Annotated in this window: 46 protein-coding genes (1 of these 46 only partly in view); 28 read left to right on the plus strand and 18 right to left on the minus strand. The window is 38.7% G+C overall.

All coding sequences use genetic code 11. The features are described 5' to 3' along the window. The 5 genes from CUS89_RS10240 to CUS89_RS10260 all read left to right on the plus strand — a co-directional run. Positions 1–866 carry the 3' portion of a polysaccharide biosynthesis protein gene (locus tag CUS89_RS10240; protein WP_104872045.1) on the plus strand. Its footprint begins 727 nt before the window's first position, so 866 of the gene's 1,593 nt are visible here — the last part of the coding sequence; its start codon lies beyond the left edge, outside the window; the stop codon is at positions 864–866. A 388-nt stretch (positions 867–1,254) separates the two neighbouring features. Then, positions 1,255–2,103 (plus strand): DegV family protein, encoded by an 849-nt coding sequence (locus tag CUS89_RS10245; protein WP_104872046.1) that lies wholly within the window; start codon positions 1,255–1,257, stop codon positions 2,101–2,103. Positions 2,104–2,258: 155 nt separating this feature from the next. Further along, positions 2,259–2,738, plus strand: a complete 480-nt coding sequence (locus tag CUS89_RS10250; RefSeq protein ID WP_010735448.1) for a DUF6530 family protein — start codon at positions 2,259–2,261, stop codon at positions 2,736–2,738. 22 nt (positions 2,739–2,760) lie between these two features. Beyond that, a complete protein-coding gene (locus tag CUS89_RS10255) occupies positions 2,761–4,998 on the plus strand; it encodes an AAA family ATPase (protein WP_104872047.1) in 2,238 nt (745 codons plus the stop codon). A 177-nt stretch (positions 4,999–5,175) separates the two neighbouring features. Beyond that, complete coding sequence (locus tag CUS89_RS10260; RefSeq protein ID WP_104872048.1) at positions 5,176–6,816, plus strand: glycoside hydrolase family 13 protein; 1,641 nt, start codon at positions 5,176–5,178, stop codon at positions 6,814–6,816. Between the two features lie 180 nt (positions 6,817–6,996). Here the strand turns inward: CUS89_RS10260 and CUS89_RS10265 are convergent, their stop codons facing one another. The 4 genes from CUS89_RS10265 to CUS89_RS10280 all read right to left on the minus strand — a co-directional run bounded on the left by CUS89_RS10265 (position 6,997) and on the right by CUS89_RS10280 (position 10,561). Further along, positions 6,997–7,545: a TIGR01440 family protein gene (locus CUS89_RS10265; RefSeq protein WP_104872049.1), complete on the minus strand. Its 549-nt coding sequence runs from the start codon at positions 7,543–7,545 to the stop codon at positions 6,997–6,999. Positions 7,546–7,561: 16 nt separating this feature from the next. Further along, positions 7,562–8,059 (minus strand): ECF transporter S component, encoded by a 498-nt coding sequence (locus CUS89_RS10270; protein WP_104872050.1) that lies wholly within the window; start codon positions 8,057–8,059, stop codon positions 7,562–7,564. Further along, positions 8,049–8,855: a bifunctional hydroxymethylpyrimidine kinase/phosphomethylpyrimidine kinase gene (locus tag CUS89_RS10275; protein WP_104872051.1), complete on the minus strand. Its 807-nt coding sequence runs from the start codon at positions 8,853–8,855 to the stop codon at positions 8,049–8,051. Before CUS89_RS10275 ends, CUS89_RS10270 begins: the two co-directional genes overlap by 11 nt. Before the next feature lie 176 nt (positions 8,856–9,031). Then, positions 9,032–10,561: an AMP-binding protein gene (locus CUS89_RS10280; protein ID WP_104872052.1), complete on the minus strand. Its 1,530-nt coding sequence runs from the start codon at positions 10,559–10,561 to the stop codon at positions 9,032–9,034. Between the two features lie 498 nt (positions 10,562–11,059). Here CUS89_RS10280 and CUS89_RS10285 point away from each other — a divergent pair, with 498 nt between their 5' ends. Further along, a complete protein-coding gene (locus CUS89_RS10285) occupies positions 11,060–20,440 on the plus strand; it encodes a QWxxN domain (RefSeq protein ID WP_104872053.1) in 9,381 nt (3,126 codons plus the stop codon). Positions 20,441–20,657: 217 nt separating this feature from the next. Here the strand turns inward: CUS89_RS10285 and CUS89_RS10290 are convergent, their stop codons facing one another. The 3 genes from CUS89_RS10290 to CUS89_RS10300 all read right to left on the minus strand — a co-directional run bounded on the left by CUS89_RS10290 (position 20,658) and on the right by CUS89_RS10300 (position 23,893). Further along, the gene (locus tag CUS89_RS10290) at positions 20,658–21,656 is read right to left on the minus strand and encodes a tyrosine-type recombinase/integrase (RefSeq protein ID WP_104872054.1); all 999 of its coding nucleotides are present in this window, start codon (positions 21,654–21,656) and stop codon (positions 20,658–20,660) included. 247 nt (positions 21,657–21,903) lie between these two features. After that, the gene (locus CUS89_RS10295; RefSeq protein ID WP_104872055.1) at positions 21,904–23,214 is read right to left on the minus strand and encodes a sensor histidine kinase; all 1,311 of its coding nucleotides are present in this window, start codon (positions 23,212–23,214) and stop codon (positions 21,904–21,906) included. Positions 23,215–23,218: 4 nt separating this feature from the next. Next, positions 23,219–23,893: a response regulator transcription factor gene (locus CUS89_RS10300; protein ID WP_104872056.1), complete on the minus strand. Its 675-nt coding sequence runs from the start codon at positions 23,891–23,893 to the stop codon at positions 23,219–23,221. A 141-nt stretch (positions 23,894–24,034) separates the two neighbouring features. Here CUS89_RS10300 and CUS89_RS10305 point away from each other — a divergent pair, with 141 nt between their 5' ends. From CUS89_RS10305 to CUS89_RS10335, 7 genes are all read left to right on the plus strand, one after another. Continuing rightward, on the plus strand, positions 24,035–24,760 hold the full coding sequence (locus tag CUS89_RS10305; protein WP_104872057.1) for a polyphosphate polymerase domain-containing protein: 726 nt from the start codon (positions 24,035–24,037) through the stop codon (positions 24,758–24,760). Continuing rightward, the gene (locus CUS89_RS10310) at positions 24,750–25,424 is read left to right on the plus strand and encodes a DUF4956 domain-containing protein (protein ID WP_104872058.1); all 675 of its coding nucleotides are present in this window, start codon (positions 24,750–24,752) and stop codon (positions 25,422–25,424) included. The genes CUS89_RS10305 and CUS89_RS10310 overlap by 11 nt, the downstream gene beginning before the upstream one ends. A gap of 15 nt (positions 25,425–25,439) precedes the next feature. After that, a complete protein-coding gene (locus CUS89_RS10315) occupies positions 25,440–27,284 on the plus strand; it encodes a carbohydrate-binding domain-containing protein (RefSeq protein ID WP_104872059.1) in 1,845 nt (614 codons plus the stop codon). Positions 27,285–27,556: 272 nt separating this feature from the next. Continuing rightward, positions 27,557–28,630 (plus strand): ABC transporter permease, encoded by a 1,074-nt coding sequence (locus CUS89_RS10320; protein ID WP_104872060.1) that lies wholly within the window; start codon positions 27,557–27,559, stop codon positions 28,628–28,630. A 7-nt stretch (positions 28,631–28,637) separates the two neighbouring features. Beyond that, the gene (locus tag CUS89_RS10325; protein WP_104872061.1) at positions 28,638–29,318 is read left to right on the plus strand and encodes an ABC transporter ATP-binding protein; all 681 of its coding nucleotides are present in this window, start codon (positions 28,638–28,640) and stop codon (positions 29,316–29,318) included. Positions 29,319–29,336: 18 nt separating this feature from the next. Beyond that, positions 29,337–29,948 carry a TetR family transcriptional regulator gene (locus CUS89_RS10330; RefSeq protein WP_104872062.1) on the plus strand — a complete coding sequence of 204 codons (612 nt, stop codon included), beginning with the start codon at positions 29,337–29,339 and terminating at the stop codon, positions 29,946–29,948. A gap of 255 nt (positions 29,949–30,203) precedes the next feature. Further along, positions 30,204–30,782, plus strand: a complete 579-nt coding sequence (locus CUS89_RS10335; protein ID WP_104872063.1) for a histidine phosphatase family protein — start codon at positions 30,204–30,206, stop codon at positions 30,780–30,782. 96 nt (positions 30,783–30,878) lie between these two features. Here CUS89_RS10335 and CUS89_RS10340 read toward each other — a convergent pair whose 3' ends face one another. Further along, positions 30,879–31,751, minus strand: coding sequence for a MurR/RpiR family transcriptional regulator (locus CUS89_RS10340; RefSeq protein WP_104872064.1), 873 nt, complete (start codon positions 31,749–31,751; stop codon positions 30,879–30,881). Between the two features lie 212 nt (positions 31,752–31,963). Between CUS89_RS10340 and CUS89_RS10345 the strand changes: the two genes are divergently transcribed. The 12 genes from CUS89_RS10345 (at position 31,964) to CUS89_RS10400 (ending at position 43,626) form a co-directional block, all read left to right on the plus strand. Further along, complete coding sequence (locus CUS89_RS10345; protein WP_104872065.1) at positions 31,964–33,001, plus strand: Gfo/Idh/MocA family oxidoreductase; 1,038 nt, start codon at positions 31,964–31,966, stop codon at positions 32,999–33,001. 214 nt (positions 33,002–33,215) lie between these two features. Continuing rightward, positions 33,216–34,259, plus strand: coding sequence for a LacI family DNA-binding transcriptional regulator (locus CUS89_RS10350; protein ID WP_104872066.1), 1,044 nt, complete (start codon positions 33,216–33,218; stop codon positions 34,257–34,259). Positions 34,260–34,406: 147 nt separating this feature from the next. Then, positions 34,407–35,741 (plus strand): PTS sugar transporter subunit IIC, encoded by a 1,335-nt coding sequence (locus CUS89_RS10355; protein ID WP_104872067.1) that lies wholly within the window; start codon positions 34,407–34,409, stop codon positions 35,739–35,741. 12 nt (positions 35,742–35,753) lie between these two features. After that, on the plus strand, positions 35,754–36,191 hold the full coding sequence (locus tag CUS89_RS10360; RefSeq protein ID WP_104872068.1) for a DUF3284 domain-containing protein: 438 nt from the start codon (positions 35,754–35,756) through the stop codon (positions 36,189–36,191). 93 nt (positions 36,192–36,284) lie between these two features. Continuing rightward, on the plus strand, positions 36,285–38,531 hold the full coding sequence (locus tag CUS89_RS10365) for an alpha-galactosidase (RefSeq protein ID WP_104872069.1): 2,247 nt from the start codon (positions 36,285–36,287) through the stop codon (positions 38,529–38,531). Then, complete coding sequence (locus CUS89_RS10370; protein WP_104872070.1) at positions 38,528–40,576, plus strand: beta-galactosidase; 2,049 nt, start codon at positions 38,528–38,530, stop codon at positions 40,574–40,576. The genes CUS89_RS10365 and CUS89_RS10370 overlap by 4 nt, the downstream gene beginning before the upstream one ends. Positions 40,577–40,659: 83 nt before the next feature. Continuing rightward, positions 40,660–40,953, plus strand: a complete 294-nt coding sequence (locus CUS89_RS10375; protein ID WP_071867036.1) for an rRNA processing protein — start codon at positions 40,660–40,662, stop codon at positions 40,951–40,953. A gap of 163 nt (positions 40,954–41,116) precedes the next feature. Next, the gene (locus CUS89_RS10380) at positions 41,117–41,308 is read left to right on the plus strand and encodes a hypothetical protein (RefSeq protein ID WP_104872071.1); all 192 of its coding nucleotides are present in this window, start codon (positions 41,117–41,119) and stop codon (positions 41,306–41,308) included. A 35-nt stretch (positions 41,309–41,343) separates the two neighbouring features. Further along, positions 41,344–41,688, plus strand: a complete 345-nt coding sequence (locus CUS89_RS10385; RefSeq protein ID WP_104872072.1) for a hypothetical protein — start codon at positions 41,344–41,346, stop codon at positions 41,686–41,688. Further along, positions 41,685–42,209: a hypothetical protein gene (locus CUS89_RS10390; RefSeq protein ID WP_104872073.1), complete on the plus strand. Its 525-nt coding sequence runs from the start codon at positions 41,685–41,687 to the stop codon at positions 42,207–42,209. Before CUS89_RS10385 ends, CUS89_RS10390 begins: the two co-directional genes overlap by 4 nt. A gap of 114 nt (positions 42,210–42,323) precedes the next feature. Next, the gene (locus tag CUS89_RS10395) at positions 42,324–43,268 is read left to right on the plus strand and encodes an L-lactate dehydrogenase (RefSeq protein ID WP_104872074.1); all 945 of its coding nucleotides are present in this window, start codon (positions 42,324–42,326) and stop codon (positions 43,266–43,268) included. A gap of 115 nt (positions 43,269–43,383) precedes the next feature. Continuing rightward, on the plus strand, positions 43,384–43,626 hold the full coding sequence (locus tag CUS89_RS10400) for a hypothetical protein (RefSeq protein ID WP_258082409.1): 243 nt from the start codon (positions 43,384–43,386) through the stop codon (positions 43,624–43,626). Between the two features lie 84 nt (positions 43,627–43,710). Here the strand turns inward: CUS89_RS10400 and CUS89_RS16110 are convergent, their stop codons facing one another. After that, positions 43,711–43,884, minus strand: coding sequence for a hypothetical protein (locus tag CUS89_RS16110; protein WP_010735481.1), 174 nt, complete (start codon positions 43,882–43,884; stop codon positions 43,711–43,713). 747 nt (positions 43,885–44,631) lie between these two features. Beyond that, positions 44,632–47,172 carry a cation-translocating P-type ATPase gene (locus CUS89_RS10405; RefSeq protein WP_104872118.1) on the minus strand — a complete coding sequence of 847 codons (2,541 nt, stop codon included), beginning with the start codon at positions 47,170–47,172 and terminating at the stop codon, positions 44,632–44,634. Positions 47,173–47,433: 261 nt separating this feature from the next. Here CUS89_RS10405 and CUS89_RS10410 point away from each other — a divergent pair, with 261 nt between their 5' ends. Continuing rightward, on the plus strand, positions 47,434–47,922 hold the full coding sequence (locus CUS89_RS10410; protein WP_104872075.1) for a GNAT family N-acetyltransferase: 489 nt from the start codon (positions 47,434–47,436) through the stop codon (positions 47,920–47,922). A 37-nt stretch (positions 47,923–47,959) separates the two neighbouring features. On the opposite strand, the gene CUS89_RS10415 is transcribed toward CUS89_RS10410, so the two are convergent. Both CUS89_RS10415 and CUS89_RS10420 read right to left on the minus strand, forming a co-directional pair. Further along, entirely contained in the window at positions 47,960–48,274 is a 315-nt protein-coding gene (locus CUS89_RS10415) for a hypothetical protein (RefSeq protein ID WP_062805245.1), read from the minus strand. A gap of 76 nt (positions 48,275–48,350) precedes the next feature. After that, the gene (locus tag CUS89_RS10420) at positions 48,351–50,522 is read right to left on the minus strand and encodes a type IA DNA topoisomerase (protein ID WP_104872076.1); all 2,172 of its coding nucleotides are present in this window, start codon (positions 50,520–50,522) and stop codon (positions 48,351–48,353) included. Positions 50,523–50,940: 418 nt separating this feature from the next. On the opposite strand from CUS89_RS10420, the gene CUS89_RS16115 reads away from it, so the two are divergent. Continuing rightward, positions 50,941–52,821 carry an RNase A-like domain-containing protein gene (locus CUS89_RS16115; RefSeq protein WP_181055351.1) on the plus strand — a complete coding sequence of 627 codons (1,881 nt, stop codon included), beginning with the start codon at positions 50,941–50,943 and terminating at the stop codon, positions 52,819–52,821. A 70-nt stretch (positions 52,822–52,891) separates the two neighbouring features. Here CUS89_RS16115 and CUS89_RS10435 read toward each other — a convergent pair whose 3' ends face one another. After that, positions 52,892–53,473: a hypothetical protein gene (locus CUS89_RS10435; protein WP_104872078.1), complete on the minus strand. Its 582-nt coding sequence runs from the start codon at positions 53,471–53,473 to the stop codon at positions 52,892–52,894. Positions 53,474–53,487: 14 nt separating this feature from the next. Then, on the minus strand, positions 53,488–54,054 hold the full coding sequence (locus tag CUS89_RS10440; RefSeq protein WP_104872079.1) for a hypothetical protein: 567 nt from the start codon (positions 54,052–54,054) through the stop codon (positions 53,488–53,490). Between the two features lie 396 nt (positions 54,055–54,450). Here CUS89_RS10440 and CUS89_RS10445 point away from each other — a divergent pair, with 396 nt between their 5' ends. Beyond that, a complete protein-coding gene (locus CUS89_RS10445; RefSeq protein WP_104872080.1) occupies positions 54,451–55,068 on the plus strand; it encodes a hypothetical protein in 618 nt (205 codons plus the stop codon). A gap of 111 nt (positions 55,069–55,179) precedes the next feature. Here the strand turns inward: CUS89_RS10445 and CUS89_RS10450 are convergent, their stop codons facing one another. From CUS89_RS10450 to CUS89_RS10465, 4 genes are read right to left on the minus strand one after another with little or no spacing between them, the layout of a single operon-like run. Next, positions 55,180–55,761, minus strand: a complete 582-nt coding sequence (locus CUS89_RS10450) for a hypothetical protein (protein WP_104872081.1) — start codon at positions 55,759–55,761, stop codon at positions 55,180–55,182. Between the two features lie 18 nt (positions 55,762–55,779). Beyond that, entirely contained in the window at positions 55,780–56,334 is a 555-nt protein-coding gene (locus tag CUS89_RS10455) for a hypothetical protein (protein ID WP_104872082.1), read from the minus strand. 54 nt (positions 56,335–56,388) lie between these two features. Beyond that, complete coding sequence (locus CUS89_RS10460; RefSeq protein ID WP_104872083.1) at positions 56,389–56,967, minus strand: hypothetical protein; 579 nt, start codon at positions 56,965–56,967, stop codon at positions 56,389–56,391. A gap of 20 nt (positions 56,968–56,987) precedes the next feature. Next, the gene (locus CUS89_RS10465) at positions 56,988–57,545 is read right to left on the minus strand and encodes a hypothetical protein (RefSeq protein WP_104872084.1); all 558 of its coding nucleotides are present in this window, start codon (positions 57,543–57,545) and stop codon (positions 56,988–56,990) included. Positions 57,546–57,671 lie beyond the last annotated feature (126 nt).

Raw genomic sequence — 57,671 nt, forward strand, 5'->3', positions numbered from 1 at the left:
CAATCATTCGAGAAACATTACCCTTCATTTATGTGGGTTCGGTGATCACAATCGTACAGATGATCGATCAGGTGACGATGAAACCATTCTTGCATTTATTCAGACCGGAAATTGCAGACCAACAACTCGAATTTTTGTTCAGTCGAGCATCGGTCAATCCGAATAAATTGACATTGATCTTGATTTCGATGGTCGGAACGGTCGCTATCAGTAGTTTGCCGATCCTAAGTACTCTTGGGAAAAAAGACCGTCTACAAATTGAGAAAACGGTCGGAGATAGCTTTTCGATTGCCTTGTTGATTCTTTTGCCTTCGTTAGCAGGGATGTCCTTGTTAGCAGGTCCGTTATACACCTTGTTTTTTGGCTATGACCCAGAGAGTGTCGGTTACTTCCAAATGGCGCTTTTAGCTTCCTTGTTCTTCTCGTTGTTTACGATTCTATCGACGATGTTGCAATCACTGAATCATCATTTGGTTGCAATCAAACTGACAACAGAGGCGATTATTTTAAAAGTCGTATTCCAAGCGATCGGTTTAGCTTTATTTGGTGGATACGGAATGAGTTTATCCAATACGTTGGCTTTTGCTTTTGTGTTTGTTCGTGGGTATCTTTATTTATCAAAAGAATACCGCATCTCGCCATTCGCAAAAATCAGTCACTTCTTCTTGAAGACGTTTCGTTCGACGATGGCCATGTTACTACTTTGCTGCGTTCTTTTCTTCGTGTTGAGTCTTTCATTGTCTATGACATCAAAAACGCATGCAGTGATTTATTGTGTGGTGATCGGTGGCATCGGTGGCTTGACGTTCGTCTTTGCCCAATTTGGGCGAAACGCCATGCAAATGGTCAAGAATTTCAGACGATAAGGGGATGCTGTAGCAAGCACCAAGGATTGTATAGGTAGTAAGAAAGCGATCTAACTATAAATAGTAAGAGGTCGGGACAGAAGTGTTCAGCCTCGAGAAATAAGGCGCCATCCACGAAAATTGTTCGTCAAATTTTTGTGGATGGCGCCTTATTTCCGAAGAGGTTACTTCTGTTCCCGCCGTTTATTCGGTTTTAGGTGGTGGGAGAGAACTAATGTCCCACTCTCTTTTATTTGTTCAAATGGATGGGAAAGTGATAAAAATCTTAGATTTTAATAAAAAACATAAGTTGCTTTTTCTATAATCCGGACAAAGGTTCAAATCTTTTCTTACTTATGATATAGTATTAAGGACTGGTAAAATTCTTTGAAACGAGGAACTTAAATAAATGAAATTAGCAATCGTAACTGACAGTACAGCTTTCCTGCCAACACGTATCAAGAACCATCCTGATTTATATGTGATTCCTATCCCTGTGATCTTGGATGGAAAAATTTATAACGAAGGTATCGACATTGAAGCAGACGAATATTATGGACTATTGAAAAACAGTAAAGATTTTCCAACGACTTCCCAACCTGCAGTAGGTGAAGTTTTGGCACTTTATGAAGAACTGAAAGCGAAAGGCTACGATACGATCTTAAGTATACACTTATCAAGTGGGATTTCTGGGTTCGTCAATACGTTATTTGCGATGAAAGACGACGTCAAAGAGATGACGATTGTTCCTTATGATTCGAAAATCACAAGTATGCCAATGGGTCACATGGTCGAATCTGCTTTAGACTTGAATGATCAAGGCTATTCACTTGAAGCCATTTTAGCTCACATCGATCGAATCAGAGACAATACATACGCCTATTTGATCGTTGACGACTTGAATAACTTAGTCCGTGGAGGTCGCTTGACTAACGGTGCTGCGCTGATCGGCGGACTATTGAAAATCAAGCCGATCCTGACTTTTTCGGAAGGCAAAATCATTTTATTCGAGAAGATCCGTTCAAGCAAAAAAGCCTTTGCCCGTGCAGAACAAATCATTGGCAAACGAAATGAAGAAATAAAGCCACCGGTGAAATTATATGTGATCCACGCAAATAATTTAGAAGTTGCGGAAGAAGAAAAAGCAAAACTTCAAAAACAATACCCACAAGCAGAAATCGAGATCGGGCACTTTGGTCCTGTAATCGGTAGTCATTTGGGGGAAAAAGCGATCGGTATTGCGATCTCTGCGCAATAAACGGGGTAGGAAGCAAGAAATATGAAGAAGAAAACAGTTTGAGCAATGGTTTGCTTGGACTGTTTTTTTGCATTTCTTATATAATTGTCATATACTAACTTTAATTATCTAGTAGTTTACTAAATTACTAAATTACTAAAAAGGAGTCGAGAAGGATGGAAATACCAACAAATTTAAAACATAAACCAGTAATCGTCGTCGAAGATTATGATAAAGTTGATGGCAGAAATGCTTTGCATACAGATGCGAAAGGTCTATCATTAGGATTAGCTCAGTGGAATGATCGAGGAAAAGTCGATATTTCAGGAAAAGTGTGGCGTCATACAGGTGAAAAGTGGTCACGTCAATCGGAAGAATTGCCGATCACTCGTATCCTTGACTTAGCGATCTTAGTGGCGCAAGGAAGTGTTTACTTCCAAGATGCCTACCGCCATGAAAAATTTTATGATCCTGAAAATCCTGTCGTTGATATCATCGGTCTGCAAGGAAACCGGATGACGGTGGAAGTGGATACGAAAAACCCTAAAATCGATGAAGATATCATGTTATACTACGATGCTTTACAAAAAGATGGGGAATTACTCGGCGAACGTTTTCGTATCTTGAAACGTTTATTAGATGATCTAGGGTATTAATGTTATAAGGAAGTGTTTAATCATGGAAAACTTTTCACTCACCGATCAACGAACGTTTACACCGATCGAAAAACAAATGATCTGGAAAAAACCGACAAGTCATCAGACAAGTGCTGAAGAGCTACGTATTGCAACTGAAATCAAAGCAAACTGGTTAGATTCGGAAATGAAAATCAGCAATGTGTTGCTAGAAGGAGATGCGGGTTCTGGGAAAACGCAATTAGCCAAAGCATTATCCTTTGATCTGCAGTTGCCTTATACGAAAGTGACTTGCTTTGCTGATATGGATAAATCAGATGTCTTTGGTGCATTACTACCTGTTATAGATTCAGATCAAGAAGAGGATCAAGAGTTATTGACTGCGATTTATCAAACGGATACATTAGCTGCGGTATTGACGTTGATCGAACAACATTACTCCGTCGATCAACAAACGGCAAAACAGAAATTAGCCGATCTCGTGCAACGAATCGAAAACAACCAAGAAAGTACGATCCATTACAAATACTATCCGTCAGAAATCGTTCGCGCGATCGAAAAGGGCTATCTTTTAGAAATCCAAGAGCCGACTGTGATACGTGATGCTTCGGTTCTCGTTGCTTTGAACTCTGCCCTAGAAACTAACGGTTTGTTGAACTTACCTACTGGTGTGATCAAACGACATCCAGACTGTATCATTATCATTACCACGAATCGCAACTACCAAGGAAACCGACCATTGAATGAATCGCTTCGAGATCGTATGCAACATGCTGAGAAAATGGATCTGCCAGAGCTTTCTGTTATGGTGGAACGTGCAATCAGCAAGACACAAGTCGAAGAGCCAGCACTTTTGTTAAAAATGGCAGAAGTGATCCGACTGTTGGACGAAACTGCCAAAGCAAATGCTATCAAAGGTGTGGCAGGGATGCGTTCTTATTTTTATTGGGTCAATACGCTGAAACAAAATCAAGATATTTTTGTATCACTCTATCCCAAAGTCTTATATAAACTGACGACTGATCCAGATGAATTACACATTTTGACGACTGCCTTAACTGATAGTGGGCTTTTAGATGAACTAAGAGAGTTACTTCGTCAAAAAAAATGGGGGGATTTATCAGAGGCATCCTCGCGAATCAAAGGAAGAACGATTGGTGCAGAAGAAGCGGCAGAACGCCAAATCGAGAAGCTAGCAGAAGAAACCACTCTGCTTGGTGAACACCCCTCTGAGAAAGAAGAAGTGTTGCCAGAAGAGCCGATAAATGAAGCAACTGCGAATGAAGAAACGCCAACTGACACGTTGCCTTTATCGGAAGAGCGGAGCCAGGAAGTCGAAGGACGAAGTCAACAACAAAACCAAGCAGATGACGAATCCCAAGAGATGTCAGCTTCAGATATGGAAGCCTTCGACAAGCAACTCAAGCGTGAACTCAATAAAGAAGCCCGTCAGCTGATGAAAGGTACGATCCATGAAAAAGAAGGGTTGATCGTTCATCGCCCTAAGTTCGCAGTAAAAAATCCGGAAGTGGCGACTATCCGACAAGAGATCGATCCAATCGTGGATTCATTAAGTCGGCAAATCCTTGATCTTTTAGAAAATGAGCAAAGCGAAACTTACCAAAAAGGAAAGTACGAAGGGCAACGATTCAATGCCAGTCGAGTAGCTTATGGTGATTTGCGGCAATTTGATAAAAAAAATCCCCCTCATGAGCAACCTTCCTTAGCAGTTGCTTTACGAATTGATGAATCTGGGTCAATGGTTCGGGAAGATCGTATTCTAGCAGCTAAAAAAGCAGCATTTGCTATTGCGGAGTTTGCCAAAAAGGTACGCATTCCTTTGTTGATCTACGGGGATACAGCAGATGTTTCGACAAGAGAAAAAACATCTGTCTTTTCGTACAAAGAGTTCTCGGATTCATTTGAATGGTTGGAACAGAAGTTAGTGACTATGAAGCCAAGACAAAACAATCGTGATGGCGCAGTGTTACGTCTGATTGCTGGAAAGCTGGCAGAACAACCTGCGACAACCAAACTGATCGTCAACATCAGCGATGGCCAACCAAAAGCGTTACCTGATTACACAGGCACTAAAGCAAAAAAAGATATCCAAGAAGTATTGACTGAATATGAGCGCCAAGGTATCGTCTTTATTTCTGCGGCAATTGGACAAGATAAAGAAGAAATCAAAGAAATCTACGGCGCAAGTCGCTTTGTCGATATCACTGATTTAGCGACATTCCCTAAACAATTGATCCAATTGATTTCTCGTTATTTATAAATTTTATGCGAATATCAAAGATGGTGGATAGATCATGGTCTTTGATGTTCGCTTTTTTTAGTTCTTTCATTTATCATAAGCACTACTCCAACTGATGTTAGCAGCAAAAAAAGTTAACGGTAACAAATATGTAACCGTTTCAAATTAAGCTATAATAAAGAAAAAAGGGGGATAAGCATGAAGCAGACAGAAAAGTGGTGGAAAGAAGCTGTTGGATATCAGATCTACCCAGCGAGCTTTAAAGATAGCAACAACGACGGCATCGGTGATATCAACGGGATACGCCAAAAACTTAGCTATTTGAAAGAGTTAGGGATCGACTTTATTTGGATCAATCCTATTTATCAGTCGCCATTTGTCGATAACGGCTATGATATCAGTGATTATCAAGCAATCCTTGAGAAGTTTGGTACAATGGATGAGTTTGATGCTTTACTAGCCGAAGCCCATCAGATGGGGATCAAGATCATCATGGATCTCGTCATCAATCATAGTTCTGATCAGCATGAATGGTTTATTGAATCTCGCCAGTCAGTCGATAATCCGTACCGTGATTACTACATTTGGGTCGATGGTACACCTGATCAAGCACCGAATGAATGGCAGTCGATCTTTGGCGGTTCAGCCTGGCAATACGATGAACAAACTGGTCAATACTACTTACACATTTTTGCAAAAGAACAACCTGACTTGAACTGGGAAAGCGACAAATTAAAAGCTGAACTCTTCACGATGATCCGCTGGTGGTTAGATAAAGGGATCGATGGATTCCGCTTAGATGCAATTTCTCATGTAAAAAAAGATGAATACTCTGTCAAGGCAACTGAGAACCCATTTTCTCCTTTTCAAAATGTCTCCGGCATTGAAGATCATTTGACGGAATTGAAAAATGTCTTTGATGAATACGATATTATGACGGTAGGAGAAGCGAGTGGGGTATCTGCAAACGAAGGACCTGAGTGGGTAGGTGAAAATGGCTACTTCGATATGATCTTTGAGTTTGATCATATTTCGATCTGGAAACATGAAAAAGATGGGGATCTAGATGTATTGAGTTTGAAACAATCATTGAGCGCTTGGCAACGGGCACTAGACGGCAAAGGTTGGAATGCACTTTATATGGAAAACCATGACGTGCCAAGATGTGTGTCTGTCTTTGGGGATACGTCTCCTAAGTATTGGCAAGTTTCTGCAAAAGCTATCGCCATGATGTATTTCTTTTTACAAGGTACGCCATTTATTTATCAAGGACAAGAAATCGGTATGACGAATCTCCCATTTTCTTCTATTGATGAAATCGATGCAGTGGATTCGAAAAGACTCTATCAACAATTGCTTGATGAAGGTCGCTCAGAAGAAGAAGCATTGGATATCGTAGCCAATACCACAAGAGATAACAGTCGTACACCGATGCAATGGAATGATCATTCGTATGCTGGTTTTTCCGAAGTTGCTCCTTGGTTAGTCGTCAATCCCAATCATCAAACGATCAACGTCGCTGATCAAACCAATGACCCAGATTCTATTTTATCTTTTTACAAAAAAATGATTGCCGTACGTCGAGAACATAAAGGGTTGATTTATGGTAGTTTCAATGAATATCTACCTGAAAATGAACAGCTCTTTGTGTATGAGCGAATACTAGATGAAGAACGTTATCTGATCATCGTCAACTTGACCGATGAAGCAGCCCCTTATACATTACCAACAAACATCGGTATAGATTGGGAAGGGTTACTGGAAAATCAACCGAGTTCGACATTCCAATCAAGTGGAACGTTCGCGCCGTATGAAGCACGTCTTTATCGTAAAAACTAACTAATAAGAAAAATAATAGGATCAAAAATATAATTTATTTATTTAACTTTAAAACCGAATAAACGGTGTTCCAAAAGTAATGCCTTAGAAATAGGAAATAAGTAGGGAAACCCAAAAATTTGAAAAAATTTCGGGTTTCCCTGCTTATTTCTCGGCGCTGGACGCTTCTGTCACAATCGCTTATTCGTATTGCGCACGAGGTCCGCCAATGTATTTAGGACGAGACCGTAAAGCAGTAACATGCGCACGACCTAATGTGTTAGAGCGGGGGCGTATAGGCACTTGAACATGCTTGATGTGCATCCCGATCGCAGTATCACCGATGTCGATTCCTGCTTGAGCAACGACATGTTCGACTTCGACCGGGTCGCTGAATTGTTCAAATGCTGCAACTGAGCAGGCACCTCCTGCATGGAGTGCCGGAATGACGGAGACGATCTCAAATTGTTTCTTTTCAGCTACCGGACGTTCGACGACTAATGCTCGATTAAGGTGTTCACAGCCTTGGACTGCTAAGGAAATGTCAAGAGGGTCTAATTGTTCTTTCAATGTTTCGATGACCCATTGTCCGATTTCTGCATTTGAGTTTTTACCAATATGCCCACCAACGATTTCACTGGTACTGCATCCTACAACGAATAGATCACCCGCTTTAAGCTGGGCTTCCTCGAGAATATCTGAAACCATTTCAGATAATTGTTGTTTGAAACTGTCTTTTGATACTTCCATTTTCCATTCATCCTTTTTACTTGTTTTTTACCGTTGATTGTTGCAGAGGTAAACGCATCAATGCCTTTGTAAGTGGGATCGCCACCACGATACCGACAATGTTTTGGACTAAATTACTTGGTAGAGATGCGACACCGACTGGCCAGTCATATAGCAACCAACTAGCAAAGAAGTAGCCCACCACCATGATGATCGTTCCAAGTGATAAACCAAAGCCCCAACGCACAGAACCTTTGCCCGCAAAATAGCCAGCAACCAATCCTTGTAAGCCGTGGATCAATAAAGAGAAGATCGCCCATTGGGGATATCCAGATAATAAATCAATAAACAAGCCACTTCCTGCACCAACGATCAATCCACCCATCGGACCAAAAAGGGCAGCTGCGGTATAAATGCCGACTTCACATAAGGTGACAAATCCGTTGGTTCCAGGTATCGGGATCAAGATGACTAAAGAGATCCCCACAGTTAAAGCTGTCAGCATGGCATAGATCGCAATTTTTTTAGTATTCATTCGTTATTTCCACTCCTTTTCCTTTTGACCAAACACTTCCTGTTTGATCATTCATCATGACACCATTCAAGATACAGTCATAAACAAAAGCCTTACTCCGGGCAACTGCATCAGTCAAAGGATAGCCTAAGACCAGATTTGCTGCAATCGCGGAAGCAAATGTGCATCCTGCACCGTTAACAGTTTGTTCTTCTAACTTTTCCCGTCTAAAAGAAATTGTTTCTTTTCCATTAAATAAAACATCCAATGCTTCATTTCCGATAATCCCAGTGCCACCTTTGATCACTACGTTCTTAGCACCTAATGAATGGATATATTTTGCACAATCGACCATTTGGAGAAAGGTACTGACGGGTTGACCATAAAGCAGGGAGGCTTCTTTCAAATTCGGGGTCAATACATCCGCAAATGGAAAGAGCTCCTGTATCATTTTTTGCATATAGGATTGATTCAAGGTATTAGTTGTTTCTTTAAACGCAAACACAGGATCGATCACAATGGGAATATCCTCAAAATATGTAAGGAAATCCTTCACAACGTCAATGGCCTCCAATGAATGTAACAAGCCAATTTTTATCCCATCTAAATCTGTCATAGATCGAATCGAATCTAATTGCTTGGCTAACCATTCAGGCGGGATCGTTTCTAATATAAACGAACCATCTGAGTCAAGCATTCCGATACAAGTCAATGCACTCATCCCAAAAATATGATGGTTTTCAAATGTCTTTAAATCAGACTGTATGCCGCCACCAGCAAATGGATCAGATCCTCCAATCGTTACTATTTTTTTCACTTTCATCCCTCCACAAAATGAGTATACCTTTTTCGAATAAAAAGAAAAACAGCCAATTGGCAGATTATCAGGTCAGCCACTTTAAGTAAAAAAGAGAAAAGAAATCTATATACAAAAAAAACAAGTACTTTCCTAACTAAAGGAAAAGTACTTGCTTGAACCACTGGGTCAGCTAATTATTGATTTGCTTCTTTAAATTCCTTTTCAATTTGTAACCGTTGGACTTTCATCGTTGCTGTTCTTGGAATATCTTCGTAAGCACGAATGATCGGTGTGTTCAAACGTGGTAATTCATGGACTTGGTTCCACCAACGATCCCAATCCATCTCTTGATTCGGTGCTAAAGCAATGATTGGTTGCGGTGAATTATCTTTATCACGAACGATGACGACTTCAGCTAAAAATTCCAAGGAATCCAACAAATAATCTTCGATCGCTAATGTACTGTTGATCGTATCGATCAAGTCAACTTGACGATCTTTCAAATGCAGATGGCCGTTTTCATCGATACAACCATAATCGCCGCTATCCCACCAAACACCATACACATTTTCTTGGAAACGAGTATCTTCTTTATAATAAGTCAATGCACGACCTTTTGATAACAAGTGGATGTGACCATCTGTGTTAGCCGGTAGTTCATTGCCTTCTTCATCAGTGATCCTTGCTTTGGTCAAGTCACCTAAACCAACACCCATATCACGTGCATCACTTGTTTTTAAGCTCTCTAACGTATGAGCTTTCAAGATCATCGGTCCACATTCACTTTGTCCGTAGACTTGTAAAAAGATCGCTTCTTTTGTCGCTGACGTTTGAAGGAAAACTTCCATTGTTTGATTGTTGATGGCATCAAATGTGGAGTGGTAGTAGCGAATACCTGAAAAAGCGTCAGGATGTTCTCTCGCAATAAAACTCCACTGAACAAAGTTATTTGGATGTGTCTCTAAAGCAATTGGCGGATTCTCTAATAACAGTTTCACCACATGTTCACCTTGAGGATCAGCAATTGGCATCATCGGAAAGCCCATCGCCATAAGAGAAGAAATACCGATATTGAATCGTGAATGAACCGGCGAAATGTGAAAAGCCACCAATTTCTTCTCAGCAATCTTAGTAAACACCGTTTTTTGCCATTTTGTCCGCCAACCCATTGAATGTGCAGAGTGGCAAATCAATTTTGGAATACCGGTCGTGCCTGAAGTATGAGTCATATAAGAGATTTCATCATTATCTAATTTCTTTTGTTCCACAGGAGTGGCTGGTTGCTTGAGCAATTCAGCTACAGCTAGTTGTTTGCTCTTTGTACCATTAGTAATTCCTGCAACACGTTCACTTGTTACTTCGTCGAATAAGATAAAAGGGTCTTCTAAACGATCAACAAATACTTCTAAAGTACTTGTTGGTAAATGATAAGAAGGCATGACAGGAACAGCACCTAGATAAGAGGCAGCAACCGCCATCAAGTAGGTATCAAAAGCAGAACTTTTGTAGATCATGATTTTATCACCAAGTGACACACCTAGATTAGCGAGTTGATAGGCACGTGTTACTACTAATTCATGACATTGGCTGTAAGTGCTTTTAAAACCAAGCTCCGGAAAAGCCACTAATGCCCGGTCAAAAATCATTGGCACATCTGGTGTACGTTCAGCAGCTTCTTGAAAATTCGTATAAAGATTAAGTGGGGTATAGTCGATTGTTTCCATCTTTCACGCTCCATAAATAAATTTGTTAATAAATGTACAAAGTCTTAATTATGATAGCATATCCTCAAACTAAATAACAGAAAAACCTAAATGTAAAGTTATCTATCGGATAGAGATGAAAGATAGGGTAAAAAAGACGGAACATCCACTTGGTTTGAAGTAAGAGGAATCCTTTGAGGAATGTTTGTCAATCATTTTTCAATCTTCACAAACTACTATGAGATGAAACTCATAATAAACAATTTTTAAAACCAATAACATATCAAAACATTCTATACCTTTTGATTTTTCCACTAAAATAATCAATTGAAAATTTTGTCAACACATAACAAATTTCTATTCTACATAAATCGGAAAAGTTGTTAATAAAGGGATAAATAGACATTTTTTTATTTTTCCAAAAAAAATAGTACTTAAAATTAGTTATTTTTTGAACAATATAAACTAAAATAATAGATATACCATTTGAATAAACTATATTGAAAAGGAGCGAAAAAAATGCCAATCGAAGAATATCGTAAAGCAGTCGGTACATTTGAGAATAAGCGCAATAAAAATTCTGATCAAAATGCAAGGCAAGAAGCAGTAAATTTCATCTCTAGCACTGCAAATAACCAGCTAACGGAACGAATAAGATGGTCTCCATTACTTTTCTTACAACTACTAGTCATTACTGATTCTCTGGCTGTGAAAGGGACCCCTCCAAGAGCACTCCGAACAAATAGACCTGCCTTTGAAGCTGACACCTATGTGGATATTGGTCCAGTAAAAACTGACGTGAATCATATTATGATGGATCAAACCCCAACGAATCAGACTAGGATATACCAGCCGACGATCCATTCTCTTTCTTTTCGTTCGAGTGTAAATACGACCCTCGTTCAACCAGCACCACATGTCAATGTTTCAACCTACCGTTCTGATCCTGTAAAAAATGCGACTTTACAAGAACCTATTTCTTTAGCTGCATTTACACATCATTGGACACTACACGTACATAAAACCATTCATAATCTGGAAAAAATCGATGAGTGTAATACCACCATCACGCCCATGTCCGTACTTGAGCATGGGTTGTGGGAAAAGAAAAATCACACGCTCTATCATTTTAATACGATCTGCCAAAAAGCGATTTCAAAATTACAAGTATTAAGAGAACAATCAAAAGACGATCCTCAAGAAGTCCATCATTTTTCTTTTAAAAATAAAGATTCAAGGAATAAAGTAGACTTAGATAAGATCCAACGTGAGTCAAAAAAAATCGCTCGTATGGTCCTATCATCTTACTATGATTATGAAGCGGAACCTTCAAGTAGTCACAGCGAAAACAATCATACGCGACCGGTCCTACCAACCTCTTTTTTGGGCAACTTGACGGATACTTTTACTTCTTTTTTTTACGAATACCAGAATAATAGTCACACGACTAGTTCAGGTGAACCACCGGTAGAGGGAGTGTTGTCAAAATTTTTTACGGTGTTAGCTCGGACATTTTCAGCCGAAAATCTTGCGTCTGAACATGCTCAAAAAGAAACTAGAATCGACGCTGGGTCAGCTTACGCTCCTCAGACACCCAAGAACGACCAAGATCAGGCACCTAAGAGTGAGCATGTTCAGGCACCCAAAAGTGACCAAGATCAAATATCTAAGAGTAAACGTGCTCAAACATCCAAGAGCGACCGTGCTCAAGCATCGAAAAGTGCCCACACAACTGAGAGACCGATTTTAGAGGAAGAAGAAGAACATTTAGCAGCGCCATTGTTAGAATTAGCAAAAAAATTCAACGAACGGATCGATCAATTCTTTGAGGAGATCAACTTTCAGATACTCCCTGGAGCGAATGCTCTGCCAACACCTCAAAAAAATCTGAATAATCAAGTCTTACCTTATGCCTCCAGTATGAGGGTTTCCATGCATTATCTGGAAGAAGAACCTTCAATTGAAATGCAAAAAATAATCAATAAGGTACTGAAGTGCTACGTGAATATTGAACCTTTACCTTCAGTAACTATCAAAACTTTAACACCATTTTGGTTTCATTTAGTGCTATTTCAAAAAAGACATAAAGTAGGCATGGCAATGGGTACGATCAGAAAATCACTTTGCGCTTTATCTGATGACGTTTGCTTCTCTAATAGTGTTTCCACAAAAGAACTGTTTCATGCCCTCTATAAATGGGGAACTTCAAAGGACCCAAGTGACCAGGAGCTAGTTTTAGAAAGAAGACGGAAAATCGCACAGGTCATTTTGGAGGCTTATGGTGTAAAAGATGAGGAAATTACAGATATCCAAGCAATAAAAATATTTCTACAAGCGCGGAATAATCATGCCTTCGCGCAGTATAAATTTCAAGTGCCAGACACACTGAATCAAGTGACACAACAAATTGCTACGCCTCCCGCCTCAACGGGTGTGCCCCCTTACGATGCGAGTAAAATACCACTGAATTCAGTAGAAGATATCACACAAACTACTCGAACCTTTATTAACCAAAGAGTGGATATGTATACAAAAGGTCAACCTTTGCCTATGCCAAAAACAGAACCGATCGACGCATTCTGGTTTGACTTAGCTGTCTTTCAACAACGTATAGATACTGAAATCGCAACCAATCGAATCAAAGAGCGCGTTTGTGACTACCTTGGTTTCTGTTTGATCGATGATTTGTCCACCAAAGATTTTTTCCTCGCTCTACTAAAGTGGGGGGAGAGTGGCATATCAAGTGTTGCCATCCTTGAAAAAAGACGTCAGATCGCTAACGTTATTCTTCAAAGCTACGGCATAAATGATGAAGTCACTTCAGACGATCGAGCCCTAGCCATTTTTTTCCAATGGATGTACAACGATGTATTTAGCGACATCCAGTTCAATGAACCGAGCCTAACAGACATCCAACACTTAAAATCAACTTCTCCAACACAAAAAAAACTATTGCCTTATGACATCAGTCCGCAAGTATCTTTGAACTCATCTAAAGAACTTTCAGACGAAGAACACGCTGTCGTAAATAAAATCGTCACCGCTTATTTAAAAAATCAGCCTTTGCTTGATAAACCATCATTGACTTTACCGCCAATATGGTTTGATCGAGAATTGTTTGATCGAAGAGCAGAGACGGAGAAAGTCAATAAGCACATCATCGAGGAACTTAGTGAGGAGTATACAGAATTAAGAAGATCATCAAGATTAGCGTCAAATGATTTTTCACTTGTTTTGCAAAATTTTGCCAATAACGGAGGCTCAAATGCGGCGATTATCGATCGGAGATTACAAATTGCCAAAACGATTCTAAAAGAACATGGACTACCTGCACATAACTTATCAGAGGAACGAAGCATCGCTATTTTTTTACAGTGGCGCTATAACAATGCGTTTAGTGGTTACAAATTCAAAAAAGAACCTGATCATTTGATTCAGAAACGGGCGGATCCAAGGTCAGGCGAACATATCCCAGGTACCGATTTGTATGAAAGTGCTAAAAGCTTACAAGCTCCATTATTGTCATATGAGGAGCTGACTATGGACGTTGAACATGAATTAAAATTACGGCTCATATCCTATCTTGATATAAAGCACATATACACAAACTTGAAACTAGATAGCGTGTTAACACCCTTCTGGTTTCAATATGAGATTTTTAAAGAACAAGTCCATACAGAAACAATCAATGATGCCGTTAAAGATTTTTTACTCAATGAAGACGATAGTTTTAGGAAACTTAAAGGAGAAGTTATACGCTATTTCTTTATTGAGCTGGCTACATTAGAAAGTGAAGAAAGTCCAGTTCAATCAATGATTAGAAGAAGAAAGATTGCCCACGTCATACTTCATGCGCTTAGTCGCCCAGCGACAAGATTATCTGAGGCAGAAGTAAATGCGATTTTCCTACAATGGCGAGCAAATAATGTCTACAAAGATGCCAAGTTTCAAGACATAAAAACAATTCCTTTTTTTGAATCTCCTGAGTATACTGAAACAGCAACGACAAATCAGACGGCTAAAGTGATTCCTTCAGAACAGGAAAATGATTTGATACAAATCAAAAAAGTTGTGCAAGCAGTCATCGATAACAAGAAACCTTTGGAATCCGAATTACATGATCTACCCAATTTTTATTTTGTTGGCTCTATTTATCAAAACAAACATAGAACCGCTAATGTAAATGAGAAAATAAGAAAGTACCTTATCCAGCAAAGAATCGTGGAAAAGCTAGATACGCCCGAAGATCTAATTGAACAAGTCGAAAAATGGATAGGTAAAAACTGGCAAACTGAAAATAGTATTGATTCAGAAAAAATGCATTTTTTTACATATATGATCTCGAAAGAATACGATGTCCCACTCATGAGATTTGGTGAACAGTTACCACCAAGAAAATTGCAGGCAATTTATATGCAATGGAAACTGAATACTTTACTAGAAGGAGCGACCTACCGATCTACAAATGAAAAAACAACCTATTATAAAATATCTCCAGATGATTCACCCTATGTTTTAAGTAAATTCCAACAGAAGCGAGAAAGCGACCACATCTACAGGCAATTTAATAAGGGCTTGCTACCCAATATTCCCAATGGAAAATTACTCATTCCGTATGTGTATTATCTTAATATTTTTAAACAAATGGAAAGAACATTCTCTGTTGATAGGAGTATAAGATTCTCTGTTAATGAGATACTTAGGAGATATTTAAGAACAAAAAATATCACACTGAATCGTTTAGAAAACCGCTATCTAACCAAAGCAGTAGAAGACTGGATACTCTCTGAGCAAAAATATCCTCTTATGGTTGGAAGGGTGTATAAAATAGCCAACACTATCCTTGATGCATACAATATCAATGAGGAAGCTTTGACTCTTGAAAAAGCATATGCAGTGATACTCCAATGGATAGATAATAATGCGCAGGTTGGTCTCACTTTTGATATGGAACAATTGAATTTTGCCTATGGAAATGATGAAGATAGCAAAAATCAAGAAACGATAGCAAAAATCAAAGCATTTATTTCTGAAAATGACATCAAAGAAAGCACGGAAAATAACAGTGAGGTAGAAATTGATAAATTCGGAAATTCTGCCATACAGGCTGAAGAAACATTGCAAAAAGTAGCTGATTATTTAACTTCCTATGGCCATCCTTGCAGTCCCGATGATAGAAATAACTTAGTTAAAGTAGCGTCCCACTGGACGCTCCAAGAGGGAACAGCCACCGAAAAAGTTGATTTGAACAAAGTCAGAAACTTATTAGTTCTGTTTTTCGGAATCTTAAAAGTTCGGAGTCTCTCAGATGAAGAGGCCCATCAAGCATTCCTTAAATGGGCGATGGATACACTAGAAGGAGTTGCTCAACCTATGGAGGCAACAACGGTGCCTCCCCCAATCGATCGATCATCCTCAATCACTGAAGATAGCCCTTGGCAAGATGAAAATATCAAACACCAAATCGAACTATTCTTACAACAGAAAAATCTGCTGTCTAGTACCCCGAGTAAAGAAGAGTTGTTGGTCGCTTTCGGCAAATGGTTTTCTCAAGATGGCGCAGGTGTCGCTCTCATGAATGATAAAACCCAACCTATAGCAAAAATCATTCTGAAAGAAATGAAGCTGTATGGTGGAGAAGCAGACGAAAAAATCAGCGATAAAAATGCAGAATTAACGGTAAACAAATGGATCATTGAAGCGGTATTAGGAAACTCGATCGAAGCCTATGTAACAAAAAATATTCTAGCCGTACAAGATCCATCTGAGTTTACTATCGGTCAATTAAGAAATTTATTAGAGGTAGATGAATTAACAAAAGCAGGTGTGTTCAATTTGCAAAAAAAAGATTCGAACATATCAGAGGAATCCTTGAGCATTTTAAAGAAAGTCTGGATTCTTTTAGTTCAAAAGACATTACCAAATTATTTCCTTGAAACGAGTCTAATACCCGATGATTTACAGATATCTGATTTTGGATCGGTCATGCAACTGGTCGGATCAAAATTACTGGAAAATGTAGGTTATCGCACGAAGTTTGATCAAACTGAAATTCGTAAGATAGGTGCTCTGTTCTGTGAGACGATCAGTACAGAAGGGATTACAACAATTGATGAACTAGATACTTTGTTGATCCCCGCATTGATCACTACGGCGCAGCTCGATCCAGAAGGACTGAGTAAAGCAGGTAGAGAAGGAAATTATAAAGAATATGCGTTGCGAACCTTTATTGGTTATTGGCATAAGCGAGATGAAATACGTCTTGATATTCAAAAAGAAATACAAAAAAGATTCATCCCCTATCAACAAGCAACCATCAATTGGCGCAGAAAACAAGCGATAACAAATGACGTCGTGCAAGAGTGCGAGCGACTTGGCGCCACGTTTACTCTTGGAATGGGCGAAACCTATCTAGGTGGTGGAAATCCATGCCCTCATCTATTTACTCCTATCAATATTGAGGTCGCCTATAGCAGCTTGACAAAAGCTGTTTCTGAGACTTATTTTGACTTAGATCAAAAAATAATTGAACTTTCATTAAATTCGATGAATCCGGAAGATCACCATTTTATCTTTTCTCCGTCTACTACTGTTTTTTCAGCATCTGCAAAATTATCGAACAAAGTACACTACTATGGTCCTTCTGCACCTGGTTCGATGCCTATGGTCTTTTTCGAACGTGATCCATGGTTAGACACAATTCTTGAACTTGAACAGACGGATCTATTTGTGGCAAATAACGGAAAAGAAGAACGAATCTACGCTTTAAAAAAACTAGCAGATGAAGGTGGGTATACCATCCATCGTGTAGATAGAGACCCTTTACTATATCTTGACCGAGGTTTGTTTAATAACAAGCATCTTTTGAGTCAAGGCTATAAAAAGGAAGGCGATCAGATTCGAATAGGCAATAAATCCTTTACCTTTACTATTGAGATCAAAAAAGATAAAGTGCTCTGTCAGGGGAATGATACACAGCCATTTGTAGAACAGCTTGCTCGACAACACAGTGATTCGCTCTATAATATCATGTATGAACTCGGAAACGATAAAACAATCACTGAAAAAGTCTGGAATATAGTCAAACATTTTATCCCATTTTACGATTGTATCGTCGGTATCATTGAAAAAAATGTTGGGGAAGCGGTGGCATCCTGTACGATTGATGCTGTTATGTTGATTCCTATTTTTGGTCAAGTCACAGCACTCAATTGGAAATTTGCACTAGGTGCATCCAGAGCGTTGGCGAAGGGCGGGATAAAATTAGTGATCAGAAATAGCGCTTATTTTCTCCCTAGTATATCTGACTTAAAAACCTTGATGAAAAGCGTTGCACGATATGTCGATCCAGGATTTGAAGCGTTAGCTGGAGGAGGACGTTTGATCATCAAACGGTTGATTAATTTAAAATATAGTTCAATGATTACAGAAGAAATGAAAATACTATTAAGTAAATTAGAAAAATTTGACAGTGCAACTAAAACGATATCTGTTGAAGAAGAGTTAGTGCTTGCTAAGCTATCAAAGGATGGACCACATGTTTTTGTAAAGCGTGTAAAGGACAATTTATATTTACAGGTGACCGATATAGAAACTGGAGATGTCTTTGGAAAATATTATACGTTGCAAGGCGACCAGTTGAAACTCTTTGAAGGCCCAATTTCCTTCACTTCTGAACAAATTGAATTGATCAAACACTTAACAAGTACAGTCGCTGTATATAAGTCTTTTTCCGATGAAAAAAATTTAAATCCAAAGGGGTACGGAGATGGCCCGATCTTAACGATCAAAAAAACAGATCTATCCCCAGAGTATTATATCAAGTTATACGGTCATGTAGTCCCAGTCAGAACGACGGTTATCGATGGTCAAGGACTCCGTTATGACGTATGTAAGGATAACAAGGTCTATCCGGTGAAGTATAATGGGATCGAGTGGGGATTTGAACCACTATCATCACCGATGGTAGCAAAAGAAGTAATCGAAACAATCACAAAACAGCTGGACCAAATAGAAACGATTAAAGATCCAAGTACGCTTTCACCACCTGATGAAAATGGTTTGATGTGGAATGCTCAAAAAAAATCCTACACCAAGATCAATGATCAGTATGTTCCGATCGTATTACTGAATGAAGAAACAAATCGTTACTATTTATTGAAGAAAAACGAGAATGATCCGACGACGATTTTACGTTTTGATATAGAAAAGAATTATTTCCGCTTGGAAACCCCTGAAGAAAAACATTTGATCGATCTGGAAAAAAACGTCCGAAGAGCAGGAGGAAAAGAAAGCCCTTCGGAAGAGATGCCAGGTACTTCGCAAGCAGGAACTTCAAACGGGGCAACGGATTTGAAAACTCCAAACACAATCAGAGAAACTGCCTACTCTGTTTTTCCGAAAGTCCCTGGAAGAGAAAAAGAGTGGAACATGATTCTAGACGCTACCCCTTACTTTGAAATCGATGCAGTCAGGTTTGTGGATCATAGCGTAACCCTTCCACCTTTAGATGGGTTTATCCCACTACCTAGGAATCGAGTCAGAATTGGTCAAGAACAAGAGTTTTTAGGTGATCTAGCAGAGGTCATCCAACTATATCTACCTAAAACTCCCGATCTCCCCTACAAGGTATTTTCTGGTCTTGATACGAGTAAGTTTCCGCCTTCTCTCAGACCGTTTGTAGCAAAATTCGCAGAGGAAGTTCAGGAAACTATAGATATCTTCGAAAATTATATAAATTTAGCTGATTCCTGGCTAAGTCAAGACAAGATAGAAAACACCGATGCAGCTAAACTTTTGATGCCACTATTTGAACTACAGGATGTTGGAAATAAGGAAGAAATCATGCGAGCTGCAATTAAGAGGTTAGCATTTATAGCAAAAAAAGGGCTCCAGTTCGTTGAACAATCCGCTGCTTTTGAATTTGAAAATATTTGGGTGATATCTACTGATTTAGTTTTTCAAAAAAGTACCAATAGTTATTTTTCTCAATATAGAAAGCGCCCACTTGCAGATGCCTTTGTTTTAGCGCATGATCCGAAATGTCGAGTCTTTATTTTTGCTGATACTTTTCATATGGACTCAAATATAGCTGTGAAAAATCAAGTACGTCCAGGTATAAAGGAAACCTTAATCCATGAAATCTCACACACGATGACAAGCACAGAAGACTGGATATGTTACTCCTTACCCCCTCAAGGAGTATTTATGAACAGTCTTGAAGAGATACGAGAGGCATTTCATAAAAATCAAAAAAAGCTTTTAAACTCTCGTGCATTTCAAGACTTTGTTCAGCAAGCAGCTATGCACTACGGCTTACCAGAACTATCAGTAGAAAGTGTTTATTTGTCCATCCCTACAGATCCTTTCTTAAGCGCAAATATTAAAATGACTGATGCAGAAACCGTAATGACCCTTATCCTAAGTCTTGTTAAAGGTGTACCTTTTGAGCGACCTAAAGTACAAAAAAGAGAAACAAACAGCATGGATCTAGGGGGTGGGTATCTCATGATGGCGATTGCCCTATCAAAAATATGGGACTATAAGCCGAATGAGAGAGAAATCCCATTGGAAAATGTCCATTCGATGCTAAATGATACAATTACTTCTACCCCGGAAAGTTTTAGTAGTCATAGAGAAAAAAGAGGAATCGCAACCATCATTAATGAAGGAAAAGCGAATAGTGAACGCGCTACAGTCTTCGGCTTTACCGAAAAGAAGGATAATAAACGGAATGTCTTGGATCCATTTGGATTGATCAGAAAACAAAGAATGAAGAAAAAACAAGAAACAGGCCAAAAACAATGTCCTATAAATCAAAGTCCTATAAATCCCTTTGGACAAGGAGGGAACAACGATAAAAAAATGAAGCGAAGTGATTTGAATGTATCACAAAGATAAGATAGTCACTATGATTGAATCACTTCTTTATCAGTTACGACATGCTTACCTCATTTCAAGAAAGAAGAAAAAATCAACTTGATCATTTTTTAAAACTTGAAGTGAGGATACTTGTCAGTTAATAAAATCTTCAACAAGAAATAGATCCCATAGAAAGTGAAGAAACAGAGCGATATAGCGAACTTTCTATGGGATGATTTCATGAATCAGTGAAGGTTCAATGATAGGAGAAGGCACGCATTTTTTCATAGATTTCTTCAAATGAATGAGGCCGTACGTAGCGATTGCCACAGAGATAATTCACTGCATCTTTGTCGCTTAAGTATAATTCAGTATAGTAGCGGAAGGTTTTCCGACACAATTCCGGTGAAACGTTTTTATACACGGTGATCCGATCAAGGATTTGGCGAATCGTGCGAGGAGAAATTTGTTCATCGTGAGAAGAGCGGAAAACAAATGATTCTCCAGAAGCTCCTTTTTTATGTTGGTTGGCATAATTTGCAAGTATCGGGAGTGCTTCATTTGGAATAGGTACCCGATCCAAACGATTGGCTTTTCGATCAACAACCAAAATCTGTTTCTTCAAGTCAATATTTTTCCATTTTAATTCAACGACTTCATGGATCTTCAAGCCACAATAAAGAAGAACAGCCACGATCGCCAAATTTCTTGCACGGTTTTTTTCTTCAAAAAGTGCTTCTCTTGGAGAATTAAATCCTTTTTCAGGAATAAAAAGTGAGTCAAAGTCACTTAACAAGGAAGCATCGATATAACGAGGCGTTGGAGAGGTCGTTTCTGGTAAACTATCTCCCAACAAGGAAATCTCTTTTTCAACAAGACCTTGTTCATACAAAAAACGTAAAAAATGATTCAAGGCATATTGCTTACGAGAGATCCCGTAGTAACCGTTCTTAAATTGCTGTTGCGTTTCTTGCGACGCCGCTGTATGGAAAGCGCGCGTGTGAAGGTAAACTTCACTTAAAAAATTAAGGTAGACTTGTTTTTCCAATTGGATGATCAACTGATCATTGATTTCCTGCTTATGGGTTTTTCGTAAGTAATCGGTAAATAAATGGAAATCTTTTGCATATTCGTAGCGGCTAGCTAATGATAATTTTTTTGCGTTTGCCTGCAAAAATCCATTGAAGATCGGTGGTAACTGCTGCATCCGTTGTTTCAACTTTTCTTGTATCTGTTTCCTTGTTTTGACATCCATGCAAAAAACCTCCATTTCTTAGTTTAAAATCAGGTAACAGTGTGTAATAAATTTTCTGGAAAGATGACTTCTGTCCAAAATTTTATTGGACTTTTGAGGTAAGCAACAAAGAGTATCTGTTACTTATTATCCTAGTCTCATTTTACTACAATCATTCAATGAATACTAAAAACTAAATCAACAAAAAAGACACTTCAAAGTAGCAACAGCTATATTTCGAAGTGTCTTTGTCATATGTCACAAAAGCTTATTTGATTGGCAACTGAATCTTGAAATCAACTCCCATAGGAAGGTGATCAGATACAGTCAATTGTCCCTTGTGTTGCTCGATCAATTGTTTTGCGATTGCTAAGCCGAGTCCATAGCCACCCGTTTCCTTTGATCTTGCTTGATCTTCGCGGTAAAAGCGATCAAAAATACGTTTTTTGTCTTCATCACTGATCGAAGGACCGGTATTTTTGACATGGATCACCCAATCTTTATTCGTATTAGTGGATGTGAGAATGATTTGGTCGTGTTTACTCGTGTATTTGAGTGCGTTGTCTAGCAAAATAACTAATACTTGGTGGATTTTTTTCGGATCGGCTAAAACGCTCATGTCTGCTTGGTTATCCAGTGTAAATTCTTTTTGATCGATCGTCGCCATCTCTTGGAAGGGTTTGATCAACTCAGCGATAAATCCTTTTGTTTGTAGCTCTTGTTTTGCGAGCGTATCTTGACTCGAATCGCTTCGTGCTAAGGTCAACAAATCGGAAGTCAAACCAGTCAATCGTCTCGTTTCAGACAACGCTTGCGCAATGCTTTCAGATTCTTCGATGATCGTATGATTTGGTTTAGTGAAGAGGTGTTCCAAACTATTTTGAATGATCGTTAAAGGTGTGCGTAACTCATGAGAAGCATTTTCCACAAATTCTCTTTGGCGACGCCATGAAGCTAAGATCGGACGCATGTTGAGCTTAGACAAATAATAGCTGACACCAATGGAACCTAGCCAAAAAACGATCATACAAAGAATCAAAATCGTTTGAAAGGTTCTGAGAGAGGAGTTGATTTGATTCGTATTTTCCAAAACTTGGACGTAGGCAACTTCTCCTTGGTTTGTTGCTTTTTTAGTGATCGAACGAAAATAAAGAGGCGTTCCTTGATCAGCTTGTGCCAGATCAATGTTTTGAATCGTATTTAAATGGGTAGTATCCAACTTGATTCCTTCGATTTGGTTAAAACGGCCACCAATGGTTTCTTTATTCAACACTTCACCCGATGCAGACCATAAAATGACCTGAGTATTGAAACGATCGCCTTCAGGTAGCGAATCCGCTTGACGTGGGGGGATCTGAGAGTTGAAAAAAGGGTCTCCTTGTTGGTAACGTTCAATTTCTAATTGCACCATATGCGAGTTTATCGTGATATTTTTCAACATTAAATCGGTCTCACGATAGGCTGACTGGTTCAATAATTGCAGAATGATTCCCCCAAGTAAAAGAAATATCAAGGCAAATGCTGTCACATTGGCGGCGAAAAGTTTCGTACGTTGTTTGTTGAAAATAGTGTCTGTCATCGCTTTACTCTCCTTGCAAGATATAGCCGACATTACGCAACGTTTTGATTTCTTTATCCAAGCCGGTCTCTCGAAGGTGCTTTCTCAGATTACTCATATAGACTTCCACAACAGTGATCGTCGTGTCAGAATCAAATCCCCAGATACGGTCGAAAATCTGTTCTTTCGTCAAGATGATTCCTTTATTTTGCAAGAAGTAAACGAGTAACTCATATTCTTTTCCTTGAATAGGTAGTATTTGTTTCTTATATTCGACGGTATTTTGTTGCAAGTCACAGATGATTCCTTGATACTCCAACGTATGTTCACTGAATAGTCCTAGTGAACGTTTCAATAATGCTTTGATCCGCATCAGTAATTCTTCACGATAAAATGGTTTGGTCAAATAGTCATCTGCACCACGTTCAAACCCTTCAATTTTGTCTTCTAAGCCATCTTTAGCTGTCAAGATCAGGACAGGGGTCAAGATGTTCTTTTTCCGAAGATGGGCTAAGACTTCATACCCATTCATTTCTGGGATCATCAAATCAAGAACCGCTAGATCATAAACGCCAGATTCCAATTCATATAAGCCTTCGCTACCATCATAGACTTGGGTCACTTCCCCGATTTCAGAAATGATCTCTTTGATATTATCCGACAATACGTGATCATCTTCGACCACTAATAATTTAATCATACATTCCACCTCGATTGTTTTAACCATATAGATTGATTTTACCATGATTAGCATAAACAAAACTTAAATTTCGGATTAAGTTACGTTTAAGCTAACCTTTGTATGCTAGATGACATCACTTGATAAAACAGGAGGAAAAAGATGAAATTAAAAAATGTATTCCAACGCAAAGAAACAAAATACCTAATACCTATGACACAGTTCGATTCTTTTGTAGCAGATTTGAAAAAGCAGATGCAGATCGACGAACATGGCTTGCACACGATCTTATCGTTGTACTTCGATACACCAGACGATCGTTTCATTACCAATTCTATGACGAAGCCAAAATACAAAGAAAAATTCAGAGTAAGAAGCTACGGCGTACCAAATGATACATCGATGGTCTTTCTAGAAATAAAAAAGAAGATCAACGGTATCGTCTATAAAAGGAGACTACCGCTAACTTATTCTAGCTACCGACAATGGCTTGATAAAAGATATTTTCCCAAGAGTGAACACGAACAAATCCAACAGGAAGTGAACTGGTTGTTCAAAAGAAATCCAGATTTGTCACCTAAGACAATGATCATCTATGAACGTATATCGCTATTTGGCAAATCAGATCCAGATTTTCGTGTGACGTTTGACCAGCACATCCGCTTTCGCAGTAACAACTTGGATCTATCTGTCACCGGGGAAGAGACATTGGTTGCTCCTGAGATTGGCGTATTGATGGAAGTGAAAGCGCTAGGGGCGTATCCCTTGTGGTTTGTGGAGCTACTGAACGATTATCAGCTAAGAAAAGGGAGTTTTTCAAAATACGCAGAAACGTACCAGCGACATTTATTCATTCAGACAAAGGAGGGAAAGAACCATGCTATCTAGTTTGATCGAATCAGGGACAACCATTCAACCTCAGGAATTATTGATTTGTATCGCCACTTCATTAGTTTTAGGTTTATTAGTTGCCTTTATCCATATGCAACGTAACGTTTATACAAAAAGCTTTGTTGTTACCGTTGCAGTCTTGCCGATACTGGTTCAATCAGTCATCATGTTGGTCAATGGCAATCTTGGGACAGGCTTGGCAGTCGTCGGTGCGTTCAGTTTGATTCGTTTTCGTTCCGTTGCGGGCGGTTCAAGAGAGATCACTAGTATTTTTTGGTCGATGGGTATCGGGATTGCAACAGGAATGGGTTATGTTGCCTACGTGTTGATATTCTCAGTCATCGTTGCTCTCTTTTTATTACTACTTTATCTTTCACCTTTTGGCAACCAGAATAAAGTAGCTGAGCGAGAATTGAAAGTGACGATTCCAGAAGATTTGGATTATCCTGAACTATTTACCGATATTTTTGAGGAATATACGTATACGCATCATCTCAATTCCGTTCGAACTACGACAATGGGTAGTTTGTATGAATTACGCTATATCCTTTTACTAAAAGACCATCAACAGGAAAAAGAAATCATTGATCAAATCCGCGTTCGTAATGGTAATTTACCAGTAATACTCGGTAAAGTAGCCACAAATCGTGAGGAATTATAAAAAGGAGGAATCCGCATGAAAAAAATGTATTCATTGTTCGCTGCCAGTCTCTTATTAACCGCCTGTTCTTCAGCAAATTCAGCCACATCGGATAACACGAGTACGGAGGAGAGCGAAGCAACCACAGTGACGAATCTCTCTACTGATAAGACATCTAGGGAATCCGAAACTACTTACGGTAGCTATGAGACAGAAGATGAAACGACTAGCTATGACAAAAGTACCGCTGTCGACATCCAATTAGGAGAGGAGACAGAAGTGACAGGAGAAGGGGTCGAAGTAGCGGATAAACAAGTCACGATTACACAAGGAGGTACCTATGTGATTAGCGGAACATTGACTGATGGTCAATTGATCGTTAACGTTCCAAAAGAAGAAAAAGTCCATCTAATCTTCAATGGTGTTACGATTAGCAACTCTAACGGACCTGCAGTGAATATCCAACAAACAGAAAAAGCGATAGTGACTTTAGCAGACAACACCGATAATCACTTAGCTGATAGTGAAACATATCCACTAGCAGATAACGAAACTGAGCCAGATGCCACATTATACAGCAAAGAAGATTTAACGATCAACGGAACTGGCGCATTGACTGTTGATGGCAATTATAGTAACGGTATCCGCAGTAAAGATGACTTAGTTTTGATATCCGGAACCTATACGATCAATGCAAAGAATAACGGATTGAAAGGAAAAGATGCGGTCTCGATCAAAGGCGGGAGCTATCAGATCACTACCGAAGAAGGAGATGGCATCCAAGCAAATGGGACAGAGGATGAAACAAAAGGTGCGGTGGCAATCGACGGCGGGACTTTCAATATAAACAGTGGAAGAGACGGCATCCAAGCAGAAACATCCATCCGTAGCCAAGGAGCAGAAATCACGATCCAGACGGCAGACGGAGCCGATAGTACGAACTTAGATACAAATGAAAGTTACAAAGGCATAAAAGCCGGGAATAATGTATTGATCAGTAGCGGTAACTATACCATCAATAGTGCCGATGACAGTATCCATACCAATAACAGTGCGGAAATAACAGGCGGGATAATCACATTAAGCTCTGGAGATGATGGGATTCATACAGACAACGAGTTGACCTTCAATGGTGGCACGATTGACATCCAGCAATCCTATGAAGGAATTGAATCAGCAGTCATCACCTTCAATGACGGAGATATACGTGTCACTGCTAGTGATGACGGGATCAACGCCGGTGGCGGTAGTGACACAGAAACGACGACTGGACAATTTGGAGCTGACAGCTTTGGTGGTCCTCCGGATGAGGCGGATGAGAGCAAAGAAGTCACGATCAACGGTGGCACGATCTATGTCAATGCAGAAGGTGACGGGTTAGACAGCAATGGGAACATTGAGATGTCCGGTGGCACGATGCTGATCGACGGTCCCGTAAATGGTGGCAATGGTGCATTGGATTATGGTGGGACGTTTACTTTGACAGGAGGGACATTTGTCGCGGCTGGCTCAAATGGGATGGCGCAAACCGTCAGTGATAGTTCTACTCAAGCAACAGTAGCGATCAGCTATGACACTCTTCAACAAACAGATACACTCATGAGCCTACAGACCACCGCAGGAGAAGCAGTGATTGCGTATCAACCGACGAAAGATTATCAAACAATCGTTGTTTCCTCCCCACAGCTTGCGGTTGGGGAAACGTATACAATCGCTACCGGTGGCACGACTCAGGCTGAACTTACTAATGGCTTTAGTGAACAACTATCAATCAGTGACGCAGAAGATTTAGGCACGTTCACCTTCGCAGATACTTCAATGACGATTTCTCAATCTGGCGAAGAAGTTTCCTTTGGTCAAATGGGACCAGAAGGTTTTTAGCACCATCCTAAAACTTGAAAGCCCCCCCAAATAGCACCTGTTACCACGCTATTTGGGGGCCTTTTTTTGTTCATTATTTCTTTCATTTGAGATATCATCTGTTTTTAGCGTTTAAAGAAGCATTTTCTAGTATTTTTTTCTTCGTAAAAATACTATTATTATGAACTGGATAATCAAACGAAGCAATTGACTTTTTCTTTGCATAAGCGCTATACTTTTCTTCAGTGACACTTTGTCACTCATGAAGAAATCGAAATGGAGGAATCAAAAAAATGTTTTTAGCGATAAAAGAAATGCGCTATGCCAAACTACGTTATGGGCTGATTATTGGAATCATGTTTTTAATCGCTTATGTTGTGTTTATGTTAACGGGTTTAGCAAGTGGGCTCTCTGAAGAGTTCAAAAAAGCGATCGTTGACTGGCAGGCACAAGAAATCGTGTTGTCCGAAGATGCCAATAAAGTCTTTGCTGCGTCTCAATTGACGAGAGGGGATCTGGATCAGGTAGACGCAAAAGACAAAGCGCCAATTGGCTTATTCAGCGGAGCAGTCAAAGCAGAAGAAAAAGAAAATATCACTGTATTTGGGACGACAAGCGATGCGTTCTTATTGCCTGATTTATTAGAAGGCGAGATGTTCAAACAAAAAAATGAAATTATTATTTCCAAAAATATGGCAGATCTAGGTTTTTCGATTGGCGAAAAAATCAAAATCGGTAGCTATGATGAAGAACTAACGATCGTTGGGATCTTCCCTGAAACTTATTACACGGTTGGTCCGGTCGTTTATACAGATCTTGATACATGGACACAGTTGAAATTTGGCGATCAGCCTTTTGCTTCTGATGAGAAGAAGCCGATCAATGCCATTGTCACGAAACAAGCTGCCACTGTGCAGTCGGATGGGGCATCAAAAACATTACAAAAATTGTCGATTGACGACTTTATTCAAAGCCTACCAGGTTATTCTGCACAAAACATGACATTGAATGCGATGATTTATTTCTTGTTTGTCGTTGTTGCAGCAGTTGTAGGCATCTTTATGTATGTGATCACCTTACAAAAAACAGCGATTTTTGGTGTGATGAAAGCACAAGGGATCAGAAATTCATTTATCGCCCGTTCCTTACTAGCACAAGCATTCATCGTAGGAGTAGTTGGTGTAGCATTCGCAGTAGGGCTTGCTTTCTTGACTAGTTTGATCTTACCGTCTGCCATGCCATTCGCCATCATGTGGCCTCAGTGGCTTTTATATAGCGGGATATTGATACTCGTTGCAATGATCGGTGGGCTATTCTCCATTCGGACAGTCGCTAAAGTTGATCCAGTTATTGCGATAGGAGGGTAATAGAAAAATGAAAGAAATCTTGACAATGAAAAATATCGTCAAAAAATTCGGCAACGGCCGAACAGAAGTGACTGCACTAAAAGAAATCAATTTTTCAGTGAAACAAGGAGAATTTGTCAGCATCATCGGCCCTTCTGGTTCAGGGAAAAGTACATTTTTAACCATCTCTGGTGGACTGCAAACACCGAGTTCAGGGGAAATAACGATCAATGGTCATTCTTTTTCCGCATTAAATGAAAAAAAACGTGCAGACTTACGTTTTAAAGAAATTGGTTTTATTTTACAAAGTTCAAATTTGATTCCTTTCCTAAAAGTCAAAGAGCAGTTTTATTTAGTGGATCGCGTCGCTAAGAAAAAAGCAGGGGATGAGCGCATCGATGAATTGCTGAAATCATTGGATATCTATGAGTTGAAAGACAGTTATCCGAAAGATTTATCCGGTGGAGAAAGACAACGAGTAGCTATCGCAAGAGCATTATTCAATGATCCAAGCTTGATTTTAGCGGATGAACCAACAGCAAGCTTAGATACCGATCATGCCTATGAAGTCGTCAAATTGTTAGTCAAGGAAGCCCACGAGAAGCAAAAAGCCACCGTCATGGTCACGCATGATTCTCGAATGATCCAATGGAGCGACCGTATCTACCGCATGGAAGACGGTTATTTAACAGAACAAGCCAAAGCTTAAGCAGTAAGGAGAGAGCTTATGCCAAAAGAAACATTTTTCAATATTTCCAAAGAAAAACAGCAATGGATCTTAGAGATTTTATTAGATAAATTTTATGATCGGCACATCAGCCAAGTCAAAGTTTCAGAAATCGTTGAAGCAATGGGGATGTCTCGGGGTGCGTTTTATAAATATTTTCAGGATTTGGAAGATGCGTATACGTTTACTGTCCGAAACTACTCCAATCGGGTCCATGGAGATATCATTGCTTCGATCAATCGAAATCGAGATCACTTTTTCTTAGGAATCGAAGAATACCTCGCTTGGTGTGGAAAACTGAGTAAAGATAGTTCTTATTGGCGATCCATCAAATTACTGACTAGAGCCAGCGATTTAGGTTCAGCGAAGCGTTCAAAGAATGAAGGAGACGCATCGATGGTCCAACAATGGCTTGATCTATTGAAAATCAACCAGATTACGATGGACACGACGGAAGAAGCCATCAGCTTTTTATATTTCGTGATGGCTCTTGTCATGAATTCTTTGACAGATTATATGGTCAACCAATGGACAGCCGAAGAACTAGTGGAAGATTTCCGCTATAAAGTTAAATGGTTAGAAATAGGGATAAAGAGCAAGACAGACAGCTAGCCAAAGTCCATAAATAAAAAGAAGCGCCTACTTCCACAGAATTTTCTGTTGTTGGGAGTAGGCGTTTCTTTTTATACGCTCGCCGAATAACCATTTTTAAAGCTGGACGGTAACTATTTGGAGCGTTCAATCTTTCAGGTCAAGTTGCTTTTATCCCAACCTCAAAAAAAAGAGGTTTACTATTGACTTGGAGTTTACTCCAAAGACTATACTAAGTAATGAAGATATATATCCAAATCGACAGGAGGTCTAGCAATGAAAAAACTTTATCTGATGCGTCATGGTCAAACCTTGTTCAATCAATTAGGAAAGGTCCAAGGGGCATGTGACTCACCCTTGACAGAAGCTGGGATCAGACAAGCAGAGGTGGCAAGAGCATATTTTGAAACCAATCAAATCACCTTTGATGCGTATTATTCATCCACCCAAGAACGAGCTTCTGATACGCTAGAAATCATTATCGGGCAAAAAGAATATCAGCGTTGCAAAGGGTTAAAAGAATGGAACTTTGGCCGATTTGAGGGAGAAAGTGAAGCGTTGAATCCTAAACGACCAGTTGGCGAAACTTCTTATGGTCATTCATTTGTTCCTTATGGCGGCGAGTCGGCAAAAGAACTCCAACAAAGAATGAACACGACCTTGATCGACATCATGGAGAAAGATCACCAAAACGTGTTAGCAGTTAGCCATGGTGGTGCGATGTACTTATTTATTCAAAAATGGTTACCTTATGAACAAGTAGCCAAGCTAAAATTTTCAAATTGTTGTATTTTAGAATTTGCGTATAGCGATCGTCAATTTTCATTCATCCAGGCGATCAATCATCAATTTTAAGTTTTTTTGATAGATGAAGCAATAAACTCCGATACTAATAGCCCAAAGACTAAAAGAAGGATTCAGTCTTTAGGCTATTTCTTTTTACTACAACGCTTACTTCTTGTATTCCTTTAACAATCCTTTTTGGATCAGCTCTTGTTTTTCTTTCAAATTCAATAAATTATCTTGGTAGTTTTGCGTATACATCAAGGAGTACAAGGTATTCAAGACATAGTCAAAGGCAATTTGAGAAGAGAATGTAGCAACTTTCGCAAAATCATATTCTTCTTGAGACACGACTAACCGCATCGCTGCTTTTTTTGCCATTTCAGACTGTTCATTTCCTGTGATCAACAAGCTAGGCGCCCCGATGTGTCTCAGATAGGTGAGTATACGTTCATAGTGATGGATGCGCCCACTATAGCTAATAAAGATCGCACAATCATTTTCCGTCAAATTAGCCGCATTCCAGGATGAATCGCTATATTCTTCGGCTAAGATCAAGAACTTATTTAGCTTCACTAATTTGTTTTGGAATTTCCGAGCAGTTGTTTGCGAATCACCTTTTGCAAATAAGAAGATGCGCTCTGCTTTGTTCAAAACAGTCGCGATGGTTTCTAACGATTGATCTTCAATTTGAAATTGCGCTTTTTTGATGGCTTGAATGGATAGATCTGCCATTTTTTTGGCGATCATCTTCGCATCATCTTCAATAGTGAAAGGAAAATTAGGATCGATGACTTGATTGAACTGAGCAACCAGTTGGTGGACTTCTCGTCCTAATTCAAAGCGAAATTCTTTAAATCCGCTATAGCCGATTTTTTTACAGAATCGGATAATTGCGGAGTGGGAGGTATAGGTCTCCTTTGCCAGCTCTTCAATCGTCATATAAACTGCTGCTTCCAAATTCATACGCAGATAATCGGCGATCCGTTTTTCATTTGTAGTAAATGTTTCTTGTTGCGTTAATTTTTCTTCAATAAGCATCAATCACACACCTCCAAATCTATCTTACTGAATAACTAGAAAAATAACCACTTCTTTTTACAGTAGTCTAAGATTGAACATCTTTTTCAGGAATACCGTTATTCTTTCAATTTCTTTGAACATTTCTACCAAAAAAACAAGAATCGGCTTTCTAATATCTAATGTGCGTTATACTCAAGAAAAGAAATCATTTGAAAGTAGGAGGAAACGACATGTTAACAATCGCATATTTAGGCAATGGCAAAAGTACCAATCGCTATCATTTACCCTTTTCAAGAAGACTACCTGACAAGATCAACGTCAAAAAAATCTACTCTCCATCAGCACCTGTCTGGGAAACTTTTGCTGAAATCGAATATACCGATCAGTTGTCTGATCTGTGGGATGATCCTGAGATCCAATTAGTGGTCATTACGACACCAAGCCAATTTCATGCAGAATACGCAAAACTTGCGTTAGAAAACGGCAAGAACGTCTTAGTCGAAAAACCTTTTGCGGAAACTTCAAAAGAAGCAAAAGAATTATTCGACTTAGCAGCGGAAAAAGGACTATTTATCCAATGTTATCAAAATCGCCGCTTTGATTCGGACTTTTTGACCATCCAAAAAGTGATCGAAAGCGGGAAGCTTGGTGATATCTTAGAAGTGGAAATGCACTATGACTACTTCCGACCAGAAATCCCAGAGAATACTATGGAATTTTCAGTGGCAAATAGCTACTTATATGGTCATGCTTGTCATACAGTGGATCAGGTACTTTCATATTTTGGTGAACCGGATGATATCCATTACGATGTCCGCCAATTACTAGGTGCCGGTCGGATGAATGATTACTTTGACTTAGACTTTTACTACGGTCGCATGAAAGTTTCGATCAAATCAAGTTACTTCCGTATCAAAGAACGTCCTAGTTTTGTTGTCTATGGCAAAAAAGGGATGTTTGTCAAACAAACAAAAGACCGACAAGAAGAACACTTGAAAATGTTCTATATGCCTGAAAATGCAGATTTTGGGATTGATCAACCAGAACATTACGGTGTATTGACGTATCTTGATGATGAGGGAATCTATCATGAAGAAAAAGTCGTCTCTGAAGTCGGCGATTATCGTCTTGTGTATGAAGGCATCTACGAAACATTGATCAATGGCGCAGAGAAAGTCGTAAAAGATGAAGAAACGTTGTTACAAATGAAAATATTAGAAACAGGTATCCAACAGATCGAAGAAGCAAAAACCGCATTCGAAGATTAAGCATGTTGATACATTCAGAAGGGGAGAGCCTTTTTCCAAGTAATGAAAGAAGCAAGCCGTAAATCCAAATGGTGATTTACGGTTTTTTTGTTCATTCTGTAACTGACTCACTCAGAGCAACAACTAATTCTCAAAGGACGATCGCTAAATTTTCATTCGCCTTTTGGATAATCTTCTGTTACTATTTAGTAAACAGTAAACAAGAGGTGAGTAAATGGCATCTATACGTGATATTGCAAAAATCGCTGGGGTTTCAGCAGCGAGTGTTTCCCGTATCCTGAATGAAGATCCCACATTTAGTATCAACGAACAAACAAGGATACGTGTGATTGAAATTGCCAATCAATTAAACTATTCTGTCGATAAAAATAAACGCGGCAGTCGAAGTTTAGGAGATGAAATGACGATCGCCTTGATCGTACGACATCAAGAAGAAGCAGAATTAGATGATCCCTATTTTCGCAAAATCCGTGGTGGCATTGAAAAAGAAGCGGCAAAGTGGCGTTTTCGCACCATACGTGCTTTTCACATGAGAGATGCCCATAAAGAATGGAAAGAGTTAGCGAAATATGGTGCAGTGATCATGATCAGCGAAATGACGATTGAAGCAACGAAAAAAATCGCTACGATCAATCCCAACTTGATCCTGGTCGATAATTACTCGAACTCTGAGGAATTTGACTGTATCCAAACGGACTTCCAACAAAAAACCGTTGAAGTATTAGAAGTTCTATATAAGAAAGGCCATCGAAACATCGCATTTATCGGTGGCTACAGTAGTCAAGTAGCTGAAAACGGTGAAGTTCATAAAAACAAAGAAGAGATCCGGGCGGAATCTTACTTGAAATGGATGAAATTAAATGGCTTACAACACTATGCAAAAACCTATCAAGGCAATTGGAAACCTGAAGATGGTCTTCGTTTAGGCAAAGAGTTATTGGCGCAACCCTCACCGCCCACAGCAGTCATCGTCGCCAGCGATCCGATGGCAGTAGGTGTTTATAAAGCAATCAATGAAGCGAATAAAAAAATCCCTGATGACATTGCTGTCGTGAGTTTTGATGATATCGAAATGGCTCAGTTCATGACACCAAGCCTATCGAGCATCAAAGCGAATCCGGAAGAAATGGGGCGTTTAGCTGTCCGTTTAGCGAAGGAGCGCATGTTAAAAGAACGGACGATGCCGATCCGTGTGATCTGTCGCAGTGAACTCGTCTTACGAGATTCCATTGGACAGGACATCCCAGTTTCAAATTAACTTATTTTGTGCATTTATCTTTTGAAAAAGTTCGAGAATTTCTCTTTCTCGAACTTTTTTTATTTTCCACTTGTGTAAACATTAAGTAAACAATTATACTCACGAAGTAAACGTTTGCATAAAAATGAATAAAAGGAGTTATCACACATGAAATTTGTCGATAAATTAGCTGAAAAAATGGTGCCCGCTGCAACGCTGATCGCAAATAATAAATATTTACTTAGTCTCCGAGATGGTTTCATGATGGCTTTTCCAGCAACTATGTTTGCTTCCATCATGATCATTATCCAAAATTTGCCAACGACATTTGGCTTCGCTACGTTTCTACCGGAAGCATTCAATACCTTTTTAAATGAGTTCTTCGGACCTGTCGGCAATGCGACAATGAGTATTTCAGCACTTTTTATTGTATTTGGGATCGGCTATCAATTGGCTGGTCACTATAAACAACCACAAATCTTTGCCGGTGCCATTTCACTTTCTTGTTTCATCATGCTTTTACCGTTTGGAAGCGATGAAACAATGGGGACATTTATCCCTTTATCCAAACTAGGTGCTGAAGGGATGTTCGTTGGTATATTGACAGCGATCGTCGCTACAGAAATCTATAGTCGGATCAGTCGTTCAGGATTTACGATCAAAATGCCAGAATCCGTTCCACCAATGATCGCTGAATCTTTTGTGGCAATCATCCCCGGAGCTGCTCCTTTATTTTTATTCAACGTCATCCGCTATTTATTTACTTTTACCACATGGGGGAATGCAGTGGATTTCGTTTATCAGATGTTGCAACAACCTTTGATGGGCCTTGGCGGAACTTTACCAGCTGTATTGGTCGCTGTTTTCTTTACGCAACTTTTCTGGTGGTTCGGTATCCACGGCACGTTAGTCGTCAATGCAGTGATTGATCCAATCATGGGTGCTTTAGCCATCGAAAACTTTGAAGCATATAAAAATGGCGCAGAACAGTTGCCACATATCATCAATACGACCTTTATGGGTGTGTTCGTCAATCAAGGAATGCAACTTGGTATTTCCATCACAATGGCGTTCTTTATTGCTCGCTCCATCCGAATGAAGAAAACGATGAAAACGATCATTGCGCCAGCAATCTTTAATGTATCAGAACCAATGACTTTTGGACTGCCCGTCGTGCTGAACCCTATAGCATTCATCCCTTGGATTCTAGCGCCACTAGCTTCTACCACGATTTCATACTTTGCGATTTACTTTGGCTTAGTTCCTCGTCCAATCGGGGCAACGGTTGTCTGGACAACGCCGATTTTGCTGTCCGGTTGGTTAGGAACTGGTTCGATCACCGGCGCACTTTTGCAAATCGTAACAGTAGTTGTGATGACACTGATCTGGGTGCCTTTCTTAGTTGCGATGGACCGTGAATATTTGAAGGAAGAACGTCAACAAGTGACACAAGAAAAAGAAAACCAACTAATGGACGGAAAAATCACCGTAGAAGAACAATAGGGAGTGAACCGTATGCGGATCGATACCTTGAACTACCGAAAGAAAATACCGACACAAGCCGCACATTTTTACCAAGTACTACTTGAAGAACAATTAAGCTATTTTCAAAGCAAGGACCCTTCGATTACTGAGCTGACAGAAGGAGCAGCCGTCACGACTGCGCTTCAAACAAAATTAGGGCAAGCGACTGTCGAAAGCACGATGACGATCCAACGTCTAGTCAAAGATGAATTACTTGAAATGACTACTGATTACTCCGGTGGAAAAATCATTCAAACTTACCATCTGAACCGTCAAGATGAGCAGCAGTTCACGTTGCTTTATTCTGAAAGAAATGAACTGGTTGATGCTAAAACGCAGCTGAGTTTGCTCTTTGTCCTGCCATTTTATAAATTCTTTTACAATCGTCAGTTAGCCAAAAGAGTTAATTATTTGATACAGAAGCTTTGATTTCTCCACAAACAGTAAATAGAGGAACAAAACGTCGTTCTCTCCATACCGCTGATTGTTTTACTAACTAAAAATTAAGAGGTGTTGCCTTCCATGATTGAACAATTGAATAATCGCATATTCCACATGAATAATTCGCAAGTTAGCTTTATTCTCCATGTCATGCAAAATGGACAGATCGAGCAGATTTATTACGGAAAACCTTTACATGGCTTATCTGTCGAAGAAATCGACTACTTGGTCGCAGATCAGAATAAATCTGCTGGAACAGTCAAGTTTTTTGAAGATGACCCGAACTTTTCGTTGACCGATCATCCACAAGCCTATCCTGTTTATGGCTCTTCTGATTTCAAAGAAGGAGCGATCGAACTTTCAAGTAACCAAGCGCCTTATTATACAGATTTTCGTTTTGTCGAAGCAACGACTAAAAAAGGCAAGACAAGAAACTTGAACCGTCCGACCACTTATGGCAATGAGGAAGAGACAGAAACCCTCTCTTTGAGATTAGTGGATCAGGAACATCAGTTAGAACTGATGCTTCATTACACCTTATTTTGCGATTCCACCGCCATCGTTCAAAGTCAAACGCTGACGAATCAATCTGAGTCTGATTTGCAGATCCATCGCATGCTTTCAGGCGTCTTGAATCTTTCTACCAAAGCATATGATTTTACTCATTTTTCAGGTGCTTGGTTAAAAGAACGGCATGAAAAGAAACGACCGCTTGAACAAGGAGTCGTAGCGATCGGCTCACTAAAAGGTGCAAGTAGCCATCAGCATAATCCTTTTATCCGTTTAGAACATCAAAAGTCAACGCTTGATCAAGGTGAGGTCTATGGAATGAATCTTGTTTATTCCGGTAATTTTCTTGCTCAAGCAGAAGTCGATGAATGGGACAAAACGCGAGTAATGATCGGTATTCATCCGACACAATTTACTTGGACATTAGCGCCTAAGGAAACCTTTACGACACCAGAAGCAGTCTTGATGTATAGCGATGCTGGTACGAATGGTCTAGCAAAGCAATTTACGCATTTTATCGAAAACTATTTGATTGATCGCAAATGGCAGGAAACGCCAAGACCGATCGTATTCAACAACTGGGAAGCAACGTATTTTGATTTTACGGAGGAAAAACTCTTGTCGCTTGCGACCATTGGAAAAGAATTAGGGATGGAATGTTTTGTCTTAGATGATGGCTGGTTCGGCAAACGAAACAATGATCGTTCCTCATTAGGTGACTGGACGCCTGATCAGCAAAAATTTCCAAACGGGTTGGCTTCCTTTGCAACTAAACTCAAAAACATGGGTCTTCAATTCGGCATGTGGTTCGAGCCTGAAATGATCTCTCCTGATAGTCAGTTATTGGAAAAACATCCGGATTGGGTGGTGAAACATCCCTATTCACGTATCTCGGTGGGACGCGGGCAATATGTGCTTGATTTTTCGAATCCTGCGGTTGTTGAAGGGATCTATGAGCAGATGGCAAAGATCATTGAAGAAACGAATTTAACTTATATCAAATGGGATATGAACCGCAATATCACCGAAGCCTATTCCGCTTATTTAGAAAAACAAGCGATTCATCAACAGGAGTTCTTCCATCGCTATGTTCAAGGCGTCTACATGCTTTATGGCAAATTATTGACCACTTATCCTGATCTTTTGATCGAAGGCTGTGCTGGCGGTGGAGGGAGATATGATTTAGGCATCTTATTTTATAGTCCGCAAATCTGGCCTAGTGATAACAGTGATGGGTTGGAACGGTTGAGTATCCTTAGTGGCACGTTAGCAGGATATCCGCTTTCTAGCTTTAGTAATCATGTCTCTGCTTCTCCGAACCACCAAGTGTTACGTGACACTTCTTTCGCATTCCGCCAAGATGTGGCGATGTTTGGCCCTTTAGGCTATGAATTAGACCTATTGGCTTTGACAGAAACAGAAAAACAACAGATCAGTGACCGGATCGCTTTTTACAAAGCACATCGTCAGTTGCTGACTCATGGGGAATTTCTCCAGATCTTGCCAAATCATCCTGCTGATAATGAAATTTGCTGGGGTGTTTTCAGTCACGATCGGTCAGAAGCGATCATTGGTTTTTATCAAAAATCGGCACGAGCCAATCCAGCCGCAAAGGCATATTTACCACTTCCAGAATGCCTGAATAAGGATAGATATTATCAAATCAATGAAAAAGAAACGATTAGCGGTAATTTTCTGATGAATGTCGGTCTGAAAAAACCACGTTTGTTCAATGGAGTGAATCATACCACTTACCAACTTGCAGGAGACTGTCAATCATTCATTTATCATCTGGTAGAAAGGAGTGAAATGAAGTGAAGACTTATAATGACACACGTTTACTACATGGTGGCGATTATAATCCGGAACAATGGTTGAATCACCCTGAAGTGTTGAAAAAAGATTTTGAGTTGATGGACAAAGCACATGTCAATACCGTAACTGTCGGGATTTTTTCATGGAGTACATTAGAACCAGAAGAAGGGGTTTACCACTTTGACTGGTTGGATAAAGTGTTTGAAGAGATGCACAAACGTCAAGGTCGTGTGATTTTAGCCACACCAAGTGGTGGACGCCCTCAATGGTTGAGTGAGAAATATCCAGAAGTGAATCGGACGAATGCAATAGGACAAAAGCATCATCATGGCTTTCGCCATAACCATTGCTACACGTCACCGGTTTATCGAGAAAAAGTCCAACAAATCAATCAACGATTAGCTGAACGCTATGGTGAACATCCGGCATTGTTGATGTGGCATATCAGTAATGAATACTCAGGAGAATGCTATTGTCCGCTTTGTGCAACCAAATGGCGTGAGTGGGTCAAAGACAAATATCAAACCTTGGAAGCGGTGAATGACGCTTGGTGGATGACATTTTGGAGTAATGATTATTCCAGTTGGTCGCAAGTTGTACCACCTTCGCCTCTTGGAGAACATAAAGTACATGGTATGGACCTAGACTGGAAACGATTTGTGACAGACCGGACGATCGATTTCTTTTTACATGAAATCGAGCCGATCAGAGAAATCACTCCAGCAATCCCAGTAACGACTAATTTTATGGCAGAAGGCCATGACCAGCATGACTTTATTCCCCTTGAAGGTCTTGATTATTCCCGCTTTGCAGAAGTCGTTGATATCGTCAGTTGGGATAGCTACCCCGATTGGCATAATCCATACGAACCATTACACATGACCGCTATGAAATCAGCCTACGTCCACGATCAATATCGCTCGTTGAAGAAACAACCGTTTCTCGTGATGGAATCGACACCTAGTTACGTGAATTGGCACGCATTCAACAAGGCAAAGAAGCCAGGGATGCACATCCTGAGTGGGATGCAACAACTGGCGCATGGATCAGATAGCACGCTTTATTTTCAATGGCGGCAATCACTAGGGAATTCCGAAAAATTCCACGGGGCGGTGGTCGAACATGACAATTCAGAAAATAATCGAGTCTTCCAAGAAGTAGCGGTTTACGGAAAACGATTAGACAACTTGTCTTCGATCAAAGGTACACAAACAGAGGCAAAAGTCGCTGTTTTATTTGACTGGGAAAGCAATTGGGCATTAAAAAGAGGCGGTGGTTTTGGTCGTCCAACTCGTCGTTATATCCAAACACTACAAAAACATTACCGATTCTTTTGGGAAAGAGATATTGCTGTTGATATTCTGACGCCAAATCAAGACTTCTCTAATTATGCTTTAGTCGTTGCACCAATGCTCTATTTTATGCGTGAAGAAACGATGGCTGAACTCTCAGAATATGTGACAAAAGGTGGCACCTTGATTGGAAGCTATTTTACCGGAATGGTCAATGAACACGATCGGTTACATCTTGGAGAATGGCCACAAGTATTGCAAACACTTTTTGGTGTCTTGCCAAAAGAGCTTGATACGCTTTATCCAGGTGAACACAAGCAAATCCTTTACAAGGAACAAACGTATCAAACAAAAGACTACTGTGGTATCGTCAAAGAAACGACAGGAAAGGTGAGAGCTACTTACCAAAAGGACTTTTATACTGGTACGCCAGCTTTAGTTGAAAATCGCTTAGGGAAAGGGACTGCTTATTATTTAGCGGCCCGTACCGATCTGGACTTTTTAGAAGTATTTTATCAACCAATCATCGAAAAATTAGCGTTGCAACAAGGAATCGTTAAGGCATCGCATCCAAAAGTATCGATTCAATCGCGAACAGATGGGACACACAGCTATTACTTTCTCATGAATTTTTCTGAGGAGAGGCAACAACTTGAGTTACTTGATACTCACTTGGATATCGAAACAAATCAAACGCTTACTGGTATACTAACGTTTGCACCTTACGAAGTGAAAATTCTAAGGAAAGAAAATTAATACGAATGATCACGCCTTTATGTTTTGACAGTTATTTTATTCTTGTTGTAGGATAGAGACAGAGCAACAAGGAGGACGAGAACATGACAAACTATGATGGAGAAAAAGAAAAACGCTTAAGAGGTTCAATGGCGCCTAAAACAGATGATGAAGTTGCGTTAGCCGGAACTAATTCAGGTGAAACAACAGATAAAGAAGAGGCGTTAGCTGGAACCAACTCCGGTGAAGAAAAAGAAGTCGCGATGTCTGGTTCAAATGCAGTGGAAGAAGAGTCTGAGCATCCTACAAAGAAACATCATTTGAAGGACGAACTAGAAGAAGTGGTAGAAGAAGCGAAAGAAAAATTTGACGCTTTTAAAACGAAACATAAAGAATAAGTAACCAAAAAAAGGACTTGTATCCGCGGTAGCCATGTTGAAGGCTTAGGATGCAAGTTCTTTTCTATTTTTTTCAAAATAAGTCAAAAAGAGTTTTTTTAGGACCATCCTTTCATTATAAACTATGATTGCTTATTGTATGTCTAAAAGGAGGTGAAACATAGTGGTTGGTCAAACAGACATCATTCAATTATTGACAAAATATTTTATCAATAACACATCAATGATCATTGGTATCACAAGTTTTGTTATTGTTTTATGTGTTTTTATTTCTGTAAAAATGGTCTCACAACCTAAAATGGGGAAACCATCTAAACAAGCACTTGCGAAAAGTCGGTATAAAAAGGGTAAGTAATCACTAGAAAAAAGAGGAGTAGGGGGGAAAAGAAAATGGGCATGTACTGGGTGTTAACATTTATTGCGCAACAGCAAGAAAATTTTCCATCAGCTAGTCAAGCAGGTAAGCTTGCTGCCTTTCTTATGTCGTTTATTATTCAGTTTGGTTTTTCTGGCTTTTTTACGGTTTACTTACTTGTCGTGATTATTTGGCAAATATTCAAATATATAAAAAGGGTGACACGTAAAGATCGCAGACACTTCAAAAAAGAAGTTGCGGCTTCTTACAAAGTTCAAGAAGAAAGAGTTAAGAGCAATATAGAAAAAGAAAAGGCCCGAGCGAGTAGACAAAGAGATGTCTTTGAGCCATGGCAACAGAATGAGGAGCAAGAAGATTGAGGGATTTTATACTGTATCAGTTACATCGATTATTCAATACAAATACATATCGGGAAATGCTATTCCAACGAATCAACGAAGCCATCTATTCGACTTATCATGCTGCAAACTATCCTAAGTATACGGGTGAAAATGAAATGGAGCGGTTGGCGAATAAACTCAAGCGCAGTGAAAGAAGAAAAAACTGGCTTCCTAAACTTGGTGATCCATTGTATAAGAAACCTTCTTCAAGAATCTACGTTGAAGATCTACAACTAAAAATTTCTCCTACTCGTTTGGAAGGAGATCCTAATTTTAGTCCTATCTCACGACAATCCAGTACCAATTCTTTACCTGATGAACATCAAGCTTATCAATCAACAAAATCTGAACCTATGTCTTTACGATCTAAAGTGACAAACCTTTCACCGCAAATGACTGCTTTATTAAAAATAAATGATCCATCAATTAAAGGCCTGCCAACTTCTCGTAAAGAAATACCAAGAGTGAGAAGAACACAATCTGATTATGGACGTTACTGATTTTCTATAAAAAATTATTATAGTATATATAATTTCTATATTATTGAAAAATGACAACAACCGATTTATAATTTTCATGAAAATAACAAAGAACGGATGAAAGGTGTGTTAGACATGAAAAAAACAAGTCGTAAAGTTGTAATCGTAGGTACAGGTTTTGTCGGTACAAGTATTGCTTATGCGATGATCAATCAAGGGGTTGCCAACGAACTTGTCTTAATCGATGTCAACCAAGAAAAAGCAGAAGGAGAAGCTTTAGACTTACTAGACGGAATGGCATGGGGCGAAAAGAACGTTTCCGTGTGGTCTGGCACGTATGAAGAATGTAAAGATGCAAATCTAGTGATCTTAACTGCTGGTGTGAACCAAAAACCTGGTCAAACACGCTTAGATCTAGTGAAAACAAATGCAGCGATCACACGTCAAATCGTTAAAGAAGTCATGGCTTCAGGTTTTGATGGTATCTTCGTTGTTGCTTCAAACCCAGTCGATATTTTAACTTACTTAACATGGCAAGAATCCGGCTTACCAGCTTCAAGAGTGGTAGGAACTGGAACAACTTTAGATACAACTCGTTTCAGAAAAGAAATTGCTTTGAAACTTGCAGTTGATCCACGTAGCGTACATGGCTATATCTTAGGTGAGCATGGAGATTCAGAGGTAGCTGCTTGGTCACATACTACAGTCGGTGGTAAACCAATCATGGAATACGTTGAGAAAGATCATCGTTTAGAAGAAAATGATTTGAACGTACTTGCTGACAAAGTAAAAAATGCCGCTTACGAAATCATCGATCGTAAAAAAGCAACTTACTACGGTATCGGTATGAGTACGACTCGAATCGTCAAAGCCATCCTAAATAATGAACAAGCTGTACTACCAGTTTCAGCTTACTTAAATGGAGAGTATGGTGAAGAAGATATCTTTACTGGTGTGCCATCGATCGTTGATGAAAATGGGGTAAGAGAAATCATTGAACTATCGATCACACCTCAAGAAAAAGCAATGTTCCATCAATCAGTTAGCGAACTAAAAGCAGTACTTGATACTGTACGTTAACATCAGCAATGAAATAAACACAAAGACGGGAAAATCGGAAAGTAGTAAAAAATTATTTCCGATTATTCCCGTTTTTTTGATGATAGAAGAGTATATAGATAAGAAAGGAGCATTTATGAGTATAGCTATTATTAATGAAAAAATAATGCCTTTGGTTGGTATTGCACTATTATTATGGACCTTGATCCTCAGTTTGTTACTTATATCTTTACTATGGAAGAATAAGAAAGCGAAGTACAGCTGGGATAAAAAAGGAGCTAAAGTCGTTCCGTTAGTTATTGCTGTTTTTGTACATATCCTATTTGGAGTATTTATCGGGATTATTTTTTATCATATTTCTGTGATCCGTTTTTGGTAACTATAGGATTGTTTGAATGGAGAAGAGAGGCATTCTGTAAATAGAGATAATAAGATAAAAAAAGAGTCTATAAGGCTTAGACTCTTACAATTTGTTGAATTTATCAACGATTTTTTTCTTCTCCATTGCGATTTTTTCTAAGTCTAAAATCGCTTTCTTCGCACGCATTAGCTCGATCATTTCGATCATATCTTGTTCATTTGCTTCATTTAATATGTACTGTTTGATTTTTTCTTTCTCTAGTTTGACAATTTTCATTTTTATCACCTCAGTTATTATTCTATAGATAACATATCACATTAAACTTGACCTAAGAGAACCAAAAAAGTTATTTTCAAGGAAAATAAGGAACATAGTGAGCTAAGTTATTTAGAGTAATAATAATTGAAAAAGAGAGTTAAAATGATCGTTTATATGTGATTTAGGAATAAACATATGGAATTAGCAAAACATATTATTAGAACGACTGATATAGATTAGTTGATGATAAATACATAAATTGACGAAGTCACAAAAATCTCTTGAGACCAACTTAAATCTGATGCAAGAATGTCAATCTGATTTTTTGTAGATTTAGGATGAACATAGATTTAAAATCATTGTTTTTTAGTAAATGGATAACGTATAACTAGTAAGAGAAAACAAACAAATCAAGTACAAAATAATTTTAAAATTTTGCAGAAGAGTCAAAAATCGTTTTTATGGTCAAAATGAGTTAAATTCAGGTTGATAATGGTTCATACTTCATTTAAATCTACTTTGTATAATATATATTATGTAAACTAGAATAAATGAAAAATGATTACGTTCATAATTCCTCGTTCTAACCTCTCTCACTAATCGTAAATTCCCATAATTCTCTAGTTTTTTTGTTATTTGTATTTATTTTTATCATTTGCGCTTTTTTAAGTCATTTTAAGAAAAGTTCGTCCGTAGCTTCGGGAAAAATAAACTACAGACGAACATAATCAAACTTAACTAAGAGAAAATCCTTCAGGTAATCCGTTAAAACAGATGTGTCCATTTTTTCACTTCGATATAGGCTACTGGAGTAAAAGATAAACCAAGAACCCATAGCCAGTTGGAAAGTCCAATCGTGACAAATCCAAAGATATGTTGTGTCAGAGGAATCGTTACTAATAAGACAATGATCAATGCACCAATTGCTGTAGTTAAGACTAGCAATAGATTGCCCAAAAATTTCAATCGTAAAATAGATACTTCACTGCGACAATTATACATATGGCTGATCGTGGATAACCCTAAGACAATAAATGTCATTGTTTCAGCAATCGCTACTGATTGTGTACGACCAATAACTATAGCCAATAATGTGACGACGGTAAACACGACAGAGATTTCAAGGATCTTAAAGGTCAATCCTCGTGAAAAAATGCTGTCGTATTTATGAATCGGTTGTTTTTCCATATTTTTTTCCTCTGCAGGTTCGACACTTAAACTAAAACCAGGGATGCCATCTGCGACTACTTTGATGATCAACAATTGGATTGCTGTGACTGGCGCCCCCCAACCTAAGATCAAAGAAATCAATACGATCGTTAAAGCTGAAATATTACAACCTAACATGGCATATAGAGATTTACGGATATTTTGATACACTCTTCGCCCCTCTTCTACCGCTTGGACGATCGTTGCAAAATGATCGTCTACTAAAACCATATCAGAAGCTTCCTTCGCCACTTCCGTTCCACTCCCCATAGCAATGCCGACGTCCGCTGCTTCTAATGCCGGAGCGTCGTTCACTCCGTCCCCTGTCATGGCGACAATTTCGTCATTTTGTTGAAAAGCTTTAACGATTCGTATCTTGTCCTCAGGTGACGTTCGAGCAAACACTCGATACCTATCGATAGTTTCGGCTAACTGTTTGTCACCCATTCTTTTCAGTTCCGCCCCTGTCATTGCCTGGTCTCCTTCTCCCATTATCCCTACTTCTTTAGCAATACGTGAAGCTGTTAATAAATGATCGCCAGTGATCATAACAGTTTTGATTCCTGCTTTTTTGGCTACTTCCACTGCCTTTGCTGCTTCTTTCCTCGCTGGATCGATAATGCCGATAAAGCCGGCAAATGACAACTCCTCCTCTAGTTCTTCCTCTGATAATTCTTCAATCGGTTGCTGGAATACCTTGTACGCTACTCCTAATACACGGTACGCTTGATCAGCAAGTTGATCATGTTCCGCTTGGTAACGTTCGCTTGGATTCACCAAATGTAATCGATCGAATGCTCCTTTTGTGACTGAAAAATATTCTTGACCCATACGATAGACGACAGTCATACGTTTTCTTTTTGAATCAAAGGGCAATTCTTTGATTTTTTTCAAATCATAAAGAGATTCCTGTAATTCTTTCTCCGAAAATCGATCTTTTACAGCTTTTTGAATCGCTAATTCCGTTGGATTGCTCCCTCCTTCGTTCTCAGAAAAACCACTCGCAAGATAAAACAGTAAAAGTAGATTTTTTTCCTTGTCTTTAGTGAAGTCTATAAGAGTAGGTAATTCTGTTAGAGGAACGATTTTTTTCAACGTCATTTTATTTTCAGTGATCGTACCCGTTTTATCTGAACAAATCACAGAGACGCCGCCTACTGTTTCAACAGTTGAAGGTGTCCGAACAATGGTTTTCTTAATTGCCATATTCCCCATTCCCACAGCTAAAGAGATGGTTACGACAACCGGTAATACTTCTGGTATTGCTGCAACGGCCATTGAAATTGCAGTCATGATACTTGATTCTAGGCTCAAACCTTTTACTAAACCAATTACAATTGCCAAGAAACCAGCAGTGATCGCGACTATCCCTAGCACTTTACCCAGTTTTTGCATTTTGACTTGCAGTGGTGCGACATGCGTTCCTTCATTCGTGATCAAATGAGAGATTTTTCCGATTTCTGTAGCATTGCCAGTTTTTTCTACTAAGACTGTCGCTTTACCTGTCACGACTAATGCACCAGAAAATACTAGATCTTTACGATCACTCAATCCTTCATTATCAGTAGGTTGATAAGAAGCGTCTTTTTCACTCGGTTCACTTTCTCCAGTCAAAAATGATTCGTCAACAAAGAAATTAGTACTTGTAATTACTTTCGCGTCAGCAGGGACACGATCACCCAATTTGAGATGGACGATATCCCCAGGAACGATCTCTGAGCTGTTGATTTCTTTGATGGAACCTTCTCTCAAGACATGACTAGTAGGTGCACTCATTGTTTTCAGTTGATCCATTGATTTTTCCGCACTTTTTTGTTGACGTATCGACAAATAAAGATTTAATAGGACGATCGAAAAGATAACGATTGGTTCTGTAAAATCATCCGGATGTGTTTGATAAGCAATAAACGTAGATAGTCCTGTGGCAACAAGTAAAATCAAAATCGTGATATCTTTCATTGCTTCTTTGAGATAAGCAATAAAAGATTTAGTTGACTGAGTGTCAATCGAGTTCAAACCGTAGTATTCTAATCGATCGTTTGCTTCTTGTTCCGTTAATCCTTTTTGTCTATCTGTCTGTAAGTTTTCTATTTTCATTCTGCCAATTCCCTCCCAAAACAAAAAGGAGCCAGGCAAACGAACCATTAAAGCCTACGGTTCGTTTGTCTGACTCCTACAAGATCGTTCCGGCGAACGCTCTTAAGTCATAATTTTTTTATGAAGTTATTATTTCACAGTTCAAGCAATGGGTCAAGAGAGAAGTTGATAAAAGAATGTTCCTCTGAGTACAAAGTAAATTGACCCTTCCGTTCATTTGTATTACGATAAATAAACACGATAGAAAAGGAGCGTTATCCGATGCTGATACGAGAAATCAAACCACAAGACGACCCAATCATCAAAGAAATTATTCAAACTTCCCTAGAATCACTCGATTTAGCGATTGAAGGAACTGCCTACTTCGACCCACAATTAGACCATTTAACAGACTACTACCATGCTCTCCCCTGTGCCACTTATTGGGTGGTGGAACTAGAAAATAAAGTAGTTGGCGGAATCGGAATCGCACCTTTCGACGAGCAAAAGCAGATATGTGAATTACAAAAATTGTACTTAGCCCCAGCAGCAAAAGGTTTAGGAATTGCCAACCAATTGATAGAAACAGCATTGTCTTATGCCACTCAACATTACCGTCAATGCTATTTAGAAACGATGCATTTATTAAAGCCTGCTTGTAAACTATATGAAAAGTTCGGCTTTCACTTGATAGCTGATCCACTAGCAGGTTCTGAACACTCCACAATGGACGCTTGGTATATCAAAGAATTGAAAAAAGACGGCGAATAAGGAAATTTTTCTCTTATCGTCGTCTTTTTTTATCTATTTATATGAACTGTTGAATAAATTGCGTAATCACCGGTAAGAAATAAACAACACCCGCCGCAGCTAATACGAAAAGCAACTGTTTCCGTTGTTTCTTTCTTTTCAGTAGACTACTCGTTGTATGCAACAAGTAAGTGCCGCTCTTGGCTGCTGCGGTCAAAGTTGTCAAAATGACCGTCGGTGAGTAGCCAGTCGGATGTTTTGTAATAGCTAATAATTTGGTTCCATATTCTGGATATGCGATGACCGCTTGATATAGCGCAACCACCGTTAACAACCCCATTGCATAATTCAAAAGCGAATTGATTTTTTTCACGTACAAGTACTCCTCTAATAATGATTACTTTAGTATTTTTTGGTTTAGGTATTTTGACTTTTCGGAATATATATACCTACTCTTGTTTTTCCATCCAAAGAAATGAAAAGCCGATCGTTAAATCTTCTTTCAAAATAAGGACAGCATCAAACTTTCCTTTTTTCCCAGTGAATCCTTTGACCACTTTACTAGTCTTTCCTTTTGAGAGTAACTCTCTAAGATTTGTTTTGGTCAATTTCTTCTTAGCAATCGTAGGCCATAATTTAAAATCACATTCCTTGTTCGTACATGTCGCGATTTTTGGATACAACATCACAATGCCTTTTTTACATTTCGGACAACGCCCGACTTGGTCATTCTTCTTCTCCATTACTTCGATTTCCATCAAGCCGCTTTGCTCTTCAGACAAGTCGACTGTTTTTACTTGTTCGGGGACGACTTCTAATAAATGCAGAATAAATTTTTTGATATTTTCTAAAAAGACTTCCGGCGTTCCTTGCCGTTCACCGATTTTTTTCAAATAACTTTCCCATCGTGCCGTCATTTCAGCACTTGTCAATAAAGGTTCCCCTGCTACTGCTTTACACAACGTGATGCCTTTAGCGGTAACTTGAATATCATTTTTATTAACTTCGATATAGTGCCGTTGTTTTAAGTTTTCAATAATGCTCGCTCGGGTAGCTTCCGTTCCGATCCCTTCCACTTCTTTCAGAATCTCTTGCGCTTCATCGTCGTCTAAGGTCTTTCCTGCGGTTTTCATCGCAGTGATCAGCGTTCCCTCATTGTAGGGCTTAGGTGGTTGAGTCTCTTTCTCAAGGCTTCTCAGATCAACAGTCACTACCTCTTGTTCACTAACTTTAGGCAAAAGCTGACCATCTGATTTTTTCTTGCTTTTTACGGTCAAGATTTGTTGCCAGCCTTCTGCAATCGGACGTTTCCCGACACTTTTTAAACGCAATCGTTCCACCCCTGTAAGGATCACTGTTTCTTCATAGCGATAATTTTCTGCAAACATTGCTAAAGTCGTACGCATCACCTGCAAATAGATCGCTTGTTCTAGTCGGGAAAGCTTCGCAAAACGTTCCTTCGTCGGTATCGTTTTTGTCGGAATGATCGCATGATGCTCTTGGACTTTTTTTGAATCCACATATCTTTTTTTAGGAAATGTTTCAGGTGTCGCTACCTCTGTGATCCCTAAAAACGCTTTATAGCGATCAAGATTTTGGACAAGATACTGGTGTTCGCTTTCTGTAATGTAAAAAGAATCTGTTCGAGGATAACTCAAAAACTTACTTTCGTACAACCCTTGGACAGCATCAAGCGTGGCTTTCGCACTGACTTTCATCAGTTGATTCATTTTCGATTGTAAACTTGACAAAGAAAACAAACGTGGACTACTTTGTTGTTTTTCTTTTTTCGTTACTTGTAAGATCGTTCCTTGTTGTTTTCCTAAATGCGCACCTTTTCCCTCTATCGCAGCAACTAATTCGTCCGCAGTCTTAAAGGTTTGCTTCGGCTCGATTTTACCGACAAACTGCCCATGTTGACTTTTGATCTGCGCTTCTCCTTCGAAATAAGGCTCTTTTTTAAACTTCCTGATTTCTTCTTGTAACTGGTAGATCATATAAAGCGTTGGTGTTTGCACACGCCCTAAGGAGAAGCTCCCAGAGATTCCTTTTTGTTGCAGCAGCAAACTATACAGTGGACTGCCATTCATCCCGATCAGCCAATCCGCATGTTGACGTGCTTGTGCTTCTTTGTATTTTGGATAAAATTGCTCCGCCGGTTTCAGTTGTTTGAACCCTTGGTAGATGGCTTCTTTTTCCAATGAATTGATCCATAAACGTAAGTACTGCTTTTGCTTCGTAAAGGCTTTCGCTTGCTGGATGATCGACCAAGCAATCGCTTCACCTTCACGGTCACTATCTGTTGCGATAATGATCGTATCAGCTGCTTGTAATTGTCGTTTAACGATCGCAAATTGGGCCCGCTTCTCTGGAGGGACCTTATATTTGAACTGATCTGGAAATATCGGCAAGTTGGGCAATGACCACTTAGCCCAGCGTTCTTCATATTCTCCAGGAGGAACCATTTCCACTAAATGACCAAATCCGTAAGTGATCGTTACTTCACCTGTGAATAGTGGATCGCTGACTTCAAAATAACCTTCCTGCTTTTTCCTTTTTTTGAACGTTTCCGCATACGCTTTTGCTTGAGAAGGCTTTTCAGCAAGTATCACTGTTTTCATGTTTTCCCTCCTCCTCTTGATAAAATAAGAATTCTTTAACAGTTTACCAAATGGCTTTCAAAAAGAATAGCGAAAAAATTGAAGATGTTTTTGTTGAATGGAAAAAAGCGTTACAAAAAAATAACTATAATCACCTAAAGAAGAACATTTATCTTTTTATTATTATCATGATGTTATTTTTAAATAAGGGTATAAACATTGATAAAAGAACAGCAAGGCTTAACATATAATTATTATTTGCAAAGAAAATAACTATATAAAAAAATGAGTTTTTTTATAATTATAATTTTAAATAAACTTGAAGTTTGTTGTTATATTTTGGAAAATATAATTAAGCAACCTACGACACAAATAAGGAGGTTTTTGGTAGTTGAACTGTTGGTAGTCACTCAAGTCATTTGATAAAAAGGAGTAAAAAATGAAAAAATTTTATCGCCTATTACTTGTTGGTCTGTTGCTCGCACCTTTTGCCACTTTGCCACTTGATGTCCACGCCCAAGAAGCGATCGCTGGCGAAATCACCCAACCTGACGAAACCATCGTTCCGATCGATACCACCTCAGCGATTCCTTCGTCCGCAGAACCACAAAATGCAGCAGTTGCCTTAAACGTTTTTAATGGAATCAGCATGTCTGCTTATGCATCTGGTTTATCAGGTAGTACACTTAGCGCTGGCTTACTGTCGACCGCAGCCTCCGCTGTTCTTGCCCCCGCTCTTCTAGGGATTGGTCTAGGGGTCGGCTTTTATCAGCTCGGTGCCTCTTTAGGCGTCGCAACAGCTGATTTAGCGAAAACAAACAGTGGCTTATTTGAATCGATCGGTGGCAGTGCCTCCACTCAAAATGAACTGAACGCTTTTGCAATGTCTGGAATCGATTCGACAACAAATACCTACAATTTCTCCGCAGCCTTACAAAACCGCTACGCACAAGATGTAACAAGCAATGCGTTGATGCGTGAGTACTTGACTGGCGAGAGCGACCACGGAATCTTTACTTTCAGCGTCAGTGACCGTGTTGAACTCTATCGTCGCTACATCAACTACACCATCCCTTGGACACTACGAGAGCAAGCAGCGGTGGTCGGACGTAACACGTCACTAGCCGATTCTCTCTCCCAGAATGAGTTTTTCGTTTTAGAAAGCATCCAGTATGGCGAATCCGTTCGTGGTGCAGATGATGCCATCTTGAACATCACCGGTTCTTCTTACTACGGCTATGATTTCCCAGAACCTTTTAACTATCAAGTCAAGCTTGATACGAGCATCTCTACGCTCTTAACAGAGATCACAACAAAAGAACAATTGCTCGACTACGTCCAAGCAACCACACCATTTGAATTCGGGGTCGTCAATGAACCTTCTAAAGCCTTAGCTATTGAAACTGCCCAAGAAATGGCTGTCGCATATGATGAACGAACCAGCCAAATCAGCCAAAGTTTAAGCGAAGCCTTAGCTCCAAACAACAATGGATTAGACTTTGACCCTTCTGGAATGATCGCGACACTATACGGTGCGGCAGTCGTATTGGATCGTGCTGGAAACTTCATCTATGCTCAAACCCAGGAAGCAGTTCCATCGCATTTAGTTGGAGCGATTGAGTTTTCTTATAGTGATGAGGCAGTACCAAATGATGATTCAATCACTATTGATAGAAAACGTGGGGTGTTGGATGAAGAGACTGGAGATATAGTTGAGGATGGCACAGAAAATATTTTAGTTAAAAGAGCTATGGGCACAACGTGGAGTTTAGCGGCCTCATTAATAATTGCAAATCTTATAGAATCCTTAACAGAAGATGATGAGGAGGAAGATGATTATTGGTATACTCCGTTAGATTTATATTATGACGAATATTTTGCCTTAGGTGGTAGTAAGGGTCATACTATGGGTAGGCACATCGCAAAAGATAAATCATATCTAATGGATCGTATCATTGAGGATGGTCTAGAATCGGCGAGTACTTACCATGATATTTCAGGAGCAATAATAACAATTAACTATGGACTCTCCACAGCCAGAGCTCAAGGATATATTCCAGGAAAAAAAGATCGTTCAAAATATAAAGATCTCGGCAAAATAAATGACATTCCCAATCATAATATGATAACTTATACATCTATAGATAATTTATCGCCAAATTTAGGCTGGGGGTTTCAAGAAATAGATAATATAGGAATCATTGAGCATAATCAAATTGACGAAGGTTATGTAAGTTTCCAAAAGAAAAGTAAATTTATAAAAAATAATAGGAACTTTTATGTTAAGACATCTCATCCCTATATAGAATCTCTTAAATAATTAATGTAGAAAAAGCACCAATTAAATTGGACGATTTACAAATTTAATTGGTGCTTTTTAAATATTAAAATCAATCTGTCATAGAAGATCCTATGACAGTCAGTTTATTCGATGCAGTATCGTAAATCGTCCAAAGAAAGGCATCCATCCATTCTCTCCCAGGAGAAAAGTAATTCGACCAATTGTTATTCCAAGCATAAATGATCAACGCACTTTTCTTAGGGAATAATAATTTATTCAAGGAAATAAAATCTTCTTCGTTCCCACTATATGAATATGGTGGGAAAAGAAATGTTTGTGCATACCAATTTAAATAGCTTCCAGAAGCTGTTTTTTCAACAGAAAAGAAAACATCTGTCTTCATCTGTTTACCATACATTAACTCTGGATTTACGGCATAACTCAACTTAATTGGGCTACATCGTATGGGTAAGTGATCAAAATAATGTAAATCTGTATATAGAAGACCTGGAATATTTCTTTTTTCATTCATTACTTTGATAAATTCAAGAGCGGCTTTGCGATGACTGGAGTATCCACGATAACCTGTTTCTTCAAAAAATACATAATCGAGTAAAAGTCCATTGATTGGAAATTTTCTTAAATAGAGTTTTTGTTTAAATTGATACGTATCTTCTTTTAATAACTTCATTCTGTCCTCCTCATTCAACTCAATATTGATGCCCCACATACCGTAAATCTTTTTCTTGTTGGATCATAAATCGTCCAAAGGTACGCTCCTTTTCCGGAATGTTTTCCATAAGCGAAATAATCTGACCACGTGTTGTTCCATTGATAAATGACTAATGTTTCCTTCTCGGAAAACAAGTAATTGTTCAGTTCAATGAAATCTTTCTTACTTCCTCTATAAAAAAAAGGAATTTTAAAAAAAGCGTAGGCATAATCTGAAATATAATGACCTTCTAAGTCGCTATGTGTAGAAAAAAAAGTATCGACTGGAATTCTTGTTGCTTCCATTAAATTGAAGTTTATGGAATAGGTTGCGAATATATTGACTGGAAATTCAAGTTTATTCGTATACTCAATTTGATCATGTCCTCTTCTTTGATTGAGGAACGTAACAAATGCCAAAGCTGCTTTTTTGTGACTTTCGTATCCTTGATTATTCTTTTCTTGAAAAAACGCATAGTTGATCGCTAAATCTTTCATCCAAATGTTTTTTTCAACCATGGTCAGTACAAATCGGTTAGTCTCCTTTTCTAAAAATTTCATCCTTACCTCCTTTAGAAATGTTGTATGTACTCAATAAGTATAATTCGTATACTTTACAAAAAGACCTATTTATCTTTGGATCACCAAACGTATACTTAAATTTCATAATCATCCTCCGAACCTCTAAAAAATTAAAAAGAAAACCTAAGATTTTTTTAAATAGTTATTTTATATATATTTAAGTAGAATAACCATCTTGATAAGTTTATATTATCGCATGATAAATAAATCTACAAGTTTCCCCGATTTATTTATCTTGTTTTTTTATAAAGTCATATCTTCGAAACAAAAATTTATTTTTTAAGAAATAAAAGTAAAAAAATAAGCTCATAAAAAATGTAAAATTGTTAAGAAATTCAATCTGAATAATAAGTGGATTTTTGCGAGGAGGATAAAATGGAACTATTAGAAAAAGAAACACTAGCATGTTGGGATTGGAGTGGTGAAAATATACCAATTTACGTTAATTATGCCTTCTTTATTGAAAATAATAATCAAGGAATTCACAGTCACCAACAAGCCATTCTAGGATATCTAGAATTTTCGAATCGAATTGTACAATGTAATCATTGGGCATTCGACCAAAGAGAAAAAACCGGGAAGCCTACAACCATAGAACAATTTAACGAATATTTTTGTTCAATTAAAGCTAACCCACTCATCTATATCAAGCGAGATCCTGATTACTTAGGTTGGGAAACCTACCCAATTTATGTAAATAAAAAAATGATGAAGGCAGAAGAAATCAAACCCGATAGTCTATTTAAAAATAGAGGAGCCTATGAAAAAGCCTTTTTCCATGAAACTCAAACAACTACAGTGAGTAAAGAACATTTTTTAGTGCTTAATCAACGATTCTTTCCTGAAAGAGAGCATTTAAAAATCTACGCGTGGGATACATCCTTTTCTAATCGCTTTAATCGTGCGCGTGATTGTTACGGAGCATATTTATGGAGTATTTACGATGAAAAAAGAAAACGATTTACAGTAATCAGTGTATTTTTGAATCCTTAGTGATGAACCCGAATTTGAAAAAATGCTTTTTCTTCACTTATTTACATATGCAACTGAGAGTCATCACATGACTTTCAGTTGCATATTATTATACTTGATCAATTGTGTCATTCAATCAGCTATTGAAATTCCGATCACTGTAAATTTATGTTGCGCTTTGTCATAAATCGTCCATAAAAACCCATCATATAATTCTCTTCCAAAAGAAAAGTAATTTGACCATTCGCTGTTCCATTCATACACCGTTAGCATTTTTTTATCAGGAAACAACCAATCATTAAGTTGTATAAAGTGGTTTTTTTTACCACCATAACTATACGGAGGATGAAGAAAAAGAAAGGTATACATAGATTGATAACCACCTGCACTTTTGTTGTCTATTGATATTAACTCCTCGATCGTTGAGAGTTTCCCATACATTAAGGCTGGATTCACTGCATATCTATACTGGAGTTGATTGCCATATCTAGGTAAACAATCAAAATAAAGTAATTCAGTATAGTAAATTCCCGGCACATTCCTTTTTTCATTCATCACTTTAATAAATTCAAGTGCTACTTTTCGATGATTAGAGCGTCCTTTATACTCAGTCTCTTCAAAAAAAACATAATCTATCAAAAGACCCTGCACTGGAATGTTTCTCTTGTGGGCATTTTGTTTAAACTCGAATGTTTCTTTACTCAATAATCTCATGATCGACCTCCTTCTTTCTCAAGTTCCTAAAACTGTGAACTTCTTACTTTCTTCATCGTAAACTGTCCATAAGTAAGCAGCTCCACTCATCTTCTTTATGTAAGAAAAATAATCTGACCAAGTATTGTTCCATTGATAAATAATCAGTTTGGCTCTATTTCCAAAGATATGATTGTTCAATTGAATAAAATCTTTCTCCTCTCCTTTATAAGATGAAGATAATTTAAAGAAAGCAGTGGCATAATCGGAAGTATATTTCTTGTCCGAATCATAGGCTGTAGAAAAGAAAACATTCCCTTCGATTATAAACCCTTGCATCAGTAGTTGATTGATGGAATAAGTTTTTCTCAGATTGACAGGGAAATCTACTCTATCCGTATACTCAATTTTTGTATGTCCTCTCTTTTGATTGATTGCTGTCACAAAGGCAAGTGCTGCTTCTTTGTGACTTTCTTCTCCTTTGTAATTTTCTTCATGGAAGAAGCCGTAAGTGAGTACGAGCTCTTTCATCCAGATATTTTTTTCAACCATAGTTAGTACAAATCGATCTGTTTCCTTTTCCAAAAATTTCATCTTTCCCTCCTCTAGAAATGTTGTATGTACTCGATAGTATTTTTCACGTAGTATTCAGTACCTCATCGAAGCACCTATCACCGTAAATTTTTCAGTTTCCCTCTGATAGATCGTCCATAAATACGCACCATATTCCTCTCTACCTATTGAAAAATAATTTGACCAATCATTGTTCCATTGGTAGATTATTAGGTTCTCTTGCATAGGAAATAGATACTCATTGGCTTTTAAAAAAATCTCTTCTCGCTGAGGTTTATATATCTGTGAGAGTATGGAATAAGCATAGGAAGATTCATATTTACCATTCTCACATTTAGTAGAGAAAAAGGCAGGGGGCAATACTGATTTCGCATACATCAACTCTGGGTTCACTGCATAGGGATAAGCCAATGACTTAATAAAAATAGGTAAATCATCAAAACAATGTAATTCTGTTGAATGAACACATGAGTACCCTAGACTTTTTTTGTTCATCACCTTTATAAATTCAATCGCTGCTTGTTGATGACTCTCCACATTTCGATAATTCTTCTCTTTAAAGTAGACAAAGTCTAAATTTAAACGTCTTATAAATAATGCTTTCTCCTCTAATTTTTGGCTCAATACTTCTGTTTCCTGTAGTAAAAACTCCATATTATATTTTTCTCCTAATCTCATAAAATGCTTGCATTGATCACCGTAAACTTATTTCTTTTAGGATCATAGATCGTCCATATAAAAGCCCCTCTATGCTGTCTGCCATAATGAAAATAATCTGACCAAGTATTATTCCACTCATAAATAATCAGTTGTTCCTTATCTGGAAAAAGAATATCGTTCATTTGAATAAAATGTTCTACTTTTCCGAGATAGTTTGAAGACATCTGGAAGAATGCATAAGCATAATTTGAAAGAAACGGTCTTTTAGGTTCCCGATAAATTGAGAAAAAAACCTCGTGACTTAAACGTCGAGCGGTCATGCGCGTAGGATTTATTGTATATTCTTGTATTCGGTTATCTAAATGTTCCTGCTTATTCCAAGTAATCATAGGATATCTTTTTTTCTGGTTCGCAAACTTAACAAGCTGAATTGCTGCTTGTTGATGACTGCTATCTTCCTCGTAATCTTTCTCATGAAAGAATAGAAAAAGAATCGGGATATTTTTCATTGGGATATTATTCTCCATCATAGTCAAAGGGAATCGATACGTTTGTTCATCTAATAATTTCAAATTGATCTTTCCTTTCTTTTATGTGATGATTTCTTTTCTATTATGTAGTCAATAAAGCACCAAGCACTGAAAATTGAGTCAAAATCCGATGAATGAAATTTCTCTGCATACATTTCATAATGATCA

This window comes from Enterococcus mundtii (assembly GCF_002947535.1).
GTDB classification, from domain to species: domain Bacteria; phylum Bacillota; class Bacilli; order Lactobacillales; family Enterococcaceae; genus Enterococcus_B; species Enterococcus_B mundtii_B.

Excerpts from the sequence above, each read along its gene's own strand:
- CUS89_RS10330 (WP_104872062.1), top strand. The coding sequence starts at position 29,337 with ATGCCAAAAGAAACATTTTTCAATATTTCCAAAGAAAAACAGCAATGG.
- CUS89_RS10295 (WP_104872055.1), bottom strand. The coding sequence starts at position 23,214 with ATGACAGACACTATTTTCAACAAACAACGTACGAAACTTTTCGCCGCC.
- CUS89_RS10350 (WP_104872066.1), top strand. The coding sequence starts at position 33,216 with ATGGCATCTATACGTGATATTGCAAAAATCGCTGGGGTTTCAGCAGCG.
- CUS89_RS10400 (WP_258082409.1), top strand. The coding sequence starts at position 43,384 with ATGAGTATAGCTATTATTAATGAAAAAATAATGCCTTTGGTTGGTATT.
- CUS89_RS10340 (WP_104872064.1), bottom strand. The coding sequence starts at position 31,751 with ATGCTTATTGAAGAAAAATTAACGCAACAAGAAACATTTACTACAAAT.
- CUS89_RS10325 (WP_104872061.1), top strand. The coding sequence starts at position 28,638 with ATGAAAGAAATCTTGACAATGAAAAATATCGTCAAAAAATTCGGCAAC.
- CUS89_RS10280 (WP_104872052.1), bottom strand. The coding sequence starts at position 10,561 with ATGGAAACAATCGACTATACCCCACTTAATCTTTATACGAATTTTCAA.
- CUS89_RS10315 (WP_104872059.1), top strand. The coding sequence starts at position 25,440 with ATGAAAAAAATGTATTCATTGTTCGCTGCCAGTCTCTTATTAACCGCC.
- CUS89_RS10395 (WP_104872074.1), top strand. The coding sequence starts at position 42,324 with ATGAAAAAAACAAGTCGTAAAGTTGTAATCGTAGGTACAGGTTTTGTC.
- CUS89_RS16115 (WP_181055351.1), top strand. The coding sequence starts at position 50,941 with ATGAAAAAATTTTATCGCCTATTACTTGTTGGTCTGTTGCTCGCACCT.
- CUS89_RS10245 (WP_104872046.1), top strand. The coding sequence starts at position 1,255 with ATGAAATTAGCAATCGTAACTGACAGTACAGCTTTCCTGCCAACACGT.
- CUS89_RS10385 (WP_104872072.1), top strand. The coding sequence starts at position 41,344 with ATGGGCATGTACTGGGTGTTAACATTTATTGCGCAACAGCAAGAAAAT.
- CUS89_RS10255 (WP_104872047.1), top strand. The coding sequence starts at position 2,761 with ATGGAAAACTTTTCACTCACCGATCAACGAACGTTTACACCGATCGAA.
- CUS89_RS10250 (WP_010735448.1), top strand. The coding sequence starts at position 2,259 with ATGGAAATACCAACAAATTTAAAACATAAACCAGTAATCGTCGTCGAA.
- CUS89_RS10435 (WP_104872078.1), bottom strand. The coding sequence starts at position 53,473 with ATGAAGTTATTAAAAGAAGATACGTATCAATTTAAACAAAAACTCTAT.
- CUS89_RS10405 (WP_104872118.1), bottom strand. The coding sequence starts at position 47,172 with ATGAAAATAGAAAACTTACAGACAGATAGACAAAAAGGATTAACGGAA.
- CUS89_RS10460 (WP_104872083.1), bottom strand. The coding sequence starts at position 56,967 with ATGGAGTTTTTACTACAGGAAACAGAAGTATTGAGCCAAAAATTAGAG.
- CUS89_RS10285 (WP_104872053.1), top strand. The coding sequence starts at position 11,060 with ATGCCAATCGAAGAATATCGTAAAGCAGTCGGTACATTTGAGAATAAG.
- CUS89_RS10450 (WP_104872081.1), bottom strand. The coding sequence starts at position 55,761 with ATGAGATTATTGAGTAAAGAAACATTCGAGTTTAAACAAAATGCCCAC.
- CUS89_RS10445 (WP_104872080.1), top strand. The coding sequence starts at position 54,451 with ATGGAACTATTAGAAAAAGAAACACTAGCATGTTGGGATTGGAGTGGT.
- CUS89_RS10270 (WP_104872050.1), bottom strand. The coding sequence starts at position 8,059 with ATGAATACTAAAAAAATTGCGATCTATGCCATGCTGACAGCTTTAACT.
- CUS89_RS10420 (WP_104872076.1), bottom strand. The coding sequence starts at position 50,522 with ATGAAAACAGTGATACTTGCTGAAAAGCCTTCTCAAGCAAAAGCGTAT.
- CUS89_RS10455 (WP_104872082.1), bottom strand. The coding sequence starts at position 56,334 with ATGAAATTTTTGGAAAAGGAAACAGATCGATTTGTACTAACTATGGTT.
- CUS89_RS10440 (WP_104872079.1), bottom strand. The coding sequence starts at position 54,054 with ATGAAATTTTTAGAAAAGGAGACTAACCGATTTGTACTGACCATGGTT.
- CUS89_RS10310 (WP_104872058.1), top strand. The coding sequence starts at position 24,750 with ATGCTATCTAGTTTGATCGAATCAGGGACAACCATTCAACCTCAGGAA.
- CUS89_RS10305 (WP_104872057.1), top strand. The coding sequence starts at position 24,035 with ATGAAATTAAAAAATGTATTCCAACGCAAAGAAACAAAATACCTAATA.
- CUS89_RS10345 (WP_104872065.1), top strand. The coding sequence starts at position 31,964 with ATGTTAACAATCGCATATTTAGGCAATGGCAAAAGTACCAATCGCTAT.
- CUS89_RS10365 (WP_104872069.1), top strand. The coding sequence starts at position 36,285 with ATGATTGAACAATTGAATAATCGCATATTCCACATGAATAATTCGCAA.
- CUS89_RS10355 (WP_104872067.1), top strand. The coding sequence starts at position 34,407 with ATGAAATTTGTCGATAAATTAGCTGAAAAAATGGTGCCCGCTGCAACG.
- CUS89_RS10320 (WP_104872060.1), top strand. The coding sequence starts at position 27,557 with ATGTTTTTAGCGATAAAAGAAATGCGCTATGCCAAACTACGTTATGGG.
- CUS89_RS16110 (WP_010735481.1), bottom strand. The coding sequence starts at position 43,884 with ATGAAAATTGTCAAACTAGAGAAAGAAAAAATCAAACAGTACATATTA.
- CUS89_RS10265 (WP_104872049.1), bottom strand. The coding sequence starts at position 7,545 with ATGGAAGTATCAAAAGACAGTTTCAAACAACAATTATCTGAAATGGTT.
- CUS89_RS10260 (WP_104872048.1), top strand. The coding sequence starts at position 5,176 with ATGAAGCAGACAGAAAAGTGGTGGAAAGAAGCTGTTGGATATCAGATC.
- CUS89_RS10360 (WP_104872068.1), top strand. The coding sequence starts at position 35,754 with ATGCGGATCGATACCTTGAACTACCGAAAGAAAATACCGACACAAGCC.
- CUS89_RS10300 (WP_104872056.1), bottom strand. The coding sequence starts at position 23,893 with ATGATTAAATTATTAGTGGTCGAAGATGATCACGTATTGTCGGATAAT.
- CUS89_RS10335 (WP_104872063.1), top strand. The coding sequence starts at position 30,204 with ATGAAAAAACTTTATCTGATGCGTCATGGTCAAACCTTGTTCAATCAA.
- CUS89_RS10375 (WP_071867036.1), top strand. The coding sequence starts at position 40,660 with ATGACAAACTATGATGGAGAAAAAGAAAAACGCTTAAGAGGTTCAATG.
- CUS89_RS10410 (WP_104872075.1), top strand. The coding sequence starts at position 47,434 with ATGCTGATACGAGAAATCAAACCACAAGACGACCCAATCATCAAAGAA.
- CUS89_RS10290 (WP_104872054.1), bottom strand. The coding sequence starts at position 21,656 with ATGGATGTCAAAACAAGGAAACAGATACAAGAAAAGTTGAAACAACGG.